Consider the following 57,671-nt stretch of genomic DNA (forward strand, 5'->3'; position numbering starts at 1 on the left):
TCGTAGCCGCAGGTGCGGCGGTCGCACGAGCCGGCGGAGCCGTGGTTGCCGCCGCAGGTGCAGTCGTAGCCTGCTGGGTAGCCGCTACCTCATCCTCATAGCGGGTAGTCGGAGCCTCAGTAGTCGGCTCCGGGGTAGGGGCCGGTGCCTCCGTAGTCGCCTCGGGGGAGGGGGTGTTCTCCTCCGGGGTGGGGGTCGGCGAAGGAGCCGCCGCCTTAATCTCTTCCTCGGATGCATCACCGTAGTAGTCACGAACCGTCACCGCAGTCAGGCCGCGGTCATCAATCAGACCCTTCACCTTATCCAGAATCGGGATGATCGTCTCGTAGTTCAGGTGACCCAGCACAATCTGCTGCGGCAGCATGTAGCGGATGCAGCGCATGTAAATCACGCGGGAGCTAGTCTTCGCCTCGTCACCGGTAGTGCCGTTCCACATGACCGGGCGGGTAAAACCAATCTCACCGGCAGCCTTCAGCACCGCATCGTTGTAGCGGCCGTAGGGCGGGCGGAAGTACGGCTTCGACGAGACACCGAACATGCTCATAATCTCGTCTTCGTTACGCTGCAGCTCTTCCTTCACGCCCTCAGCGTCCAGGGTGGTCAGATCGGCGTGGCTGTAGGTGTGGTTCGCAACCTGAATCTGGCCGCTCTGAACCAGCGGACGCAGCAACGACACATGCTCCTTAAAACCGGTGTAAGAAGCGTTAATGAAGAACGTCAGGCGAGTATTCGTGCGCTTCGAGAACTCAGCGTAGCCGCGAATCGCCTCCGGGCTTGCGCCATCATCAACAGTCCACGCAACATACTTGCCGTCACCAATGAGGGAGTTGCCGATACCGGGCCATTCGCGCGGCTTATCAACCGGGTTGCCAGCAGCGGCAACGGTCGGCGAATTCGTGGGTGCGGGGCGAGTAGCAGCAGCAGAGGTCTCGCCGCCAGCCTGATACGGAGTGAAATTACCGCTGGTGCCGTCGTAGTCATTCGACTTCTTCGAGCAGGCAGCAATCAGCGGAAGCATAGCAGTGCCGAGCACAAAAAGTCGGCGGTTAGGCTGTGAGTGGGTCATACTCTCCAGGATAACGCCCCCACCTGCAAGGAACGAATCTGAACAGCGAATACACCCTAAATAATGTGCACATCACACCCCGCGCTCAGCACCACAGTATTAATAGGTATAAAAACTAGGTATAAGAACACAAAATCAAGAAGCCGCAAGTCGGTAACGCTCCGCTACACTAGTGGGATGGAGAATTTGGGCACTCACGAACTGCGCAACCTTGTGAACGATGCTGCCGACGAGGCTGTCAACATCGGCTACCGTGTTGCAGACCGGCTGCACAGGTGGCGCGAAAAGCGTGCCATCGCTGCCGGTCGCGAGCCTATCCTCGTGCCCACCGAAGGCTACGGCCGCGCCGCCTCCGACGGAACCCCCGGCTGGGTCCGCGTTATCGCCCGCGCCCTTTACAAGACGGTCAACCTCGAACGCCTCCTGCAGGTCGTCGACGGCACCCAAGACACCGCCAACCCCATGCGCGGCTGGCGCTCCTTCACCGCAACCGCAATGTCCGATGCGCCCGTCACCATCGTCATCGACGGCACCAAGCACGAGGCGTACACCGACCGCGGCGGCGTGCTCGACGTCAAACTCAGCATCGACCTGGAACCCGGCATACACGAAGTCATCATGTACGTGCCCGGTTCCCGCGCCGTAGCAACCAGCGTCTATATCGTTCCCGAAAGCCAGAAGCTCGGCGTCATCATGGACGTCGACGACACCGTCATGGTCACCATGCTGCCGCGCCCCATGGTTGCCGCCTGGAACTCCTTCATCCTCGACGAGCACGCACGCATCCCCACCCCCGGTATGGCGGTCATGACCGACCGTATCCGCCGCAGCCACCCGGATGCGCCGTTCATGTACCTGTCCACCGGCGCCTGGAACATCACCCCGACCCTGCGCCGTTTCCTCAGCCGCAACGGCTACCCGCGCGGCACGTTCCTGCTCACCGACTGGGGCCCCACCCCGGACCGCTGGTTCCGTTCCGGCACCAGCCACAAGGTTGAGTCCCTACGCCGACTCGCCGAGGAATTCCCGCAGATGAAGTGGATCCTCGTCGGTGACGACGGGCAGCGCGATCCGTACATCTACAACGGCTTCGCGGTACGCTACCCGGACAACGTGGCGGCAATTGTCATCCGCAACCTGACGGTGGGGGAGACCATGCTCGCCTCCGGTCGCGTGTGGAGTGACTACCGTGCCGAACAGATGATGCGCTCGCCGCTGTGGATTGAAGCCACCGACGGCGTAACGCTGAGTAAGAAACTGCGTGAGCTGGGCCTGATCGATTTCTAGCCGGTTACTGCTCGCCGGTTGCTAAAATCTGTGCCTATAGCCTGTAAACCCACCGCAAATACCGCGAAATACCGGTATATGCGGCGGGTTTTGCTGTTTCAGCGGAATTAACCAACTTAAACCCACGACACACCGGTTACTGGAAAAGAGTTAAAAATCTTTTCTACAGCTTTAATCACATAGCTTAAAGCCGCTCGAAGGGGGTTAACCCTCGCCTTTAAGAAAGTCCGTTCTGCTTTAAAACCGCGCCGTTCCGCGCAAGAACGCGTGAGAGTTAAGATCTCTTTAAAATCAAGCCCGAACCTGCCGGGTTTTATGCCCCCGAAAGCATACATGAGGTTAACTGAACCTCAACTTGGCGGGCGAATGAACCCTTAAAAATCCTGACCAACTTAAACCCCACCTGTGGATAACCTGGCGCACCCCGCGAAAATCCAACGAACTAGCCTCGCGGTAGGGTGTGGATAAGCTGTAGGCACCCCCTCTTAAGTGGGTTCAGCTGTGGGTTTATCGAACGAAACACGACCCTTGCACCACATCATCTTGTGGTGAAGAAAAATCTCGACACTAGATGTAGTATTAATACTCGGTTCCACCACTACGGCACTTTTGACCGCCCTGCCCCAGCGCAGGAAGCCGCCACACCCCACTAGAAGGGGCAGCGGACGGCACCGCGCCCGCCGTAAACAACACGTGGTGAACCACAAACGAAACACGCCAGATTCATTCACGAGATAACCCCGCCCGAGCGGGAGAAAGTAAGAGGCACTCCCATGGTAGTGACCGTGTACACCAAGCCCCAGTGCGTCCAGTGCAACATGACCTACCGCGCCCTCGACGCGAAGGGTATCAGCTACGTCAAGGTTGATATCACCGAAGACGCTCAGGCCCTCGAAATGGTCAAGTCCCTCGGCTACATGCAGGCACCCGTCGTCATTGCAGGTGACGAGCACTGGTCCGGCTTCCAGCCCGACAAGATCAACGCTCTGGCAGCCTAACAACCCAGCCGAACCCGTACAAACGGAAAAATCGGCACGGAACTCACACCGGCACACGAGATAAGGAGCACACGTTGAGTACCGCCCTCACGCCCAACCCCGTCGACGAGCACGCAGAAATCCGCAAGATTCTTATGGATGCACGCAATGCTTCCGAGGGTCGAGCGACCGAGGTCGGACTGGACGATACGGCGCCACTCATCGTGTACTTCTCCTCCATCTCCGGTAACACCCACAAGTTCGTGGAGAAGATCCGTGCCCGCCGCCTCCGCCTGCCGCTGCGCACCGGCGAAGACACCCTCATTCTTGATGAGCCGTTCGTGCTCATCGTCCCCACCTACGGCAAGCCTGAAGGCGCCGGTAACGTTCCCCCGCAGGTGGTTAAATTCCTGAACGTGGAGCAGAATCGTCACCACATGCTCGGTGTGATTGGCTCCGGCAACACCAACTTTGGTCCGCTCTTCGGCATCGCGGCAGACATTGTCGCCAAGAAGTGCGATGTGCCCGTGCTCTTCAAGTTTGAGCTCATGGGCACCGATTCAGATGTAGAAAAAGTCAACGAAGGATTGGAAGCATTTTGGACGCAAAACTGCCCTCAGCACTAGAAACTCTCGGTGCGAGCCACAGCGGCAAGAGCGTACCCGAGAAGTTCAAGGGTATGAGCTACCACGAGCTGAACGCACTGCTGAACCTCTACGATGAGAACGGCCAGATTCAGTTCGATGCCGACCGCCAGGCTGCACGTCAGTACTTCCTGCAGCACGTCAACAACAACACCGTCTTCTTCCACGACCTGGAAGAGAAGATCGAGTACCTGATCGAGAACCAGTACTACGAGCCGGAACTCTTCGACAAGTACAACTTCCAGTTCATTAAGAACCTGTTCAAGCGCGCCTACGGCGTGAAGTTCCGCTTCCCGACCTTCCTGGGTGCCTTCAAGTTCTACACCTCCTACGCGCTCAAGACCTTCGACGGCCAGCGCTACCTGGAGCGTTTTGAAGACCGCGTCTGCATGGTCGCACTGCTGCTGGCGGAAGGCAACGAGAAACTCGCCGAAGACATCGTCGACGAGATCATCTCCGGCCGTTTCCAGCCGGCAACCCCGACCTTCCTCAACGCTGGTAAGAAGCAGCGCGGCGAGCTCGTCTCCTGCTTCCTGCTGCGCATGGAAGACAACATGGAGTCCATCGGCCGCTCCATCAACTCTGCACTGCAGCTCTCCAAGCGCGGCGGCGGCGTGGCATTTGCCCTGACCAACCTGCGCGAGTCCGGTGCGCCCATTAAGAAGATTGAGAACCAGTCCTCGGGCGTTATCCCCGTCATGAAGCTGCTCGAAGACGCCTTCTCCTACGCAAACCAGCTCGGCGCACGTCAGGGTGCCGGTGCCGTGTACCTGCACGCACACCACCCCGACATCTACGCCTTCCTGGACACCAAGCGTGAGAACGCTGACGAGAAGATCCGCATCAAGACCCTCTCCCTGGGCGTTGTCATCCCCGACATCACCTTCGAGCTGGCGAAGAAGAACGAGGACATGTACCTCTTCTCCCCGTACGATGTGGAACGCATCTACGGCGTGCCCTTCTCCGACATCAACGTCTCCGAGAAGTACTACGAGATGGTCGACGATGCACGCATCACCAAGACCAAGATCAACGCACGCGAGTTCTTCCAGACCATCGCAGAGATTCAGTTCGAGTCCGGCTACCCGTACGTGATGTTCGAAGACACCGTAAACCGCGCGAACCCCATCGCCGGTAAGGTCATCATGTCCAACCTGTGCTCCGAGATTCTGCAGGTTTCTGAGCCGTCCACCTACCACGCTGACCTCGGCTACGAGACCGTCGGTAAGGACATCTCCTGCAACCTCGGTTCGCTGAACATTGCACTGACCATGGACGGCGAAGACTTCGGCAAGACCGTGGAAACCGCGATTCGTTCGCTGACCTCCGTCTCCGACCAGTCCGACATCCGCTCCGTACCCTCCATCGAGCGCGGCAACAACATGAGCCACGCCGTGGGTCTGGGCCAGATGAACCTGCACGGCTACCTGGCACGCGAGCACGTCTACTACGGTTCCGAAGAAGCGCTGGACTTCACCAACATGTACTTCTACACCGTCGCCTACCACGCAATCCGCACCTCCATGCAGATTGCTAAGGAACGCGGCCAGCGTTTCGAGGGCTTCGAGAACTCGAAGTACGCATCCGGTGAGTTCTTCGCCAAGTACATCGAGAAGGAATGGGAACCGCAGACTGAGCGTACCCGCGAACTGTTCGCTAAGCACCACATCCCCACCCGTGAAGAGTGGATTCAGCTGGCTGCTGACGTGGCACAGTACGGCATGTACAACCAGAACCTGCAGGCTGTTCCGCCGACCGGCTCCATCTCCTACATCAACGGCTCGACCTCTTCGATTCACCCGATCGCTTCGAAGATTGAGATCCGCAAGGAAGGCAAGCTCGGCCGCGTCTACTACCCGGCACCGTACATGACCAACGAGAACCTGGAGTACTACCAGGACTCCTACGAAATTGGTTACGAGAAGATCATCGACACCTACGCTGTGGCAACCCAGCACGTGGACCAGGGCCTGTCGCTGACCCTCTTCTTCCGCGATACCGCAACCACCCGCGATATCAACCGCGCCCAGATTTACGCATGGCGTAAGGGCATCAAGACCATCTACTACATCCGTCTGCGTCAGATGGCTCTTGAAGGCACCGAGGTTGAAGGCTGCGTATCCTGCATGCTCTAGCCTGAATGCTGTGACGCATTCAGCCTGAGCTGGCACACTATAACTAAAGACTGGAAGGGGCGGTTACGGTGAACACGCAAACCGCCTGCGCGACTGGCTGGGCGCGCGTGGCACTGTAACCGCCCCTTAAGAATCGGAGAATTACTAATGAGCGAAAAGGTGAAGCTCGTCGACCACGTGGTCGAGGCTATCAACTGGAACCGTATTGAGGACGAGAAGGACCTTGAGGTTTGGGATCGTCTGACCGGTAACTTCTGGCTGCCGGAGAAGGTGCCGCTGAGCAACGACGTGCCCTCCTGGAAGACCCTGACCGAGGAAGAGAAGCAGCTGACCATGCGCGTCTTCACCGGTCTGACCCTGCTGGACACCATCCAGGGTACCGTCGGTGCTGTGTCCCTGCTGCCGGACGCTGTGACCGCGCACGAAGAGGCCGTGTACACCAACATTGCGTTCATGGAGTCCGTGCACGCAAAGTCGTACTCCTCGATCTTCTCGACCCTCGCCTCCACCAAGGAGATTGACGAGGCATTCCGCTGGGCTTCTGAGAATGAGCACCTGCAGAAGAAGGCGAAGATCGTTCTGTCCTACTACACCGGTGACGACCCGCTGAAGAAGAAGGTTGCCTCCACCCTACTGGAGTCCTTCCTGTTCTACTCGGGCTTCTACCTGCCTATGTACTGGTCTTCGCACGCGAAGCTGACCAACACCGCTGACCTGATTCGTCTGATTATTCGTGACGAGGCAGTGCACGGCTACTACATTGGCTACAAGTTCCAGCAAGGCCTGGCGAAGGAGTCCGCTGAGCGTCAGGCAGAGCTGAAGGAGTACACCTTCAACCTGCTGTACGAACTGTACGAGAACGAGGTGGCGTACACCCACTCCCTGTATGACGGTGTGGGTTGGAGTGAGGACGTTAAGAAGTTCCTGCACTACAACGCTAACAAGGCTCTGATGAACCTGGGCTACGAGCCGATGTTCCCGGCGTCTGTGACTAATGTGTCTCCGGCGATCCTGTCGGCGCTGTCCCCGAACGCTGATGAGAACCACGACTTCTTCTCCGGTTCCGGCTCTTCCTACGTGATCGGTAAGGCTGTGAACACCGAGGACGAGGACTGGGACTTCTAAGCCCCTTCTCGCCTCGAGATATAAGGCTGAGATAACCGACCCCCGCGTATCCACTGTGGATGCGCGGGGGTTCCGCCGTTTAACCGGGCTATTCAACGTGCCGGGATGCGCGGGGGTTCCGCCGTTTAACCGGGTGCGAAAGCGGGGGAAAAGATGCGGAGAAGGGACGGAGAAGCAGGGGAGCGGGAGCAGTTTTGCGGGTTCCGATTGTCGGAATTTTTGTCTTCACCCCGTAGCATAAAAAATTATTGATATATCGGGGTACGGGGCGTACTGTTGGATTATTATCCCACAACCCCGAAAAAGGAACATCATGCGTTCAGTTGTTATGGAAGCCCCCGGCAAGGTCGTCGTCAACGAAGTTGAGAAGCCGACCCTGCTCGAACCCACCGACGCCATCATCAAGCTCGCAGCATCCTGCATCTGCGGCTCCGACCTGTGGCCCTACCGCGGCGCAGACGCAGAGCCCGTCGATCACCGCGCAATGGGCCACGAATACATCGGCGAGGTCGTAGAAATCGGCTCCGAGGTCACCACCGTAGCCCCCGGCGACTTCGTCGTAGGCTCCTTCTGCATCTCCTGCGGCGAGTGCGAAACCTGCACCGCAGGCTACCCCTCCCGTTGCCTCAAGGCAATCGCAGCAGGCGACACATTCATCGGCATGCGCTCTAACGGCACCCAGGCAGAATACGCCCGCGTACCCTTCGCAGACGGCACCCTCGTCAAGACCCCCGCGACCCCCACCGAAGAGCAGATTCCGCACCTGATGGCGGCATCCGACGTGCTCGGCACCGGCTGGTACGCAGCAGACGCAGCGCAGGCAGGCCCCGGCAAGACCATCGTCGTTATTGGCGACGGCGCAGTCGGCCTGAGCGCAGTCATCGGCGCTAAGCAGCTCGGCGCGGAGAAGATCATCATCATGTCCCGCAACCCCGAACGTCAGGCGCTCGCTAAGGAATTCGGCGCAACCCACGTCGTGGAAGAGCGCGGCGAAGAGGGCATCGCCAAGGTTCTGGAGCTCACCGACGGCGTGGGCGCACACGGCGTTGCTGAGGCTGTTGGTACCCAGCAGTCCTTCGACCAGGCACTCGGTTGCGTACGCCACGGTGGTTACATCGGCTTCGTGGGCGTGCCGCACGACAGCTCCATCGGCACCGATAAGCTCTTCGACAAGCAGGTTCACCTGGAGGGCGGCCCCGCCCCCGTGCGCAAGTACCTGCCGACCCTCATTGACCTGATTTACAAGGGTGAAATTGAGCCCGGTAAGGTGTTCGACCTGGTTCTGCCCATCGACGAGGCAGCTAAGGGTTACGAGGCAATGGACCAGCGTACCGCCACCAAGGTTCTGCTGACTATGCCGTAATAGCCGCTCGTATCGTCGGTTCTTGTGCCTTCTTACACCGGCAACCCGACGTGTATGCGCTACTGATCCCCGCACCGACCCTGTTCACTCCATGTGAGCGTAGGGTACCGGTTGCGGGGATTAGTGCTTTAAAAATTGAGTTTATTTGCCACCTTCCGGCGAGGTGAGGGACAAATGCGTGAGCCAAGGCATAGAATAAAAGAGCATGATTCGTACAACTCGAAGGATGACAATGACGAAGAAGCCTTTCCCTTCCGACCTCGAAATCGCACTTGCCGCCGATCTTTGGCCCATCAACAAGATCGCAGCGGACAACGGCATCAGCGAAGATCGCCTTGAGCCCTACGGCAAGTACGTCGCTAAGGTCCTTCTCGACGAAACCACCAACGCAGAGACCGCCCGCAAGCGCGGCTCCAAGTACATCGTGGTTACTGCAGTCACCCCCACCCCGCTCGGTGAAGGTAAGACCGCAACCTCCGTCTCCCTCGCACAGGGCTTCGCCCAGACCGGCCGCAAGGCAATCCTGGCGCTGCGCCAGCCCGCAATGGGCCCGACCTTCGGCATCAAGGGCGGCGCAGCAGGCGGCGGCTACTCCCAGATCGTTCCCATGGAGAAGCTGAACCTGCACCTGACCGGCGACTTCCACGCCGTCACCGCAGCACACAACCTGCTTGCCGCAATGATCGACAACCACCTGCACCACGGCAACGAGCTGCGCATCGACCCGCGCGCAATTGAGTGGCGCCGAGTCATCGACATGAACGACCGCTCCCTGCGCAACATCGTCGTGGGCCTGGGCGAACGCATGGACGGCGTGGTCCGCGAGACCGGTTTCGACATCACCAGCGCCTCCGAAATCATGGTGATTCTCTCGCTGGCAACCTCTTTCAAGGACCTGCGCGAGCGCCTGGCAAAGATCGTTATCGGCCTGAACTACGACGGCGAGCCCGTCACCGCGGCCGACCTGAAGGCTGACGGCGCAATGTCCGTCATCCTGGCGGACGCAATCAACCCGAACCTGCTGCAGACCCTGGAGCACACCCCCGCCCTGATTCATGCGGGCCCCTTCGGCAACATCGCAACCGGTAACTCTTCGGTTGTGGCTGACTACGTTGGTCTGGAGTACTCCGACTACGTCATTACCGAGGCTGGCTTCGGCGCCGACATGGGTGCCGAGCGTTTCTTCAACGTCAAGTGCCGCGTCTCCGGTCTGAAGCCGGACGCCGCAGTGCTCGTCGTAACCGTGCGCTCCCTGAAGTCCCACTCCGGCCTGTACAAGATTGTTCCGGGCAAGCCCCTGCCCGAGGGCATGCTGCAGGAAAGCCCCTCCGACGTGGAGAAGGGCGCAGAGAACCTGAAGAAGCACATCGAGATTGTGCGCAACTTCGGTGTTCAGCCGGTCGTGGCAATCAACGCCTTCCCGACCGACTTCGAGTCCGAGCACGAAACCATCCGCCGTATCGCAGAGGAAGCTGGCGCTCGCGTCGCTATCCACCGCGGTGTGGCTGAGGGCGGTAAGGGCACCACCGACCTGGCAGACGTGGTTGCTGAGGCATGTGACGACGTTTCGGACCTGAAGTACACCTACGATCTTGAGGACTCCATCGAGACCAAGATCGAGAAGGTTGCGACCAAGGTCTACGGCGCGGACGGCATCTCTATCGCTCCCGCTGCCGCTAAGCAGCTGAAGCGTTTTGCTGAGCTGGGCTACTCGCACCTGCCCGTGGTCATCGCGAAGACCCACCTGTCCATCTCTTCGGATGCAACTCTGAAGGGCGCGCCGACCGGCTGGACCCTGCCCGTGCGCGAGGTTCGCCTGGCTGCAGGTGCTGGCTACGTCTACGCTATCTGCGGCACCATGCGCACCATGCCGGGCCTGAGCAAGAGCCCCGCAGCTGAGCGCATCGGCTTCGACGAGAATGGCGTGATGGTCGGCCTGTCCTAAGGCTTGCCCTAATGCGGCTGTTCCAGCTGATTTATAGCTAGTGGAGGCGGCGCTCCTTCCCCACAGCGGGGGAGAGGCGCCGCCTTTGCTGTGCCCTATGGTGCTCTCTGTAGTGATTATAAGGGGAAGTAGAGTACCTGAAAACGGGGGAGTGAAGGATTCTGAAACCCCTGGTGGAGGGGTCTTTCAACCTTTCATTGAGGCTTCTAGAGCGCCTGTTTTGAGGGTGAAATTGGTACGTGCTGGTTAATAATTGGGCTCTATTTGTGCTTAAAGGTCAGGTTTTATTAAACAATCTATATAGGTTGATTTTTTAGTGACACACTGTCTTGCATTTTGTGAAAATACGGCATTGACTAGGTATTTTGCTTTTTGAAAGGGGTTTTAATGGGTGCACTCAGTGAACCTGAAGACGGGGCTGTTGTTATCGTTTTGTTATAAAAGCTCTACTTTAGGGGGTATCTAATGACCCTAAACAGACCAATTGATTTTTCCCTCAAGTGTATATCCGTACACTTTTTGAACGGCGAGCAGTATATTTTTTCTACTTAATGAAGTTTCAAAAGCTTGAAGATATTTCGACCTTAACCCTCTACTTCCGCGGAATACTGGGCTAAAACCGGGTATTGAGTCTTTAAAATTACTGAGTGTGAAGCTTAGGTTAAAGGTGCACCGAAGTGCCAAAAGAGGGAAATTCTAAAATTATTTTGGGTGAAATAAGTCACATCAAAACTCGAAAAAAATGAAATTGGTACGTATGGATAGCCTAAAAAACAGCTATTTTTATTACAGAACGATTACATTGAGACTCAAGTCACTAAAACCGGCTCTCCGTACCAAATTGGGCGGTAAAACAGCCCCCAAAAAGTTCGCTACTATTGAGTCATCAAGTAATCGTGAGATTTCCAAAGTCCTCGGGTTGCTTGTGTTTGAGTGAGTGATAGATACCCCTGGGTGTCATGAGAAGCGACTGTGTATCGATGCGCAGTCGCTTCTCTGTTTAACTTTTGAATTTCACTGTTTGAATTTCGCTGGAGCCTCAGATAGACGGGACCTCGGCTAAAGCTTGTTCCGAGCGTGCTCCAGAATCTGTTCCCTGTGCATCCCGCACATTCAACGCCGAATGCGCTGATAGGGGAGCGAACCGCATAGGCGCATGCTGTGCGGTCACAACCCCTACACTGGAACTATGACTACTTACCCCGAACCCACCCTCATCTTTGAGAACCCCGAACTGACCGTCCGTGCGTTCAGCGTCTCCGAGATGGACAACAGCGTCTACCTCATCACCATGCGCGCCACCGGCGAGCAGGTACTCATCGACCCCGCAGACGACGCAGAAGAACTCTACGCCTACACCCTCGACGCGCTCCTGCACGACTGCCCGCAGCTCGAACTGGCAGACGGCGAAGAACGCCGCGTGCGCGTTATGGAGAGGGACGAGGACTTCAACTCCCTCAAGCCCCGCGCAATCGGTCTGACCGGCATCCTGGTCACCCACGGCCACTGGGACCACATCCGTGCCATTAAGGAGCTCGACCGCCTCACCGGTGCCGTCACCTCCGCAGGCGCCGCTGACGCAGCCGCTATTAAGGAGCAGGAAGACTACACCGTCGAAGAGGAGCTGACCGGCGGCGAAAGCTTCGACTTCTACCTCTCTGACACCGTCATCCGCGCCCTGCACGTGCCCGGCCACACCCCCGGATCCATCGTCTACACCCTCGAAACCACCTGGGAAGACGGCACTCCCGCAACCCTGCTGTTCACCGGCGACGCTCTCTTCCCCGGCGGCGTGGGCAAGACCGACTCCCCGCAGCAGTTCGGTGAGCTCTTCTCCAACGTGCTCGAAAAGCTCTTCGGCGGCTTCGAAGATGACGCCATCGTGCTGCCCGGCCACGGCCGCTCCACTACCCTCGGCGACGAGCGCCCCCACCTGGAAGAGTGGGGAACCCGCGGCTGGTAGATCGCGCCTGCCAGTCCGCCTCATATAAGTACTGCACCCTCATGCCTTCACCGGCCGCATAATCCCGCTGGTGAAAGGCGTGAGGGTGTAGAATTTAAATTCGAAGATAAAACGAAAGGATTTTCGATGACACCCCGCCCGGCACACGGTAGCACCGCACTCAAAGCGAACGATCTGACCAGCATCCGGGTTCAGGGTGCCCGCGAAAACAACCTCAAGAACGTAGACCTCACCATTCCGCGTGATGCGATGGTCGTCTTCACCGGCCTCTCCGGCTCCGGTAAGTCCTCCCTCGCCTTCGACACCATCTTTGCGGAAGGTCAGCGCCGCTACGTTGAGTCACTGTCCTCCTACGCGCGTATGTTCCTCGGACAGGTCGACAAGCCCGACGTAGACTTCATTGAGGGCCTCTCCCCGGCGGTGTCTATCGACCAGAAGTCCACCTCCAAGAACCCGCGCTCAACCGTCGGTACCATCACCGAAATCTACGACTATATGCGCCTGCTCTGGGCGCGCATTGGCCACCCGCACTGCCCCGAATGTGGCGAAGAAATTACTCAGCAGACCCCGCAGCAAATCGTGGACATTCTGCAGGAGTACCCCGAACGTACCCGCCTGCAGATTCTTGCGCCCGTCGTCAGCGCACGTAAGGGCGAGTTCGTCGACCTCTTCAAGGACCTGCTGACCCAGGGCTATTCGCGTGCCCGCGTGGACGGCGAAACCGTGCAGCTCTCCGACCCGCCCAAGCTCGCCAAGCAGTACAAGCACACCATCGAGGTGGTCGTCGACCGTATCGTCATTAAGGACGGTATTCACCAGCGCCTGACCGACTCCATCGAAACCGCGCTCAAGCTCGCCGACGGCCGCGTGCTCATCGACTTCGTGGACCGAGAGCAGGACGACCCCGAACGTACCCGTTCCTTCAGCGAAAACCTTGCCTGCCCCAACAACCACCCGCTGCAGATCGACACCATCGAGCCGCGCGCCTTCTCCTTCAACTCGCCGTTCGGCGCATGTAGCGCCTGTGACGGCATCGGCTCGCGCCTGGAAGTAGACACCGAACTGCTCGTGCCCAACCCCGACCTGACCCTCGGCGAGGGCGCTATCGCCCCCTGGTCACAGGGCAAAGCAACCACCGAATACTGGCTGCGCCTGCTCGCAGGCCTGGGGGAGGAACTCGGCTTCGACCTGGACACCCCCTTCAAGGACCTGCCCGCCAAGACCCGCGCCGCGATCCTGGACGGCAAGGACTACAAGGTTGAGGTGTCCTACCGCAACCGATTCGGCCGCGAACGCCGCTACACCTCCGGATTCGAGGGCGTGAAGGCGTACATCAAGCGCAAGCACGAAGAAACCGAATCGGACTTCGCCCGCGACCGCTACGAACAGTACATGCGCCAGGTCGCCTGCCCCTCCTGCGGTGGCGCGCGCCTGAACCCGACCATCCTCGGCGTGAAGGTTGGCGGCCAGTCCATCGCAGACATCACCGACCTGTCCCTGGCTGACGCGCTCGCCTTCGTGCGCGGCCTGCAGCTCAGCGCCCGCGAAGCCAAGATTGGCGAGCAGGTCCTCAAAGAAATTGACGCGCGCCTGCAGTTCCTGCTGGATGTGGGCCTGGACTACCTGACCCTCTCACGCTCCGCCGGTACGCTCTCCGGCGGTGAGGCGCAGCGCATCCGCCTCGCAACCCAGATTGGTTCGGGTCTGGTTGGCGTGCTCTACGTGCTCGACGAGCCCTCCATCGGTCTGCACCAGCGCGATAACCGCCGCCTCATCGAAACCCTCACTAAGCTGCGCGATATGGGCAACACGCTTATCGTGGTTGAGCATGACGAAGACACCATGCGCGAAGCTGACTGGATCGTGGACGTAGGACCCGGCGCCGGCGAGCACGGCGGCGAAATCGTGCACTCCGGCAGCTTTGAGGAGCTGCTGAAGAACACCAAGTCCATTACCGGCGACTACATGGCTGGCCGCCGCAGCATTGAGGTGCCCGCATCCCGCCGCCCCGTGGACAAGGAACGCCAGCTGACCGTGCGCGGCGCCCGCGAAAATAACCTCAAGAACGTGACTGTGTCCTTCCCGCTGGGCGTATTCACCGCGGTGACCGGCGTGTCCGGCTCGGGTAAATCCACCCTCGTCAATGACATTCTGTACACCTCCCTGGCGAACAAGCTCAACGGCGCCAAGCAGGTACCCGGACGCCACAAGAGCATCGACGGCCTGGAACACCTGGACAAGGTCATTCACGTGGACCAGTCGCCCATCGGCCGCACCCCGCGCTCGAACCCCGCCACCTACACCGGCGTGTTCGACCACATCCGCAAGCTGTTCGCAGAGACCAGCGAAGCAAAAATGCGCGGCTACACCCCCGGCCGATTCTCCTTCAACGTCAAGGGTGGCCGCTGCGAGGACTGCTCCGGCGACGGCACCCTGAAGATTGAAATGAACTTCCTGCCGGACGTGTACGTACCCTGCGAAACCTGCCACGGCAAGCGCTACAACCGCGAAACCCTCGAAGTGCACTACAAGGGCAAGACCATTGCCGACGTACTCGAAATGCCCGTGGAAGAAGCCGCAGAGTTCTTCGCCGCATTCACCCCGATTGCGCGCCACCTGAACACCCTCGTGGACGTGGGCCTGGGCTACATTCGCCTGGGCCAGCCCGCAACCACCCTCTCCGGCGGTGAAGCGCAGCGCGTGAAGCTCGCAACTGAACTGCAGAAGCGCTCCAACGGCCGCTCCATCTACGTGCTGGACGAGCCGACCACCGGCCTGCACTTTGAAGACATCCGCAAGCTGCTCGCCGTGCTGCAATCGCTGGTTGACAAGGGAAATAGCGTCATCACCATCGAGCACAACCTGGACGTGGTCAAGTGCGCCGACTGGATCATCGACATGGGCCCCGAAGGCGGTAGCGGCGGCGGCACCGTCATCGCAGAGGGCACCCCGGAACAGGTGGCTCAGGTGAAGGGCTCGCACACCGGCGCGTTCCTTGCTGAGATCCTGAACTAGCCGAGATCCTGAACTAGTCAAAAATTTGCCCTAGAGGAAACCTACGTGACTGATACTCAAGGAACCGAATCTGCCCGGGGAGCTAAAGCAATCCGTGGAGCTGTAAACCGTGGTGCTGTGAACCGTGGCGTCGTGAATCGTGGAGCTGTGACCACCGTGGACCGTGCGCGGCACATCCTGCATACCCAGCTGGAGGCTGACTTCTGCCAGGCGCCCGGCTCGATTAGTCGCGCCCTCGAGGAGCTACGCGACTACCCGGAAGCCGAAAGCTTGCCGCTACTCGCCACCGTGCAGCCGCCCTCCGAGAAGATGGGCGCCGCACGCCGCCGCAACGACGACATCTGGGAGTTGCGCGTCGCCAACTACGCGAGCGTCGGCATTCTCTGCGCCAAGCATCCGCGCGTGCTGGACAAGGCTATCGACTACATGCTCGGCGACCAGTCGAACTGGCTCGGCGACTACGCGCAGCTGCGCCAGCTCAACGAACTGCTCACCCCCTACACCCAGCAGGTCAGCGGCACGAGCATCTACTACACGCCCGGCCGCGCCCTGCTGAACTCGGTCGTACCCGAGGGCGTGCAGGCGCAGGAGGTCAAGTGTGCCGTGCCCGGTATGGGCATGATGCGCCGCGTTGACCCCGCCGAACTGAAGGCGGCGCTGCTTGCCGAAATCACCGGCGAGCGCACCATCCGCAGGGAGGCAAACGCCTCCGCGGGGGCGCTTGAGGTTGACCCGCAGGACACGCAGGCACGCGTAACCCACCTGCGCGTGGAGCTGCTGGACGCTGAGCAGATTGAGCGCTTCCGCGGGGATAAGCGCTACTCGAATGCGCTGGGCTTTAGCGTGACCCGCCCGGATGTGCTGGTGCTCGCCGCATACCCGGTGGAAGAGGATGCAGCTGATGTACCCGCGGCGGGGGAGAGCGCCGCGCTCGCAGACCCTATCGCCCTCGTGGGTGTGAGCGACGATTCGCCGATAATGCGCCAAATCGGTATCGATGTGCTGCCCGCCTGGCGCGGCGCCGGCATCGCCAGCGTGCTGGTGCGTGATGCCGCACGTCTGACCCTGGCGGAAGGGTACCTGCCGTTCTACGGTACGAGCCCCTCGCACATCCTCTCGCAGAGGGTCGCGATGAACGCCGGGCTGGTGCCGACCTGGTGGGAGTACGTGTCCACCAGCCTGAATGACCTACCCATGGACTAGATTTGCCTACAGACTAGAGCCGCCCGCACTAGGCATAACAGGCACTAGACAAACAGCATATGGCGCGAAAGCCCCCGAGATCAGAGTCTCGGGGGCCTTTTATATGCTGAGTTTCGCGTGTTAGCCGCGCGGGGTTCAGCGTGCCGGGATTTTCGCGGAGTTCAGCGTCTAGAGTCGCCGCATAAGGAACAGTCTCTAGAGCCTTACCAGTTACAGCTCCGCGCCGTTGCTGGCAATCACCTCGCGGTACCAGTGGAAGGACTTCTTACGGTAGCGCGCCAGGGTGCCGGTGCCGTCGTCGTTGCGGTCCACGTAGATGAACCCGTAGCGCTTGGACATCTGCGCGGTGGAGGCGCTAATCATGTCGATGCAACCCCAGGTGGTGTAGCCGAGCACGTTCACGCCGTCCTCAATCGCCTCGCGTACCGCGTGCAGGTGCTGGCGCAGGTAGTCGATGCGGTAGTCGTCCTCCACGGTGAGCTCACCGTTCACTTCGACCAGTTCGTCGCGGGCGCCCAGGCCGTTCTCCACGATGAATAGCGGCTTCTGCCAGCGGTCCCAATACTGGTTGAGGACCACGCGCAGGCCGGTCGGGTCGATCTGCCAGCCCCATTCGCTGGAGGGCAGGGTCGGGTTCGCCACGCCGCCGAGGATGTTGCCTTCGCCGCGCTCACCTCGTGCCGGGTCGCCGGTCGCGCAGGTGGACATGTAGTAGCTGAACGACACGAAATCCACGGTGTTCTTCAGGTCCTCGCAGTCCTGCTCGGTGATGTTCAGCTCCACGCCCTTCTCACGCAGGGCACGCAGGAAGTAGCCGGGGTATGCGCCGCGCACGTGCACGTCACCGAACGCGAAGTTCGCCTGCTCCGTCTGCATGGCGGCGAGTACGTCGGTGGGGTCGGGGGTGAGCGGGTAGGTGGGCATGGCAAGAATCATGCAACCGACCTGGGCACCCGGTGCCAGTTCGCGTGCCGCAGCGGTGGCGCGTGCGGAGGCGACCAGCTCGTGGTGCATCGCCTGGTACAGGTCGGCGTCGCTGAGCTGATCCGCCGGGGTGTTAATACCGCCGGACATGAACGGCAGGTGCAGCATCGAGTTGATTTCGTTGAAGGTCAGCCAGTACTTCACGCGCTTGCCGTAGCGGGCGAACACGGTGCGGGCGTAGCGTTCGTAGAAGCCGATGAGTTCGCGGCTGGTCCAGCCGTTGTACTGCTCGACCAGGTGCAGCGGGGTTTCGTAGTGGCTGAGGGTGATGAGCGGTTCCATGCCGTGCTTTTCGAGCTCGTCGAGCACGCGGTCGTAGAAGGCGAGGCCCGCCTCGTTCGGGGTTTCTTCGTCGCCGCGGGGGAAGATACGCGACCAGGCGATGGAGAAGCGGAAGACCTTGAAACCCATCTCCGCGAGCAGGGCGATGTCTTCGCGGTAGCGATGGTAGAAGTCGATGCCCTCCAGCTTGAGGTTGTCCTCGGTGGGTTCCGCGGTGCGCGGGTACAGGCCGCCGGCGGGCAGCACATCCTGCAGGCTCGGGCCCTTACCGTCTTCGTTCCAGGCGCCCTCGAATTGGTTGGCGGCGGTGGCGCCTCCGAAGAGGAACCCGTCAGGGAACGCGCCGAGCGGCTGCGGCTCGGTCAGCGCCGGGTTGGTGGGCTGTTCAGCGCTGACGCTGGGTAGCGCGGTGGTTTGGGCGGTGATGTGCTGGTCCTGATGCACGGCATCCTCCAAGGTGCTTTAGGATTTTCTTCTACCCTAGCGGAGGGGGAGGGGGATTACTAGGTTTTGCACTGTAAACCGCGCCAAAAACCGCCGTGCGGAGCATCCAGAGGGCACTGAAAAGCGGTATCCTCACACGAAAATTCACGTGAGAATACCGGGCCTTTATGCAGCGATTGCGGGGCTTTTATACAGCGCCTAACGCTGAGCTAAGCCGCCGCGGGGCCTGAGCCGCTAGCTAGCGAAGCCGAGCGCGAACAGCCACGCGGTACCGACTACGCCCCAGACGACGAGGTTCACGATAGCCGCCATGAAGCCGATCTTGAACCATTCGCCCACGCTGAAGTAGCCGGAACCGTAGTACACGCCCGCCGGGCCGGAGGCGTAGTGGGTGATGCCGCCAATCAGGTTGCCCATGAAGCCGAGGAACAGCGCCGCGAACATCGGCGGAACACCGGCAGCTACCGCCGCACCGAGGAATACTGCGTATAGTGCAACAATCTGGGCGGTGTTCGAAGCGAACATGTAGTGGATGAAGAAGTACGCCAGAACCAGAATCGCGAACGCCATGGGCCATGCCATGCCGCTGACGCTGTGCGCCGCCTGCTGACCGATCCAGTCGACGACCTTGAGCTTCTTCAGGTGGTCTGCCATGCCGACAAGCACGGCGAAGAAGATGAGGGTGGACCATGCGCTGGAGTTCTTCGCCATGTCCTTCCATGTCAGGACCTTAGTCACCAGCAGAATTGCGATGCCGAAGAATGCGGCGCTGGTCGCGTCAATACCGATAGAAGTGCCGGTAATCCACAGGATCAGCAGCAGCACGAAAGTGCCGAGCATAATCCATTCCTTGGAGCTCATGGGGCCCATTTCGTGCAGTTCCTGGCGGGCGTGCTCGGGTGCGTCCGGGGTCTTCTTGATGGTCGGAGGGTAAATCTTCGACATGATCCACGGCATGACAATCAGCGCGGCAAGACCGGGAACGATAGCGGCGAGCGCCCACGTGCCCCAGTCGAGATTGATGCCGCGGTCGTGCGCGAACTTCTGCGCTAGCGGGTTGCCCGCCATTGCGGTCAGGAACATGGCGGAGGTGATGGTGTTGACCTGCGCCTCAGTCATGAGCAGGTAGGAGCCGAGCTTACGGCGTGATTCGGGGGTTTCGTTGGTGGAGCCGTTGACCTCGGAGAGGGAACGGATAATCGGGTAAATCACGCCACCGGCACGCGCAGTGTTGGAGGGGGTGGCGGGGGCGAGAACCAGGTCGGTGATTGCCATACCGTAGGACAGGCCGAGGGAGGACTTGCCGAGCGCACGCACGAACAGAAGTGCGATGCGCTTGCCCAGGCCGGTGATGAGGAAGCCGTCGGCGATGAAGAACGCGGCAACAATAATCCAGATGGAGGAGTTACCGAAGCCGGTCAGTGCCTCGTTCTTTGCCGCCATGGTGCCGGTAATCATTGCGGCGCCAAGGCCGACGAGCGCCACGGACGGGGTCGGCAGCGGCTGCAGGATCAGGCCGAGGATGGTGCCGACGAAGATGGCGAGCATGTGCATGCCGCGCGGGTCAACGCCTTCGGGGGCGGGAACGAACCAGATGGCGAGGGTCGCTGCGAGGATGATAGCAACGTGCAGGATCAGCTTGTTTCGCTGTTTGCGGGCTGCGCTCACCTCCTGGCTGGGGGCAGCGGCTGCTGCTGTGTTGGTGGACTGTGTCATGTCCGTACTCCTTATGTGAAACGTACAGTTTGGTCCGTGGCGGGTGGGCCGTCACGGTGTGCGCGTTTCTTCTGCGTTGTCATGCTGTGTTGTGTACTTATGGCAACGTGTGGGATGCCACGTAGTCTTTTAATCGTAATGGGTTGGATTCACGGAGTGAAGAAAATTGGTATAAAAAATGTGAATATGGCCGGGTGTATCGGCGGCTGGGATTCTGCGGGGCGTCGGCGATGACTTTGCACAGATTCAAGGGGGAATCGGCGTGAGGCATAGCGGGGGAGTGCCGCCTCTTGAACTGCTTCTGGGCCGCCCCTGAGCTGCTCCTGGGTTGCCTACGGGCCGCTCCTGAGACGCCCCGCCGACCAGGCACCGTAAGTGACGGGCGTAACCGTAAAATAGGAACGTGCAGATTATTCGAGAGACCGGCCCCGACTCCGGCGATATCCTCATTCACCACGACCAGACGGTGCAGATGCTCCGCGAGGTGGCAACCGGCAAGCGTGAAGCCACCTTGCGCATGTATCAGCCGAACCCGACGGTCGCGTTCGGCCGCCGTGACGAACTGAACCCCGGCTTCGCGGAGGCCTCCGCGGCGTGCGCCGAGCACGGCTTTGAGGTGCTGGTGCGCAAGGTCGGTGGGCATGCCGCCGCCTACCATCAGGGGTGCCTGGTCGTGGACCATTTTCAGCCCGCCTCCGACGCCCGCAGCGGCAACACCCTACGCTACGAACTGTTCGGTTCCATGTACGCGCAGGCGCTACGCGAAGTCGGCGTGGATGCGCGCATGGGTGAAATCCCGGGGGAGTACTGCCCCGGCGAGTATTCGGTGCACGCGCAGCTTCCCGCCTCCGCAGGTGGCGGCCGCATTAAACTGGTCGGCACCGCCCAGCGTGTGGTGACCGGCGGCTGGTGGTTTAGCACCGGCATCGTGGTCTCTGATTCTGCACCCCTGCGGGCGGTCACCGCGGATGTGTACCGTGCCCTCGGCATGGAGCTGGACCCCGCCACGGTCGGCGCGGCGCAGGACGCGAACCCCGCCCTGCTCATGGAAGACCTGGAAGACGCCATCGTTGAGGTGTACGCCCAAAACGGTTTTCACTAGGTTGTTTTATTTCTGACTTTTATCCGTAACTTATTCGATATATCCCCACCTGAAGCGAAGGAGCATCCATGCGTTGGGCACAGATCAAAGACTCGAAGGGCAGCCGCGCGGTCTGCTTCTTCGAAGAGACCGTGTACGAGCTTCCGGCGAAGCTCAGCCCGCTACTGAATTTCTACAGCCGGTTCCGCCTGAACTTTGGCGACCCGAAGAACGCCGTGGCGATCCTGAAGGAGAACGGCGCGACCGTCATGGGCCACGGCGAGGAGCTGTGGAACTCCCTACCCTTTATTCGCCCGCTGGATAAGCCCGGCAAGATTGTGTGCGCCGGCCTGAACTACCGCGACCACGCCGCGGAAATGAACCTTGAGGTGCCCGAGCATCCGGCGCTGTTCGCGAAGTTCCCGAACGCGCTGATTGGCCCCGGCGAGCAGATCCGCATGCCCGCCGCCGACGGCACCGGCAGCACGAAGGTCGACTGGGAGGTTGAGCTCTGCCTGGTCGTGGGCGCTCGCCTGCGTAACGCCACGGAGGAGCAGGCACTTGAGGCTCTGATGGGGTACACGGTCATGAATGATGTGTCGGTGCGTGACTGGCAGGGTCGTTCTTCGGAGTGGTTCCAGGGTAAGAACTGGGATGCGATGACTCCGTTTGGTCCGGTGATCGTGAGCCCCGATGAGGTTGACCCGGTTGCCGGTCTGGAGCTGGTCTGTGAGGTGGACGGCGTGGTGCGTCAGCGCGGTACGACGGCGGATATGGTGTTCACCCCGGCGCAGCTGCTGTCCTATATTTCGCGGTTTATGACCCTGGAGCCGGGTGACCTGGTGGCGACGGGTACCCCGGCAGGGGTTGGTTTGTCGCTACATCCGCGTCAGTGGTTGAAGCCGGGGCAGACGGTGCGCACCCGTATTGAGGGTATTGGTGAGCTGGTGAATGTCTGCTCGGAGGCGGGTGCGCTGTAGCTATTCGGTAGCTCTGTGAGTAACCGCTATTGAACCCACCTGAACCCACGGAGGCGGGTGCGGCACCTGCTATTGGGTGCACCGCAAGGCACCCACAAATGAATATTTATGCACCCCGCATGTGTTTTTGAGACGCATGCGGGGTGTTTCTATGCTTTCTAAAGCTCCCGGTGGGCGGCTTGGAATTCATGGAATGTACGGTGAAGGGCGTCCTGCGCGGGGGAGTGTGGTGCATGCATGGTTACACACTGTTAAACACACGCAAACTTTAAACTTTGACCTAAATTTTAGGGTTTTGGGTGGGTTTTGAGGGGTCTGCGGGGTGAAAAGCAGAGTGCTCCTGCTGGGTGGTGGTTGCCAGAAATCGCTCTTTGAGGGGTGGTTGGTGCCCGTCTCAGTGCATGGGGTGCTATCTGCTCTCGGTGCAGAATCTCAGATTGTGGTCACGTGTGAGAAATTCAACAGGAAGTTTTGGCGCGTCTTTCAGGGAAATTCAAGGTTTAAGGTTTAGTTCCCTGTACGCATTTTTCGTTTTCTTCACGTCACCCTCGCTTGACTAGGAGTAAACCCTAAACACTGCGGTGCAAATTCTGCGTCTTCAAACACCAATAAATGCATGAAGGTGCAAGGAGATGTGACTCTAAACCTGAACCTTTATCAAAAAATCGGTGCCCAAAATCACAAACTCGTTTTGCGTTCACCCCAAAGACTATGTAGGGTATGGGGATTATCTGAGAGTTTCCTGAGAATTCCTGCCAGAAGATCAGGACCCACCCGGGCACACCCTCAGATGCATATTTCACTCACGTCCGTGTTTGTTCATACAAACGCACTCACTCAAATAAGCCGACACGAACGAAAGAAAAACATGACCGCAACTGCATCCAAAAACCCGGCACAGCGCCCGGCAAACCGCCGCCGTGCCACCATCGCTGCCTCCGCAGCACTGGCAACCGTCATCACCGGCGCGAACCTCCCCGCGACCTTCGGTGCAACCGCCTCCACCCGCAACGTATCCGGTACCACCTGCGTCGACGCAGGCTACCGCACCGTGCCGACCCTCGCGAACATCACCAACGTCGCGCCCGGTCCGACCTGCTACTGGAACCCCGACCAGAAGGCGCAGACCATTAACACTCTCGCGCCGGTCAACTCCTCCCTCACCAAGGCGCAGCTGACCACCACCGAGAACACCTCGCCCCTGAGCGGCAAGCTCGCCCGCGATTCATTCGCCGCCAAGAAGCTCACCGGCACCGAAGCCGTCGCAGCCAACAGTAGCGAAATCAGCCGCACCTTCCTCGAATACTCCGCCGATGCGGGCAACCACCCCGTCACCACCGCCATCAACGCGGGCACCGTGAAGAAGGACCGCGCCCAGACTGTTGGCGGCCACGAGAACATCCCGACCCTCGCCGTGAACTCCGCGAACCCGCACCAGGAGTACGTCGAGGTCGTCTCCCGCGACAACCGCGTCAACGCTAACGCGGAGAACAAGCGCATCCTGACCGGCGGCATCCCGATCCCGAAGTGGCTTGCCGAGGACCACGGCCTCTCCGGTGACCAGTCCGTTGCCCTGTACGATGAGGCGACCGGCATCTGGCGCTCCTACTTCAAGTTCGTCAAGGATGCAGACGCGCAGACCTACACCAGCACCGCCCGCGTGCAGGTCGGTGGCGGCAACGCGTCCACCCCCAAGAGCGCCAAGATTCAGTACGACAACGTTGGCCGCGGCAACGCAGGTCAGACCGTCACCATCAACGCACCCGTGAGCATCGACGCGAAGTCCGGCAACGCCCGCACCTCCTACCCGATTGCTCGCGGCGCGAAGTTCCGCCTGGCAAAGAACGTGCCCGGCGCGTCCATCAACGAGACCACCGGCGAGATTACCTACAAGATTCCCGCAGGCACCCGCGGCACCGTGGACATCCCCGTTGCGGTTGACTACCCGGCGACCTACCACGTGTCCTCCGGCGGTTACATGCTCGCTAAGCCGAACTTCGGCGGCGTGGGCGAAGACAACTACTGGCTGACCCTCAAGAACGGCACCTCCTCCGTGGTGGGTATGGCGAACGAGCTCACCCAGATCGGTGTGGACGAGCTCAAGGCCGGCAAGATCAACCACATGGTGTCCATCACCGCGGCTGACTACGCTGCACTGGTCTCCTCCTTCCCCGCGAAGGGTACCGACGGCAAGATTGACGCGAGCAAGTACCCGAACGCACCCCGCGCGGGTCAGCGTGGCTTCCTGCCCGCAAGCTTTGACGTGGAAGAGCACCTGGCAAACACCGGCCACGCTGACGACCAGCTCACCCGCATGATCCTGACCGCAATGAAGGAATACGGCTTCATCCTCACGGACCACAACCTCTTCACCAACGCATTCAACCTGGAGGCGGCAAGCTCCTACGCGCCCTACGCCCGCCAGGGTAAGAACGTGTACAAGGAAGACCCGCAGCTGGCGGCAATGTTCGCGAACTTCGTGCCCAGCGGCTTCACCGGCAACCAGTTCCCCTGGCAGCAGGTGCAGTGGATGCCCGTGAACTACACCGAGTCCGCTGAGAACACTGCACGCCGCGAGGGCACCCAGGTTCTGCCGCAGAGCAACAACCAGGCTGCCGACTCGAACGCTGACGCGCACAAGATTGCACGCCCCGTGACCGTGCGCCGCTCCGCCGTGCGCACCCCCAAGGCCGTGCGCATCAGCGACGCCGAGACTCAGAACGCGGCAGTGAACCAGGCTTCGGACGCCGTGAAGTTCAAGTACCCCTCGGATTCCTACGGTAAGACCGGCACCGGCTCCGGCGTGTTCTACCAGCCCGCCGAGCACCACGCCACCGTCTACTCCGGCGAGACCGCAGTCGCGCAGAGTGTTCACCAGTCGCACAAGGTTTCCCCGAACTACCGTTACGCGCGCGACTACAACTTCCAGGAAATCCAGCAGACCCCGAACTTCCGCCCCAGCCGCTGGGTCAACAAGGAGAAGGTCAACACTGCTGGCGGCCAGTTCTCCAGTGCGGAGACCGGCATCCGCTTTGCCTCCAACGGCAAGACCGGCACCTACTCGATCGACCTGAACACCCACGACGTTACCGGCACCACCTGGGATCTGCGCCGCGACAACGGCACGAACATCACCGTGAACCGCACCGGCAAGGCACCCGCACGCATGTCTGATGTGAAGGCGAAGAGGGGCTCCGCCGCGCAGCTGTACTCGATCCCGCTGAAGGTTCACGTGGTCGATAAGAACAGCCCCATCGCGCGTGAGGACTCCGTCTCCCTGTACTCGGGCACCACCCAGAACGTGGCTGTCCTGAACAACGACGAAGCATCCTTCGGCGCATACAGCCGCGGCGAAACCGTGAAGAAGCTCGAGCTGCTCAACCAGCGCGGCCAGGCCGTCAGCGCATACAGCGACGAATACGGCACCTACCGTGTGGTGACCCTGCCCGACGGCACCCAGGGCATTGCGGTATCCGCTAAGAATAAGCAGGGCTTCGCACCGTTGGTCCGCTACCGCGCAGTGACCGACAAGGGCGTAAAGTCCGCTGAAGGTTATCTGCAGGTAGCAGTCGCTAACCGCTAGCCGGACGCACCAGCGAGCATCAGCGCACATAGGGGAGAGGGGCACGCTCAAGAAAGCACGCCGCGCAGGCGTAACTTCCTTGACGTGCCCCCTTTCCTGTACATAAGGTGAAAATACTATGACTCAGAGCCACCACGCAGACCAGACCGAAACTAACACCACCCACACTGACCATGCCCACGAGCATGCATCGGACCATACCCACGAGGTGCCCACCAACGCGCCTCTCTTCGAAGGCAACAGCCCCAAAGACTGGGAGGAACAGTTTGGCCCGTCCGTGGCGATTTTCTCTGCGCTAGCGAACCCGCTACGCCTGGCGATTGCGCATCACCTGATGCACCGCCCGCACAGCGTGAGCGAACTGCACACCTGCCTGGGCATTTCGCAGCCGCTCGCCTCGCACCACCTGCGCATCCTGCGTGAGGCGCACGTGATTGACCGTGAGCAGCAGGGCCGCACTACCATTTACCGTCTGAAGGACGACCATATTAGCCACATTGTGGTTGACGTGTATGAGCATACGCGTGAGCATCATGCGGACTAGTTTGCCCTCAAGCTGAGCGTTGGCTGGGAGCCGTTGTAAGATGGTGTGTGTCCGTGCACCAGTACAGTGCGGAATAGTATGCGCACCGGCGGCGCCCCGAGTGGCACGCTTGCGCCTGAGTTAAGGAGACTTATGTCTGCCGCTGATTCTTCAGCAATTGTTATTAGCGTTTCTGGTGAGGAGCGCGAGGTCACCGCGAAGACTGCCGCTGAGCTGTTCGCTGACGACCCGAAGATTGTTGTGGCACGCGTGAACGGCGTGCTTGTTGATCTCTCCCACGAGCTGTCTGCTGGCGACTCCGTTGAGCCGGTTTTCATTCACGAACCGGACGGTCTGAACGTGCTGCGCCACTCTGCCGCGCACGTGATGGCGCAGGCGGTGCAGGAGTACCGCAAGGACGCCAAGCTGGGCATTGGCCCGTACATTACTGACGGCTTCTACTTTGACTTTGATGTTGCCGAGCCCTTCACCCCGGAAGATCTGAAGAAGATCGAGAAGTCGATGATTAAGATCATCAAGTCCGGTCAGCTGTTCCGCCGCCGCGTGGTCACCCACGACGAGGCTGTCGCCGAGATGGCGAACGAGCCGTACAAGCTGGAGCTGCTCTCCCTGACCCAGGGCCCCGGTTCTGGTGCGGATGCTGCCGAGGGCGCATCCGTGGAGGTCGGCGAGGGTGAAATCACCATTTACGACAACGTGCACCCGAAGACCGGCGAGACCGTCTGGAAGGACCTCTGCCGCGGCCCGCACCTGCCGAACACCAAGCTGATTGCTAACGGTTACGCCCTGATGCGTGCCGGTGGCGCGTACTGGCGCGGTTCTGAGAAGAACCCCATGCTGCAGCGTATTTACGGTACCGCTTGGCCGACTAAGGACGAGCTGGTGGCGTACAAGGAGCGCATCGCTGAGGCGGAGCGCCGTGACCACCGCCGCCTGGGCCGTGAGCTGGACCTGTTCTCCTTCCCGAAGACCATTGGTCCCGGCCTGCCGGTAATCCACCCCAAGGGTGGCGTGATTAAGCGCGAGATGGAAGACTACGTGCGCACCCGCCACATTCAGGAAGGCTTCCAGTATGTCAGCACCCCGCACATTTCGAAGGAAGACCTGTTCTACACGTCCGGTCACCTTCCGTACTATGCGGACGGTATGTTCCCGCCCATGGAGCTGGATAACGGTCATTACCGTCTGAAGGCTATGAACTGCCCGATGCACAACGAGATTTACCGTTCTCGTGGCCGTTCGTACCGTGAGCTGCCGCTGCGTTTCTTCGAGTTCGGCACCGTGTACCGTGACGAGAAGTCCGGCGTGCTGCAGGGCCTGACCCGCGTGCGCATGATTACTCAGGATGACTCGCACTCGTATGTGACGAAGGAGCAGGCACCGGACGAGGTGCGTCACCTGCTGAAGTTCATGCTGAGCCTGCTTGAGGACTTCGGCATGACTGACTTCTACCTTGAGCTGTCCACCCGCGACACTGAGGGCGATAAGAAGGATAAGTTCATCGGTACTGATGAGCAGTGGGAGGAGGCTACCGCGGTTCTGGAGCAGGTTGCGAAGGAGACCGGTCTGGAGCTCGTCCCGGATCCGGGTGGTGCTGCGTTCTACGGCCCGAAGATTTCGGTTCAGGCGAAGGACGCGATTGGCCGTACCTGGCAGATGTCGACCGTTCAGTATGACTTTAACCAGCCGAGCCGTTTCGGTCTGGAGTACCAGGCTGCGGACGGTACCGTGCAGGAGCCGGTCATGATTCACTCGGCGAAGTTCGGCTCGATTGAGCGCTTCTTGGGTGTGCTGACTGAGCACTATGCGGGTGCGTTCCCGGCGTGGTTGGCACCGGTTCAGGTGATTGGTGTGCCGGTGGCTGAGGCGTTCAACGACTACATGACCGAGATCGCGGATAAGCTGCGTGCGCACGGCGTGCGTGTTGAGGTGGATTACGGTTCGGATCGCTTCACGAAGAAGATCCGTACTGCGTCTACTGAGAAGGTTCCGTTCATTCTGATTGCTGGCGGTGAGGATGCGGAGCACGGCGCTGTTTCGTTCCGTTTCCGCGGCAACAAGCAGGAGAACGGTGTGCCTGTGGATGAGGCTGTGGCACGTATTGTGGAGCATATCCGCAACCGCGTGAACGAAGACCCGAAGCCCAGCACCGAGGCTGCAGATAGTTCTAACTTTGAGGGTGTCACCTTTACTGAGGTAGCACACTTTAAGAATCATATTTTTGCTGAAGTTGCTGTTTTCAATAATGTAACCTTTGCTAAGGATGCTGACTTTACGGGTGCCACCTTTGCTAAGGGCGCTGACTTTACGGGTGCCACCTTTGCTAAGGGCGCTGACTTTACGGGTTCCAACTTTACTAAGGGTGTTAACTTTACGGGTACCACCTTTACTAAGGGCGCTGACTTTACGGGTGCCATCGTTGACGGTAAAAATTTTGAACTTTCTGGGGGAATTATTTTCGAAGAAGCCCTTCCCGAAGGAGAAATTAAAACTCCTGCAGACAAAGCTAACAGTGTATTGGTTTGAGAATGAAAAATCAAAATTTCATCACGGTTGTTTTACTTACCTCTGAAATCAATTCGGAACAATTTTAAAGTTCACTAAAGGAAACCGCTTCTCTAGTGTAGCTATAAGCTACAGGGGGGGCGGTTTTCTTATTATCCTGCAGAATTTGAATACAGTTTATTGGGTAGCAGGTGCTGACATAATAAAAGAATAAATTCGCATTGTGGGTTGTTATATCCCACCAGTCTGCTGCAATTAGGGCATAATTATGTACTCGTAGTAATTACCGTACAGAGAGTTGGTGGGAACGCTATACTATTTCTAGTATTCTTCCTAGCGGGGAAATTGCTGGCATGAAACATAGTATAACGACTACTAGGGGCAATATATACTTATATTATTGATGGGGTAGGTGCAAATATTGTACTGTGTAAGAATGAAAATTCCCCAGCAGACCATATTATATAGGCTAGTCCGCCGGGGAATTTTTTTTGGTGGGAGCTAATCGGGGATTAAAATATTATACTTAAATCCCATATTTATAATACGCAATAATTTATTTTGAAAACATTCCAGAGATGGTTGATGTGATTGCGATTGCGGATGCAATTTTTCTGGTTTGAATTCGGGTTGGGCGAATTTATGCTAGGCCATTTAAAAAGTATGTATTTTTTCTTGCTGTAGTCATATTTTCTACAGCCAGTGGATTTAAATTTTTCAACCTTGAGATTGGTAGAAGTATTAACCCCAGCATGAAAAATTGTATCTTTTGAATACAGGAGTTTAATTTTATTAATCTGAAAATCGACATATGAATAAAAATGGGTCCCACTCAACTCAAGTAGATCAATATAATTTGCGCTGACGGATACATTTGATTTTGAATTAATCATTACACCATGCGGAACCTCACGGGTATTGGTTGACCCATTGAGGAGGAACTGTGAATCGGGGGCGATTAATTTCCCAATTCTTCCCCTAGACATTATTTTTAGGGAAGAGTGGAAAGTTGATTCAAGGAAATTTATTATATCAATTTCTGAACCGGCAATTAAAACATCGTTCTTTAGAATGCAATCGTTAATTTTTATATTTTTCAAATTTTCGGAAATAGGTTGTCTGTATTGGGATATATCAGGATCATTTATATTCACTACGCCGTTAATTATGTGTTTATCTGGTATTTCGAAAATTACGTTATCGCATTGATCAATATGTATATTTCCTTGGATTATTGTATGTTGGATTGCCCCTGACATACCGGGATCTCTGGAATCATATTTTTGGCCGACAATAATGTTGGCTTGAGGTATGTATCTAAATGACGTATTGGCGGGTAGGTTTCCGTAAACATATATGGGTAGTTCAACCCCCTTGTTTTTGGAGTCGTCGCCCTCTGGGTCATAATCTGGAGGACAAAGGTGTTTTATTTCTAGTTTCGAATCCTTGGCAAAATGTGAATCCTCGAGTGTAATATTAGACACAGCTGCCCGGATACTTCCTCCCCGCGTAAATTTACCGGGGGCTAAGATGACAGAACCTTTAAATGTGCAATGATTGATAAGAACTTCTCTTGAAGAAGCCTGATTATTATATTCTACAGAAAAGTAAATTTCTAAATTATTTATAAATGTGCAACCATTAAGATTTATATTATTTATTTCGGCAACATTTTTAAATATAACTGGATGTGTGAAAATCGCACCTTCAAAGTTAAACATAAAATCGCTCCAATCAGAATAACCATTATCTGATTGATTAAGTCGATTGCATATTTCTTCCATAATCGTTTCACAAACTTCTTTTTTGTAACTGTTACTATCTGATGCTTTCCCATACTCTCTGATGTAAGTGCATAGCACATTTATTATTGACTGGGCTTCTTGTTTGCTACTGGAATTATTTTTTTTACCCATATTAATATAATCATCAACCCAATCATCTGCAATCTTACATAGGCTATAGACTGCCGAAAGTGCAGTTGGTGTCTTTTCGGAAAATATAAGTTCAATTGATTTTATGTTTCTTTCATACCGAGAATCATGTAATTTTTGAATTTTTTCATCAATATTTTTTGATTCATCAATGTCATTCTTTCTACGATTTTCCATATAAGTAAAAAGAACAACTAATCCACCACTTATAGTTAGCATCGATTGAAGTAGTACGGATCCAGCTCCATCTTTTTGGAAGCTTAGATTAAGTGCAATTGGCAGGAAAAAAGATGACGCAACAATGATAAATGCTAAAAGCAGAGCGATAAGATTGTAGCGTTTCTTTTTCTTACCCCGAGTGCAAATTGCGTAAGCGGCAAAACCGAAAAGTCCTACAATGAATAGTATTCCAATTATTGTGAGTGACTCTTGTCTTTTGGGGCTCAGAGTTGAGAAGTCAATATTGGGCCAGGTTATCAAAATAGTTGTTCCTTCCTTGAGAAAGCTTTTGTTATGAGATATGGGGTGAAATATTATGTGATGATTTTATGATATTTAGAGACATTTTATCATGAAATATATTAATTAAGTGGACTTTTAAGAATGAAAGTTTGTTGGATAATGTGTTCAAACGAGGGGACTCAGCTTGTCATCCATTTTGGATAGCCCGCCGGGTTCTCTTTTTATGTTTTTGGCAAGTTAGCCACGAGGACACTCAAGGTTCTGTAAGAGCGCATCTGATGAATAGCCTGAATGGTAGCTACAAGCCATAAAATCATGGTCCAAAGGTAGCTTGCACTGTTTTCCACAGGTCGTCTTTTTTCTTGCTTCCGGAGCTAGTTTTCCACAGATTGCCGAACGGACGCCCACGATCCTCAAAATCACGGTAGAGTTCATATACCCACGTGAAGGAGCGAAAACCATGGCGAAAAAGAAACGCCTCATATCCGGCGAGAAATTGAACTCCCGGTATCACGCTGCGTTGAGATCTGGACACATCCTCCCGGTACCTCGTATGTTGACATTGAAAGCCAATTTCTCAGTTTATGAGATATCCGCAGTTGCGTGAACGAAGACTCGAAGTCCAGTACGGAGGCTGCCGAGTAGTACTAGGCTCGCTGGTCTAGCTCATATATAGAAACCATCCCCTTTGCGGCGACAAGCTGCGGAGGGGGTGGTTTTTGCGCTTTGAGGAGGTGAGGGGGAGGAGGGACGGGCGGGTGCAGAAAGTTGTGTCGCGGGCTAGTTTTTAGCCCCAGAGTGCTAGCGTGGTAGTAAGGCGAACGTCCGTAGTCATTCAGAAAATGGGTAGCTGGATGGCTGCGAAAATGATGTGTCGTTGTTGATTATTGAGGGAGCACGAGCGTATGAAGTCGAATAAGTATGTTCCTGTTGGGATGCTGTTCTTGATCCTGGCAATTATCTTGAATGTAGTGTCAAATGTTAGCGACCTAGTGCTTGGAATTCTCTACGGTATTTCAATAGCAGTATTGATTATTGGACTATTTAATAGTCGAAAATAAATGCTGCAACAGACAAAAACGGACCCGACAGGCTATCCATCAGATAACCCGCCGGGTTCTTCGGGAAGCAAAGTTCGTTCACGAAGAAGTAGTAGGCTTTGCTGTTGAAGTGCATGTGAAAGGGGCGAAGTATGGCAAGTGTTGAAGTGATGAAGGAACGGACGGGCTCGTATTGCGGGTCGTTTCAACCTGTCTGCTCGCCGAAACCCGGAACACAGGGCACTTGTTGCGCTCGCTGCGCAGAAGGCGGGAGGGGAGTGTCATGTTATCCCGGTTGCTCCCGGCGAAGACGAGGCTGACGTACTCGACCGTGCACGCAAGGTTGCGGACGGCAGTCCGGTCATTATCGTGACTGAGACTGATGGGGAGATTCACGCTCGCCTTATTAATGGTGAGAGTAACTAGGGTGAGTAATCCTAAAACTAGTAGAAGACCCGGCGGGTGCTACAGATGTAGTACCCGCCGGGTCTTCTCATACCAGCAAGCAGGGGATTAGTTCTGAGAACCGTCAAGGTTCTGCAGGAACCCACCCAGCGAAATGTTCGGATCAGTTTCCAAAACCCAATCCGCATTACCGCTCGAAGCGCCGCCCAGAACAAAACGGGAAGCAGCAGACTGGCTTGTAAACTCAATCGGTTTCACAATCTTCAAACCATCCAGGTGACCGGCGGCAACCTGCTCAGCGCGGGTAGCTTCCAAAGCCTCCAAATCCTTCAGATAGCGCGCCTCGGCCTTCTTCGGTGCACGCACCGGCAGAAGCTCACCCTCAAATACCTCAACGCCCACACGATTACCAGAGATATTGACAATCCGAGCGCGAGCCGGATGCTTCAACTCCTTGCGCTTAATGCGGAATACTGCATCAGCCAAAGCGGCAGAGAGTTGAGCTTCTTCCGGCTGAGAAATAGTAGAAGAATCATCAGCCGGTGCATTCGCTGTTACCTCTGTACCCGTCGACTTAGCCTTCTTCGGGGTGATGGGCTCAAACATGCGGTGACCACTCGCGCGTAGCATCAGTAGAACTTCAAGGACGAGGGAACGCAGAATTGCTTTCTTCACTTTTGCGATATTTCCGGCGAAGGGGATAATGCCATTCTCCAGACGATATCTGCCAACCTTCTGAGCCTCACGACAGAACGCGCTTTCCAGGTAGTTGAGCTCTGTCGCTTCCCAAGAATTGTCGGTGGAAGTAATCAGGTACGCGGTATCCCAGAAATCCTTAGAGCGGTCATGCTCACGAATACGGCCTATCAGCCCATTTCCATTCAGGCGTTTTGCCGCCTGGCCAATATACAGGCGGGGGTCGTTTGCTGAGGAGTTCGTGAGGAAGTAGATACCGGAGAAATGCAGTTCCTCTTCGTTTTTGTATTTCTCAAGCAGAGTGCGGGGGAGCTTATCAATCGTGATATTTCGGTTGTAGAGCTGGTAAGTAACACGCTCTACAACATCGCCCTCCCAAAGAGTTGTATATAGCTGAACAGTAGTCGGGGTGATAGACACGGTGCTCCTTCGCTGCCGTCGTGAGTGAACAATCGAGATGAGACCCTCACAGGGTTCCTGACTAGCAATAATACAGGGTTATTGATTCCTGCGAGATACTTCAAGTCATCAAAGGAACCCGGCAGGCTATCCATCAGATAGCCCGCCGGGTCCCTTCTTTTATGCCGTTGCTATGCGCTTAGCTCTGTTAGCGGGTGGTGCGTTCCAGCAGCTGCAGCACGTTCTGGTAGCTGTGGCCGGTCGCCTCCGTCATGCCCTGCTCACAGGTGCGGTTCGCCGAAATGTATGCGGCGAACTGCTTCTGCTCGCTCAGCTCCGCAGCCTCAGCCTCCGTAGCGCTCGCCGTCAGCTCGGGGTGCAGCATACCGCGGTCACCCGCATAACCACAGCAACCCCAGTGCTTCGGCACGTACACGTCGTCACTCATCGCGTTCGCAATCTTCTCAAACGCAGGCTGAGTACCCAGGTGAGTCATGGAGCAGGTCGGGTGCAGAGCAACCGACGGCAGGGGAGCGGACACGGTCAGCTTATCCAGCATGTTGTCGGCGGCGAACTGAACCGCATCGTACATGCGCAGACGCGAGAAGTCCGGCTCACCCGGCTTCAGGCCGTTCACGATCTTGTGCTCAAGCGCCTTAATAACCTTCTCACGCATCACCTCAAGGCCCTCAGTACAGGACGAAGCGTCACACACGACCGGCAGGCGGCCACCGTCAGTAGCCTCCCACAGGGACTTCAGCACACGGTCGCTCATGATCGAGTAGCCGTCGGTGAAGCCCTTCGACTTCCACGGGGTAGCACAGCACATCTCACCAATATTGTCCGGGATGCGGTACTTCACGCCGGTACGCTCGCACAGGCGGATGAACGCCTGGGTTGCGTTGACCGGGTCATGCTTGCCGTCGCCGTCCACGCCGCCGAACATGGAGTTCACGCAGGCGGGGAAGAACACAATCTCAGCGGTTGCGTCCTTGTGCGGCTTACGTGCCGGGCCGCCGACCGGCAGGCCCTTCTTGTAGGAAGGCACCATGTCATCACCCATGACCTTACGGGCAATGTTGGTGGTACCGTGCACCACGGGGAACGGCAGCTTCTTAGCCACAGTCAGGGACTTACCGGCGACCTTATCCATGACGCCCCACTGCTGCGCGGCGACCTTCCAGCCGGTAGCAGCCAGATTGTCCTGGTTCTCAGAACGCAGGCGGCGAATCAGGTCGCCAGTGTTAATGTTCACGGGGCAGCGGGTCTGGCACATGCCGTCCACAGCACAGGTCTCAATGCCGTAGTACTCGTACTCCTTACGCAGGCGCTCGGCCAGCTCGTGATCGCCGTTCGCCTCAGCGGCAGCAATCTCACGGCGCAGCACAATACGCTTACGGGGGGTCAAAGTCAGGTTGCGGGAGGGGCAGACCGGCTCACAGTAGCCGCACTCCACACAACGGTCGACTTCTTCCTCAACGGTCTCAGCGACCTTCAGATCGGTCACGTAGTCGGTGCCCGGCTCAACCAGCAGAACGCCGGGGTTCATGAAGCCCTTCGGGTCAATGAGGCGCTTAATCTGGCGCATCACGTCGAAGAGTTCCTCACCGAACTGGCGGCTCACGAACGGCGCCATGATACGGCCGGTACCGTGCTCAGCCTTCAGCGAGCCGTCAGCGGAAAGGATCAGCTGAACCATTTCTTCGGTGAAGTCGCGGTAGCGGTCCAGCTGCTTCGGGTCGCGGAACTGCTCGTTCAGCATGAAGTGGATGTTACCGTCCTTCGCGTGACCGAAGATCACGGAGTCCTGGTAGCCGTGTGCGTCGAACAGCTTGGTCAGGTCGCTACAGGTGTTACCCAGAACCTCAACAGGAACAACCACGTCTTCAAGCAGTGCGTTAGTGCCGGAGCGGCGGTTACCCGCAACGGTGGTGTACAGGCCGCGGCGTGCCGCCCACAGTGCGTTACGCTCAGACAGCTTGCTGGTCATCGACACCGGCGAAGCCACCGGCAGGCTCTTAAACATGGGTGCTGCAGCGGCAGCCAGGTCGCTCAGCTCCTGCTCGGAGTTGCCCTGGAACTCAACCAGCAGGGCGGCGTGGTCCTTCACGTTGATGGCGGCGAGCGCCTCCGCAGCCTGACCGGTACGCTGAGCCACACGAATACTGGTGGCGTCCATGAGCTCGACGGTGGCCAGCTTGTTAGCAACCAGTTCGGGCACGGAGCGTGCAGCATCAATCAGGTTGTCGAACACGAGCAGGCCGGTGGAAATGTTCTTCAGAATCGGCAGGGTGCGGTAGGTTGCCGAAGCAACAAAACCGAGGGTGCCTTCCGAACCAATCAGCAGGTGCTGCAGAATGTCCACGGGGGTTTCAAAGTCGACCAGGGAGTTCAGGCCGTAACCCATGGTGTTCTTCATGGAGTACTGCTGGCGAATCTTCGCCATGGATTCGGGGTTTTCAAGCACGCGCTTGCGCAGGCGCAGCAGGCCCTCGTGGAGTTCAGGTTCGAGGGAGCGTAGCTTCTGGTCGGCGTCCGGTTCTGCGGTGTCAATGATGGTGCCGCTGGGCAGTACGAACACCATGGAGTCGAGGGTGTTGTAGGTGTTGTACTTGGTGCCCGAAGACATGCCGGAGGAGTTGTTCGCGACCACACCGCCGACGGTGCAGGCGGACCAGGATGCCGGGTCGGGGCCAAGCTTGTAGCCGTAGGGTGCCAGGTAGTTGTTGACCATCATGATGGTCGCGCCGGGCTGCACGCGCACCTTCTTGCCGTCTTCAAGGACCTCGATCTTCTTGAAATGGCGGCGGGTGTCGACCATGAGGCCGTCGCCGCTGGACTGGCCGGAGAGGGAGGTACCGCCGGAGCGGAAGGTCAGCGGCAGGCCGAGTTCGCCTGCGGCGCGGAAGATGTTTGCGACGTCTTCGGCGGAGTCGGGGCGGACCAGGCCGGCGGGCACGAGCAGGTAGTGGGATGCGTCGTGTGCAATAGCGAGGCGTTCGAGTTCGGAGACGCTCGATTCGACGGCTTCTGCGCGTGCATCGGAAAGTAGACGATTGAGGGTGTCCGCGTAGGGGGACTTGAGTGCTTCGGACGTGTTTGACACAACGGTCATAATCTTGAGCTTCCTTACTGGTGAAGGGTGTGAATGCTGTCCTTATCCTAGTATGTGCTCTTGAACACCGTCTTTTCCTGTTAGCTATGGCTAAGCTTGGCGACTACTTGTCACCATAAAGGGGGCGGGTTATGCACCGTGCTGATGTGCGTTTTTGCCGCGTATTTGCTGGCTTTCCGGGGGAATACGCCCGGGCCTGCGGAGGCGCACCCACCACACTCTGAACGCCGCGGTTGCTCTTAGGCGCGGCTGCCGAGGGTTGTAACATTCCAGCGGCTAACCCAAAAGGCGGCTAACCCAAAAGAAAGCGTGGGGCAGAAAGCTACATGCTTTCCACCCCACGCTTGTGTAACGTTTAGGCTTCGTCGAAGAAGTCCTCATCAAGCTTCATGATGGTGTACGTGCGTGCCACCTGTACGCCAACACCGTACTTAATCATGAGGCGCGCCAGGTGCTCACCATCAATCAGAACGAGGGAAACTCCGCCACCAAGTTCCTCCGCATAGCCGCGTGCGTCAGACGTATAGGAGCTCGACGTGATGAACACTCCCTGCGTTGCCTTGCCATGCAGTGCGCCCACAAAGCTCTGAAGGGCAGGGCGTCCCACCACATTGTCCTTGGCGTAACGCTTAGCCTGGACATAAATCTTTGAAAGACCCAACGCATCCTGGTCAATGATTCCGTCCACGCCGCCGTCATTGGAAGCCGGAGTAACGGTGCCGCGTCCTGCCGGGCCGCCGTAGCCCATCGCCAACAGAACATCCACCACCAGATGCTCAAAAGCAGTCGGAGACATTGCGCGGACGCGTTCCAAAATATCGTGCGTCAGCGCGGACTCAATCTGAGTGATGCTTTCATCAATGAGTTCCTGCGGGGTGCTATCAGACACCTCAGAGGGTGCAGTCGTGACGGCAACAGTCTTGGTAGCGGTCTTCGGGGTTTCCTGCGGGTCCTGCTCGGAACTATCAGACTGGGAACGCTCACGCGTGCTGCGGGCGGAACGAACGATATGCGCGACGACATCATCGGGGATGCCCCCAGGATGAGCCTCAATCAGCTTCAAGCCTTCGTCAGAAATAACCTGCTGACCGCGGCGAGGGGAATCAACCGCACCGAACATCTTGAGATAGGTCAAGCCCCAACTAATGCGGTCCACATAGACGGGACGCTTGCCGTTCGGCAGGTAGGGTAGTAGCTGCTCGTCAGAAAGCGGGTAGCGCTCTGCTACAGCGCTATAAATCTCTTTATTGGTGCGGGAGTTGCCGTCAGATAGGTAAGCAAGAATGCTGGGAATGAATTCGTAGAACTTGGGAAGTTCAACCTCAGTGGTATCAGGCGACTGAGCGGTCATCGGTGTATCTCCATTGATTGATAACGGCTGGTTAATAACGGCGGGTAGTCCGTTCTTAATATACCTCTAATACAAAAGATAATCGTTACCAGAGGTGCCTGTTTTCCCTTGTGCAGGCTTTATTAGCGCCGCAGCTGCTCTTAGGCACGCCCGCCGAGGGCCGTAACATTCCAGCTAGCAGTACTATCAGAAGTCACCACACCACAAAATAGGGGAGAACCCGCCGAAGCACGCACCCCCAAATCCTCCACAAACACGCGGCCACCCGCAGGCACACTACGCTCCTTACGATCCACACCCGCACAATACACCGTCATCTTCGCACCCGAACGGTTCTCCACCGCAACCGAACCGCCGCCCGATTTCGACACAGTATCGTGCACAAAACCGCGGTGTAAAGACCGCCGCCCAAAGGTCACAGCACAAGGTCACAGTGCAACGAAATAGAAACGCAAACGCAACGGCGTGGAGTATCATTCACACTATGGATAAGGCAGAACAGAACCAGACAGACAACACGGTAAAGAACGGCACAGCACCCAATACCTCGGGGAATACCTCGGGCAATATTCCGGGGAACAGCCCGGTGGGTGCGTCTGCGCGCCCTGAAACTGTTGCATCTGAAACTACCGCATCTGAAGCCGCCGCTGAGAATACCACGAAGGCTGGTTATACCCAGTCGGCACCGGCAGAATCCAGTGCCGCCAAAACTAGTGCTGCAGCAAGTAGCCCCGCAGAGGCTACCGCCCCCGGCATGGAGGCAGTACAGGTTGATGCCGTGCAGATTGATAGCGCCCGCCTGGACAGCACCCACTCCGTCTACTCCACCGACCTGGACCCCGACGACTACGAAGAGGTCGTCGAAGAATACGCCACCACCGACGCGCCGGACGGTACGCACCGCGAGGAGCGTCGCATCACCCGCACCACGCATCACCCGCACGGCAAGGGCGACCAGAAAGCGGGCACCCAGGGTAACCCCGATGGTGACGCCGAGATTATTGATGTAGGCGAACCTGAAACGCACACCACGACTATCCGCACGGTCACCCGCACCGTCACGGACCCGCCGCGTCGCGCCCCGCGCACCCGCCTGTTCCGCACGCTCAGCAAGTACCGCGGCGAGAAGAACCTGGCGGCGTGGGAGGAACGCTCCTCCACGCCCATGTTCGTGGCGTCCGTACTGTACCTGCTCGCGTTCGCCGCGCCCATCATGAGCACACGCATTCAGGAGCCGTACGACGCGTACCTCAACATCATTCAGATGATCCTGTGGGGCCTATTCGCCGCCGACTACTGCATTCGCCTGTACTTGGCGCCGCGGCGACTCTACTTCATCACGCATAACCTGATGAACCTGGCGATTGTGCTGCTGCCCGCGTGGCGTATTGTCAGCTTCCTCTCCATGATTTATATGACCGCCAACCGCCAATATAAGAGGCTCTCAGAGCTGGCGGTGAAGCTCTTCGGATACACCGCGATCTTCATCATCATGTTTGCCCTGTCGATCTATTCGGTGGAGTCCTCCGAGCCGGGCGCGATGATTCGTGACCTGCCCACCGCCTACTGGTGGATGTTCACGACCCTCTCCACGGTCGGCTACGGAGACGTTTACCCGGTCACCGGTATCGGCAGGGTCATCGCCGTGATCGTCATGCTGTACGGCGGGGGCTTGGTCGCGGTTGCTACCGGTGCGCTCGCGAGCTGGATTATCGAAAAGTTTGGTGGCAGGGAGGAGCAGGAGTACCCCGCAACCAAGGCTGACGTGGACGATCTTCGCCAGGAGATTTCTGAGTTGCGTGCCCTGCTGGCTCGTGAGTATGCGCGCCGTGAAGCCCGCGACTACACGTTGCGTGAGGTCGTGGATGAAGACGGTGTGCACCCGGTTCCTTCGGATGCGGAGGCGGCACGCCGCGCCGGTTTCGGTACCGCTGGGTTTAGCGCTACTGGGTTTGCCGCACCGGGTGCTTCTGCAGATGCTCCAAACGCCGCACCTGCTGAGGAGCCCGGTGAGCCTTCGACCTCTCATGAGGTCGCTGTGCGCGAGCAGGAGCCGGTCGCCCTGCTGGAGGAGACCCGCCAGACGTTCACGATTATTCGCGAGAAGTTCTCGTTGCGTTCCCGCAAATAATAGGAGCCTGCGAACAGTAGCTGGGCTGCGGTAGCGCAGATAGCAGCGCATATATGACAGTTCGGTTGAGGCTCGGCACTCAAACCCACACCGCGTACCCGTTGTGGCGGTGGGTTTGGGTGCCGAGCCCACGTGTAGGCAGATTAAGCGCCGCACTTGCCACCGAGCGGGATATTTTGCCTTGTCGAGGCAAAAATAGCCCGTGGAGAGTGCAAATTGGGGCTCGTGTGCGCGAAAAACCCCTCAACTTAAGATCTAATGTGACCAAACTATCTTTTAAAAATGGCCGCCACTGGTGAAACTCCTAGCCAGAGCCTATAAACTATCTACCGTGCCGGTTATCGAACGCCCTGTAGCCTCAATGCGCTACGGGGTGTTGTCGTATCCCCACCTCACTCACGGGGAGGCACCACTCAACTCACAAACTCACTCAAACACATACTCTGTTAGGACACGTTCGTGGTACCTAAGTCCACTCTGGGCGCGCTCGCTCTACTCGGCGCGCTCTCTCTCACCGCGTGTGCACCCGCACCGAATAACGCCTCCGCAAGTGCGGTTGTTGACCCCGCAGCTTTTGAAACCGTCGAGCCTAGTGCCGTTTCCGCCCCCGGCGATGACAGCACCGGAATTAAGGCGGCGGTTAATGCCTCGCATGACCCGTCGATTCACCCGGCTGCGACCCAGCCTACTGAGACCCCCGCGCCGGACAACACGAGCAACCAGGAGCCTGCCGCATCCGACGCGACGGCTGTGCCCTCTTCCGTGCTCGCAACCCGCTCGACTGCGAGCGCTGACGGCACCTGGGTTCAGCAGGACTCCACCAACCTCGAGAACTACATGGATGCCGTCATTCACGACGGCGTTATTGAGGTGACTTACCACCTGAACCACGAAGAGCTGGCAACCCCCTTCTGGGTCGGCACCTTCGAAGCAAAAGACGGCAACTTCAGCTACATTTCCCGCGTGGACCGCGCGAAGCTGGCGCGTGCGCCGTACGCCTCCGACAAGGAGACCAAGGAATTCACCATGGAGAACGGCGTGCTGAGCTTCCCCATGACCTATGAGGGTGCCACCCGCATCATTCACCTGGAAAAGCAGCACAGCTAAGCGCGCTGCCGGGGGAGTTATCTCATATCTGGCACGCATGACGGACGGAGCGTTCCCGTTGCCGCGTGCGGGCTATAGAATGGGACTATGAGCGAGAACACGACCCCCGAGCACGGCACCGCAGCCTCGGTGCAGGATTCCTTCGAGCTGCCCAGCGCACCGGACCAGTTCCAGCGCCTGTGGACCCCTCACCGCACCGCATATGTGAGCGGTGGCCAGAAGGACTACACCGAGAAGACCTGCCCCTTCTGCACCGCGCCCAGCCGCAGTGACGAGGAGTCGCTGATTGTGCACCGCGGCGAGCATGCCTTCGTGATTCTCAACCTCTACCCGTACAACCCCGGTCACCTGCTGGTCTGCCCGTACCGCCACATCCCGTTCTACGATGATGCGACCGAGGCAGAAACCATGGAGATTGCGCAGCTGACCCAGCTCGCTATGAAGGTTCTGCGCGAGGTGTCGCATAATGACGGCTTCAACATTGGCATTAATCAGGGCAAGGTGGGTGGCGCGGGTATTGCTGATCACCTGCATCAGCATATTCTGCCGCGCTGGAGTGGGGATACGAATTTCCTGCCGATTATCGCTCACACCAAGACTATGTCCCGCACGCTGGACGATATGCGTGTGGCCATCGCGGAGGGGTTTGCCCGCCTCAGCTAGATGGCGTGGATCATCCGTCAGATAGTCCGGCTGAGCGGCTTGGTGATTTTGAAATTTTGCACTAATTGCTTCAATTTGCCAGCTAGTGCACAGAAATTCTGCGTCATAAATGCGCAGATTGGGCAGTCGATGCGTATTTGAATGATGTTATGTCCATTGGATATGGCAAAGTTTTAAATGCAGCGACGCTGCGGGGAAGCTTCCGGCTTCCAGAAACACCGCATAGCTCACCGAAAAATAGCGGTCACCGATCGCTTTCGGGCTTGGCAGGGTAAGCGCCCTGCCTCAACCACAGAGGTCAGCGCCTCAGCTGAGAACCCACCCCGTCGTGCGTGAACGCACGGCAACACTGCGAGGGGTGCGGATCAGCGTGAAGGACGCTGGCCTCTTTTTGTGTTCTGCGGATGCGCGTGGCAGATGCGTGTGGGGGCGAGCGCGCGGGGAATGTGCGGAACGTCTAGGGTGAGCCCGCCGGTCGTGCCACGAACCCGCCAGACCCGCTAGATTTGCCAGCACTAGATGTACCAGGCCCGTTAGAGTGGAATGCTATGGACTACCCCAACCTGCTTGAGACTGCTTTCGACGAGTTTAGTGCTGCGCCCGCCGCCGGTAATAATGCCGCTGTCGGGGATTCAGCAGGCGCGCCGCAGCTGCTCATCTGGAGGCAGATCCGCTGGTCCAACCGCCGCCCGCTCATTGAAGTGGAACCGGTCGTGCCCGGCGGGGTCGCGGAAGGAACTCATAACCGGGCGTCTCAAGCGGCGGGGGAGAGCGCCCCTAACCAGGAAAGCAACCCTGCGCAGCGTGGCGTTCCGAGCGGGGTTCGCATCCAGATTCCGCTGACCCCCGGCGCCTACCTGGGGCTGCGCATTCCGCGCGATAGCGAGGGGGAACTCTACCGCTACTGCGCCGGCTACACCACCGGTACGAGCAATGACGCCGCCCCCGAATCCGCGGGAATCCGCCGCGTACCCTGTCCCGAAGGTGCCCGCATCCAGCGTGGCCAGCAGTGCCCGCGCTGCACCGCCCGCGACGAATTTACCGCCCTGCACAGCGCGCACCTGTACCCCGGAACGCTCACCGAATCCATGCGCGCCTACGCCATGCTGGAGCATCGCCTCTACATCGCGACCTTCCCCGACGGCACGCACAAGGTCGGCACGAGCTCCCTGCATTCGACCCCGCGCCGCCTGGACGAGCAGGCGGTCGCCACCGCCACCTACATTGCGCTCGCACCCGACGGCCTTGCCATTCGCCGCGCCGAGGATGCCGTGACCGCTCTCGCGAAGATTCCGCAGGTCAAGCAGATGGCGAGCAAGTACCGTGCCTGGACGAACCCGCTGCCCGGCGTGCTGCTTCGCACTGCCCACCAGGAGGCGGTCGCCCGCGCCCGCGAAGCGCTCGCCGAACTGGCGCGCACCGACCCGGAGGTGCCGCTCACCGCCCTGGATGAGCCGTGGATTCCGTCGCTCGCCATGAACCGCCCGTACGCGGCTCTGCGCGCGCAATCGCCCGAACCGCTGGCGCCGTGTGATTCTGGTCTGGAGAGCGGTGCGGCTGGTTTCTTCTGTACGGGCGCGGCGGGTCAGTTTTTGAGCGCCCACACCGGCGATGCTGACGCGGCGTTCCTGGTGAATACTGCCGCGTGGCGGAACGTGCTGGTGGAGCCGGCGCAGGAGTTCACGCGGGTGAGGGTGCAGGGTTCTCTGTTCTAAACGGGCTCGCTGTACTAGGGGGGCTCGTTGTTCTAACACCCCCGGCGCTCCGCCCTAGCCGGAGCCCCGCACCAAACGCCCACACCAAACCCCTGAACCAAAACCCCCGCACCCCCGTACTAAAACCCCAGTAACCCCGCCCCGTCCGGCATGAGCGAACGGGCCCGGCGGACCATTCAGCCGCTGGCGTGCGTGTACTAAAATGGTAAGCATGTCCAAACCCCTCATTCGTCTTCTCGGCCAGGGCGTACGCGCCGCGACTAAGCTTCGCGGCGGCGGCTCCGCCTTCCCCGGCCTTGTCATGGAAAAATTGCACCCCGACTTCGTCGCTGAAGAGCTCGCGAAGCTGCCCTACGGCGTGGTTGTTGTCTCCGGCACGAACGGTAAGACCACCACCACGAAGATGGCTGTGCAGCTGCTTGAAGCTCAGGGTCTGAAGGTTTTCACTAACCGCACCGGTTCGAACTTTGTGCGCGGTGTTGCTGCGGCGCTGCTGGGCGAGATGACCCTCGGCGGCAAGCTTGACGCTGATATTGCCGTGCTTGAGCTGGATGAGGCGCACGCCGTGCACTTCGTCAAGGCCGTCAAGCCCGACTACGCTCTGCTGCTGAACGTTCTGCGTGACCAGCTGGACCGCTTCGGTGAGATTGACACGACCCGCCGCATGCTGGCGACCGTCGCCTCCGCAACGACCGGTACCGTGGTGCTCAACCGTGAGGACCCGCGCATCCGCTCCCTCGCTGAGAACGTGCAGCCTGGCGTGACCGTCAAGTACTACGGTCTGGATGAGTCCCTGCGCTCGTACTTCCCCTCGGATGATGAGATGCGCGGCGGCACCGTCGCGAAGGCAACCCTGCCCGAGGCAGACGTCACCCTGACCGCGTTCTCCGGCACCTCCGCAACCTTCGACCTGGCGGGTGTGGAGCGAGTTGGCGAGATTAACCTCTACGGTATTTACAACATCTTCAACGCGGCTGGCGCTATGGCGCTGACCCGCGCCGTCATGGGCGAGAAGCTCAACGAAGATAAGCTCATCGCGGAGCTGGCGAAGATTACCCCCGCCTTCGGTCGCGGTGAGACCCTGAACGTGAACGGCCGCCCGCTGCAGCTGTTGCTCGTGAAGAACCCGAGCGGTTTCCGCCTATCCCTGGCGAGCGCGAACGCTGACGACTACGCCACCATGATCACGATTAACGACCAGTACGCTGACGGTCGTGACGTGTCCTGGCTGTGGGATGTTGACTTTGACAGCTTGAAGAAGACCGGCGTGCAGATGGTTTCGGGTGTGCGTGCCTGGGATATGGCGCTGCGTCTGGATCATGACGGCGTGAAGGTTGACGATGTCAACGAGAATCTCGCCGATGCGCTCAAGGGCTTCATCGCCTCCAGCGGTAACGCGCCCATGCGTATTTTCTGCACCTACACCGCAATGCTGGCTCTGCGTGAAGAGCTCGCAAAGATTACTGACGTTGAGAGGGTCTCCTAATGACGGCAACTCACACTTTTGAGGGCACCCCCGCCTCCGGCCCCAATAACGGTAAGACTCTGCGTATTCTGCAGCTGTACCCGCTCGACATGAACATTTACGGCGACTGGGGCAACACCCTGGCGCTGGCTCGTCGCGCGCAGGCACACGGCTTTGACGTGCAGATTCTGGACCACAACCCCGGTCAGCCTTTCCCGGAGGATGTTGACATTATTCTGGGTGGCGGCGGTCAGGACTCGGGTCAGTCCGTGATTCAGGATGACCTGCACGCGAACGGTGACACGCTGCGCTCGCTGGCTGAGGCTGGCGTGCCGATGCTCGTCATTTGTGGCCTGTACCAGCTGTTCGGCAAGGAATTCCGCACCCGTGAGGGTGAGGTGCTGAAGGGTATCGGCATTTTTGATGCGCACACGGTCGGCGGCGATGACCGCCTGATCGGCAACATTGTTGAGGAGTCTGAGGAGTTCGGCACCGTGATTGGTTTTGAAAACCACTCGGGCCTGACTTACCTGGGTTCCGGCTGCACCCCGCTGGCTACCGTCACCAAGGGTGAGGGTAACAACGTGACCGATACGTATGAGGGTGCGCGCGTGCACAACGTGATTGGCACCTACCTGCACGGTTCGCTGCTGCCGAAGAACCCGAAGATTTCGGACTACCTGATTGAGCAGGCGGCTCAGCGTAAGTTTGGCGAGTTCACGCCGAACACGATTGACGACTCGCTGGTGGAGAAGGCGCGCGCTTCGGCTGCGTCTCGCCCCCGCTAGCCTATTCCTGGTGGTGGCGTGCACTTTCTGAGGTGGTGTGCGCCTCCGCTACGGTATAGTTATGTGAGTACAGTACGGTGCGTGGGACGTTTCGCCGTGCCCGCACGGAGGTTTTGACTAAGGGAGATACGAATGTCGGGTCACTCTAAATGGGCGACTACTAAGCACAAGAAGGCTGCTATCGACGCTAAGCGCGCGAAGGCTTTCGCGAAGTTCATTAAGGCTATTGAGGTTGCGGCACGTATGGGTGGCGCCGATATCGCCGGTAACCCCGCTCTTGACCTTGCTGTGTCGAAGGCGAAGAAGAACTCCGTCCCCAACGACAACATCGACCGCGCTATCAAGCGTGGCGCCGGCCTGACCGGTGAGACCATCGACTACACCGAGATTATGTACGAGGCACGCGGCCCGCAGGGTACCGCCCTGTACATCGAGTGTCTGACCGATAACCGTAACCGTGCAGCGTCTGAGGTTCGCCTGGCTGTGACCCGTAACGGCGGCACCATGGCTGACCAGGGTTCGGTTGCGTTCCTGTTCGAGCGTAAGGGCGTTGCTGAGGTCACCAAGACCGACGGTCTGACCGAGGACGACGTTCTGATGGCTGTTCTGGATGCAGGTGCCGAAGAGGTTCTGGACGAGGGCGATATTTTCACCGTTGTTTCCGCAGCGACCGACCTGCCCGAGATCCGTAAGGCACTGGACGAGGCTGGCCTGGAGTACAACAACGACGACCCGGTCTTCCGCCCGACCATGCAGGTCGACCTGGACGCCGAGGGCGCCAAGAAGTTCCTGAAGCTGGCAGACGCTATTGAAGAGCTCGACGACGTTCAGAACGTCTACTCGAACGCTAACGTCTCTGACGAGGTTATGGCAGAGCTGGAAGCTGAGTAATCACTCGGATTCTGATATCTGATGCTTGAAGAAGCCGCTCCTTTAACCGAGCCGCCGTAGGGTGGCTGGTTGGGGGAGTGGCTTCTTAGCGTCTGGGGCTTTTTTGGGGATGTGCTGGGTACTTTTCGCGGGGCGCACGGTGACTGTTCTCGTGGTGATTGTTTACGCGGTGACCGTGTTCGTGGCACGCCCCGGTACCGGGTGCTAGGATTCTGAAGGGCTAGAATCTAGAGATTCTATAGGGAGTTTGTCGAAAGGGGAGATGATGGCTGCCGCTCAACCTGCCGCACGCGATAGCATGCGTGAAAACCGTACTGCCGCTGCCGTGGAGCGTGTGCCGGGTGCAACCCGCATCATGGGTGTTGACCCCGGTCTGACCCGCTGCGGCTTCTCCATGCTCGATATGACCGCCGACCGTAAGGCGCACTTCGTGAACGTGGGTGTTGCCGGCACAATCCCGGCGGAGTCCCTGGACCAGCGTATTCTCTGGATTTTCAACGCCGCCTCCCACTGGCTCGACACCTACAAGCCGGATGCCCTGGCGATTGAGCGTATCTTCGCGCAGGAGCAGGTGAACACGGTGATCGGTACGGCGCACGCTTCGGGTGCGGTGATTTCTGCGGCTGCGATGCGCGGCGTGCCGGTGTTCTTCCATACCCCCTCGGAGGTGAAGGCGGCGGTGACCGGTAGCGGCCGCGCCGATAAGGCGTCGGTGGGTCGCATGGTGACCCGTATTTTGGGGCTGGACTCCATGCCGAAGCCCGCCGATGCTGCCGATGCCCTGGCGATTGCGATCTGTCACGGTTGGCGTGGCGGCGGCATCGGTTCGGGCATTAACATGGCCGCCCAGACGCAGACTCACCAGGGTTCACGCCCGGCGCAGACTCACCGTGGTGGGTCGTTGACTCCGGCGCAGCGTGCCTGGATGGAGGCGGAGGCGCGCGCTCGCCGCTAGAGGTGCCGCCGCTAGAGGTGCCTTCGTGGGTCTGTGCGCTGCCTCCTGCTAGCTTGCGTGTATTCGCTAAGAAGTTCGAATATATGCTTGATTTCAGAAGAAATATTCTAATATACTTGTAGTGTCTCCCCGTTGAATTGGGGGAGTGCGTTCTGTGGGTGCCGGAGTTCCCGGTGCCCTCACACTGCCGCGAGCCTCAACCCGGGGGCGCGGTGTTGAAAGGTGGAGAGAAATGATTGCGTCCCTGACCGGTCGTGTGGCTCAGGTGGGCCTTGATCATGCGGTGATTAACGTGAACGGTTTCGGCATGCTCGTGTACGCGACCGCGCGTACTCTCTCCAAGCTACGCACGGGTGAGGAAGCTACCGTACTGACCACTATGATTGTGCGTGAAGAGTCGATGACTCTCTACGGTTTTTCGGAGCCTGCCGAGCGTGAAGTGTTCGATATGATGCTTTCGGTTTCCGGTATTGGTCCGCGTATTGCTCTGGCGGTGTTGAGTGTTCACACTGCCGCTGAGGTGGAGCGTGCCGTGGCGACCGGTGACGATAAGGCGTTCACGAAGGTTCCCGGTATTGGCCCGAAGGGTGCCCGCCGTATTGTACTGGAGCTTGCCGGCAAGCTGATTCTCAGCGATGGTCAGACTGATGAGCTGCCGCTGAGCCAGGGCATTGTCTGGAAGCCGCAGGTGCTTGACGCTCTCACCTCTCTGGGCTGGAGCGAGAAGGACGCTTCCGCCGCTATTGACGCTTACGTGCAGCACAACCCTGCCGCAGAGACTGAGCCGGTGGGTGTGGCTCTGCGCGGTGTGCTCGCATCCTTGGGTACTCAGAACACGGTGGGCCGCCACTAAGCGGCGCGCCCTGTTCGATGTATCCCACTCAAACTTTTGTGAAAGAAGAATTCTATGAGCCAGAATCCCTATGAGCCGCAGCCCGCGGCGTCCCTGGTTTCCGGCGGGTATTTTCCCGGTCAGGTGCCCGGCACTCAGGCGTCTTCAGCTCCCGCCCAGCGCCTGGTGGCGATGGAAGAAGAGCCTGAAGAGAAGATGATTGAGGCGGCACTGCGCCCTAAGTCCCTGGACGACTTTGTGGGTCAGCGCCGTGTGCGTCAGCAGCTGTCCCTGGTGCTGGAGGCTTCGAAGATGCGTGGCCGTAGCGCCGACCATGTGCTACTGTCGGGCCCTCCCGGTCTGGGCAAGACCACTCTCGCGATGATTATTGCGGCAGAGATGGAGGCGCCGCTGCGCATCACCTCCGGCCCGGCGATTCAGCATTCGGGTGATTTGGCGGCGATTCTGTCTTCGCTGACTCCCGGTGAGGTGTTGTTCCTGGACGAGATTCACCGTATGAGCCGCCCGGCTGAAGAAATGCTCTACATGGCGATGGAAGATTTCCGCGTGGACATTGTGGTCGGAAAGGGCGCGGGTGCGACCTCCATTCCGCTGGAGCTGCCGCAGTTCACCCTCGTGGGTGCGACGACCCGTGCGGGTCTGCTACCCGGTCCTCTGCGTGACCGCTTCGGTTTTACCGGTCACCTGGAGTTCTACTCGGTGGAGGAGCTTGAGCTGGTGCTGCGCCGTAGCGCGGGTCTGATGGATATGCAGATTACCTCCGAGGGTTTCACGGAGATTGCCGGTCGTTCCCGTGGCACGCCGCGTATTGCGAACCGCCTGCTGCGTCGTGTGCGTGACTGGGCGCTGGTGAACGGCGTGGACCGCATTAACGCGACCGATGCCGCAACCGCGTTGGACATGTACGAGGTGGATTCGCGCGGCCTGGACCGTCTGGACCGTGCCGTGCTGGAGGCGCTGATTCACAAGTTCGGCGGCGGCCCGGTGGGTCTGTCCACCCTCGCCATTGCGGTGGGTGAAGAGACGGAGACCGTGGAGACGGTTGCCGAACCCTACCTGGTGCGTGAGGGCCTGATTGGTCGTACTCCGCGCGGTCGTGTGGCTCTGCCCGCGGCGTGGGAGCACCTCGGCTTGGAGGCCCCGGAGATTCAGCTCTAGATCCGCATCAGCTTTAGGCCCGCATCAGCTGATAACACAGTAGTAGCCCGTGGGAGGTAGTAACCTCCCGCGGGCTTCTCTGTGCCCCCGGTAGCTCTTCTGCAGGGGCGGCACTCTTCTACCGGTTCTGCAGGCGCTGTCGGGTTTCATTGGGCTCTGCCGGGCTCTGCTGGTCTTTACCAGTGACATAAAATTACGCCGAGAGAGTCCAAAACTCAGGTTAACCTCACAAAAACGCTGGTTCGGGGCGCTAAAGCTCATGCTCTCGCGTAGGATGGATACGTACTGTATCTACGATTCCACACCTTCTGGTACGCTCAACCCTCGCGGTGAGCGGCACGGGTGCGGATGTGAAAGTGAGACCATGGATTTTAACCTCCTGATTATGATTGCCATGATGGCGCTGCTGGCATGGATGATGTTCTCCGCCCAGAAGCGTCAGCGTAAGCAGATGGAGGAACTGCGCGCAATGCAGCAGTCTCTCGTCCCCGGCACCCAGGTGATGACTGGTTCCGGCATCTACGGCACCGTTGTCAGCACTGACCTTGAGAACAACAAGCTGCAGCTTCAGATTGCGGACGGTGTTGTTATCACCCTGGCACTGAACGCGATTATGGCCGTCGTCGAGGAGGAAGCCCCCGCAGCGCCCCTGACCGAGGACGCGTACGAGGCTACCGCATCCGAAGCTCCCGCTTCCGATACCTCTTCTGATACTGCTAAGTAATTCAGCGCGTATGAGCCCGGCGCCCAGTGAGCGGCGTCGGGTTTTCGCGTTACGGAATCTGTAGAACACTCAATACTATTCACACGAAGAAGGAACATTATGGCTAAGCGTTCACCGCTTGCAGCCGCGCGAGGGGCGCTCCTCTCGATGGTCCTGCTCATGGTTGTTATGGCTGCCGGTATTTTCGGCACCACCTACGCGGGAGGTTCTTGGGCACCGAAGCTCGCCCTGGACCTTTCGGGTGGTACTCAGATGATTCTTTCTCCGAAGGTCAATGGCTCTTCGGATGAGAACGTCTCCCAGGAGCAGTTGAACCAGGCGGTTGAGATTATTCGTCAGCGCGTTGATGGTGCCGGCGTTTCGGAGGCGGAGGTTACCACCTCCTTCGGCTCGGGTAATAACGTGGTTGTTTCGGTTCCCGGAACGATTAGCGCTGAGACTCGTCAGCTGATTCAGGCGTCTGCAAATATGACGTTCCGCCCGGTTCTTGTAGCCGGTGCCGGTACTGCGGTGGCTGAGGATGCCCGCACTGCGGACGATAAGCTGCCCAAGCCGTCCGCGGAGCCGACTGACGGTTCGGACCGTAACTGGATTACTGCGGACCTGTACAAGCAGTATGAGGCGAAGGACTGCACCGCGGCACGTAATGAGGACGCCGATAGTGCGGACCCGACTAAGCCGATGGTGGCGTGTTCCACTGACGGTCAGGAGAAGTACATTCTGGGTCCTGTGGAGCTGAGCGGTAGCGATATTTCTACTGCAAGCCACTCGCAGGAGACGACCGGTCAGGGCGTGACTACGGGCCGTTGGGCTGTGAACATTCAGTTCAACGATGCTGCTCGTGAGAAGTTCCAGAACATTACTTCTCGCCTGAACGCGATTCGTGCACAGAACGCAAACGATCCGCGTGCCCGCTTCGCGATTCTGCTGGACGGCAAGGTGCTGTCCTCCCCGGTGTCGCAGGCAGTGATTTCTGATGGTAAGCCGCAGATTACCGGTAACTTCACCGAGCAGGAGGCGAAGGCTCTCGCCGATCAGCTCAAGTACGGTGCTCTGCCGATTAGCTTCACGATCCAGTCGGAGCAGCAGATTTCTGCGACCCTGGGTTCGGAGCAGCTGCGTGTGGGTCTGCTGACCGGTCTGATTGGTCTGCTGCTGGTGTTCGTGTACTCGCTGTTCCAGTACCGTCTGCTGGGCTTTGTCACGATGATGTCGCTGGTTGTGGCTGGCATCATTTCGTATGAGGCGATTGTGCTGCTGGGTTGGGCGTTGAACTACCGCCTGTCCCTGGCTGGTGTGGCGGGTCTGATTGTGGCGATTGGTGCTACGGCTGACTCGTTCATCGTCTACTTTGAGCGTATCCGTGATGAGATCCGTGCGGGCCGCACGATCCCGTCGGCGGTGAACCACGGTTGGCAGCGTGCATCCCGCACTATCCTGGCGTCGAAGGCTGTGAACCTGCTGGCTGCTGTGGTGCTGTACGTGGTGTCGGTCGGTTCGGTGAAGGGCTTCGCGTTCACCCTTGGTTTGACTGCGATTGCTGACCTTGTGGTCGTGTACCTGTTCACCCACCCGATGCTGACTCTGCTGGCGAATACCCGCTACTTCGGTGAGGGTCACCGCCACTCGGGCTTGTCGCCTGAGTCGCTGGGCGCTACGCCGCTGTACCGTGGTGCCGGTCGCCTCCGCAGCCCGGAGGAGAAGCAGCTGAGCATCGCTGAGCGTCGCCGTGCAGAGCGTGCTGCCGCTGAGGCTGACGAGTCTGCTTCTGATGAGAAGAAGGAGAGCTAAGCATGGCTACCGATGTGAAACCTAATGCTTTTGCCCGCTTCGGTAATGACCTGCATTCGGGCGCCCGCTCGTACCCCTTCGTGGGTAAGCGCCGCCTGTGGCTGCTGCTTGCGGCTGTGCTGATGGCGGTTTCGGTTCTGATTCCGGCTGTTGGTGGCGGCTTCAACCTGGGTATTGATTTCCGTGGCGGTTCGGAGTTCGTGGTCTCGAAGACTGCGCACGTTGATACTGCTACGGGTGAGCGCATTATTCACGAGAAGGCGAAGGACGCTTCGGATGTTCGCGTGACCAATATTGCCCCGGGTACGATTCGTGCCCAGATGAGCAAGCTCAGCGATGATGAGACTCTGCAGGTGAAGGCGGCTCTGCAGGAGGGTTACGGCGTCTCTGAGAATGACGTGACCTCTTCGTTTGTGGGCCCGACCTGGGGTGCGGATGTGACCCGTCAGGCGTTCTGGGGTCTGGTCGCGTTTGTGGTGCTTGCGCTGATTGGTATGGCGTTCTACTTCCGTACCTGGAAGATGTCGTTGGCGTCTATTGCGGGCCTGTTCTTCACCGTGGTGGTGACGGTTGGCCTGTACGCCGCGTTCGGCTTCGAGATCACTCCGAGTGCGATTATTGGTTTCTTGACGATTCTGAGCTACTCGCTGTACGACTCGGTGGTGGTGTTCGATAAGATCCGTGAGAACACCGAGGATGTGCTGGAACGCCGCGACACGACTTTTGCCGAGCAGATTAACCTGGCGGTGAACCAGACTCTGGTCCGTTCGATTAACACCGCTATTGTGGGTGTTCTGCCGGTGGGCGCGATCTTGTTCATTGGTGCGTTCATCCTGGGTGCGGGTACTCTGCAGGACCTGTCCCTGTCGCTGTTTGTGGGTATTCTGGTGGGCATGTTCGGTACGCTGTTCGTGTCTGCGCCGCTGTATGCTTCGCTGCGTTTGGGTGAGGCTCAGATTCGTGAGCACACCGCGAAGGTGGAGAGCGGCAACTTCAAGGATGCTGAGGATGCTGACGAGGCTGAGGACTCGGAGGGTTCGGAGGAGCCCGCCGAGGCTGAGAAGGCTGCGAAGTCCAGCAAGTCTGAGGAATCTGCTGACAAGGCGACCGAGGACGAGAAGGCAACCGAGAAGCCCGCTAAGAAGCCGGCACGTGCAACCATTGAGATTCACCGCGTGAACTTGAACGGTTAGCCAGCGTTCCGCCAGCGCTACTGGCGTTGCTAACGATAGGGGAGTCGATACCGAAAGGTGTCGGCTCCCCTTTAGCGTGCCCGTGCATTCGCCCGGATATTCGCTCAGAAAACGCGCTCGGGCGTGTTAAAACGTCGCATAGTTTGGCGCGTTCCAGACCGCTGGGTAGGATAAGAAGTGAAGATACTGTGCGCTCGCGTTTGAGCCAGCTGAGCGGGCTAGGGGCCGGTTTGGTCGGTATAGCCCTCAACGATGAGGAACTTGAGTGTGCGGCTGATTATCTTGAGCCCGAAGGAGCCCGGAATGAGTGCAGAACCTGCCGTGAACACCAACGCTGAGAACCCTGCAGGGACCGCCGAGAAGCCCGCGGTTCGGCCCGCTGGCCCGATTCCTCTGCCTGAAACTGATTCGTCTGACGCAAAGAAGAAACGCGGCTCGCACCGCGTCATGGCTGCTGGCGGACGTGTGCCGAACCGCCTGGTCTTCGGTAGCCGCAGCAGCAAGATGGAAGCCTCCGACTCGCACGGCGGCACCATCCGTTTCTCCCCGATGATTGCGCCGGTCGTACGTGCCGTGCGCCGCTACCACCCGGATGAAGACATCCAGGTGCTGCAGCGCGCCTACGAGGTGGCGAACCGCTGCCACGAGGGTCAGAAGCGTAAGAGTGGCGACCCGTACATCACCCACCCGGTCGCTGTGACCGCGATTCTTGCGGAGATGGGCGCGACCGGCCCCGTGCTCGCCGCCGGCCTGCTCCACGACACCGTGGAAGACACCGACTACACGATGGAGCAGCTCACCGAGGAGTTCGGCGAGGAAGTCGCCTACCTGGTCGATGGCGTGACCAAGCTGGACAAGATGACCTACGGCGAGAACGCCTCCATTGAGACAATCCGTAAGCTCGTGCTGTCCATGAGCAAGGACATCCGCGTGCTGCTCATCAAGCTTGCCGACCGCCTGCACAACGCCCGCACCTGGCGTTTTGTGCCGCAGGCTTCTGCCGCGAAGAAGGCAGAAGAGACCCTGAAAATTTACGCGCCGCTCGCGCACCGCCTGGGCCTGAACACGATCAAGTGGGAGCTGGAGGACCTGTCCTTCGCCGCCATGAGCCCGGAAATTTACGCCGAAATGGTGCGCATGGTCGGCGAACGCACCCCCGCCCTCGAAAAGTTCCTGAACGAGGCACGCACCAAGATTACGGAGCGTCTGAAAGAGGTGGGCATCGACGCGACCGTGACGGGCCGCCCGAAGCACTACTACTCGATTCATCAGAAGATGAAGACGAAGGGCCGCAGCTTCGACGAGATTAACGACATCCTCGCCGTGCGCATCATGGTTGAGGAAGAAGCGGAATGCTACACGGTGCTCGGCCACGTGCTGTCCCTGTGGCCGTCGATGACTGGTCGTTTTAAGGACTACATTAAGAACCCGAAGAACAATAACTATCAGTCGCTGCACTTGACCGTGTACGGTCCGGGTAACCTGCCGCTTGAGATTCAGATCCGCACCTACAAGATGCACGAAGAAGCTGAGTACGGTGTGGCGGCGCACTGGCGCTATAAGGCGGCGTCGCGCGGCGAGAAGGTCGCAGCCCGTGGCGGCGCGCCCGCGAAGGACCCGAAGGAGCCGGGCACCCAGACTTCGGCGATGATGAACGTTGGCATCCTGCAGTCTATTGCCGAGATTTCGAACTCCAACCCGGAGTCGGAGAAGTTCTACGAGTCGCTCGCTGACACCCTCGACACCGACGAAATCGTGGTCCTCACCCCCAACGGTGAGGCAATCGCCCTGCCCAACGGTTCCACCCCCGTGGACTTCGCCTACGCCATTCACAGTGAGGTCGGTGACCGCACGGTTGGCGCGAAGGTCAACGGCCGCCTCGTGCCGCTGCACACGGTCCTGCCCACCGGCGCGACCGTGGAGATTATGACCACGAAGAACGAAGACGCCGGACCCAGCGAGGACTGGCTGAAGTTCGTTCGCTCCTCACGCGCTCGCACGAAGATCCGCCAGTACTTCGCGAAGGAACGCCGCCTGGAGGCGCTACTCGCCGGCCGCGAAATGCTCACCAAGAGCATGCGCAACAGTGAGCTGCCGTTGCAGAAGATGATGAGCCCGGAGATTATGACTCAGGTGGCTCAGCTGCTGCACAAGAACGATGTGGCGTCGCTGTACCGTGCGATTGGTGAGCACGAGATCGCGCCGAAGCAGGTCATTGACACCCTCGTTGAGGTGCACCGCGGCGACGAGCCGGCACCCGAGGTTGAGGTCAGCGACTTTGACGAGACGCTGCTGAAGTCGACCCGCAAGGCGATTGGCGATAACGGCGTGATTGTGCCGGGTGCTGAGGGTGTGCTGACGAAGATTGCGCGCTGCTGCACCCCGGTCCCGCCGGATGACATTATCGGCATTGTGACCCGCTACAACGGTATTTCGGTGCACCGCCGCGACTGCCCGAACATGCGTAACGCTGACGAGGAGCCGCGCGTGACGACGGTCGAGTGGGCGTCTTCGCCGACCGCTACGTACCGTGTGCAGATTCAGGTGGAGGCGCTGGACCGTAAGGGCCTGCTGAGCGACCTGATTCGTGCGATTTCTGAGTCGGGCGTGAACATTCTGGATGCGCGTGTGCACACTTCGGAGGACCGCACCGTGGTGGACCGCTTCGCCCTGGAGCTGGGTGACCGTTTCATGCTGGAGCACGTGCTGAACGTGGTCCGTAACGTGACGGGCGTGTACAAGGCGTACCGCCTGACCGGCGCGAAGCCCTCGGAGGCGTAGGCTCTTTAGAAATATCCTTCATGTGTTGATTTTTGGGTGCTGGTTTTTGTACTCTTGAGTTAACCGTTCGGCCCGCTACTCTTGATGGAGTAGACGGGCCGGATTTCTATGTGGAAGGTCATATAGCATGGGTGCACAGGTTAAAAACGCTACGACTCTGAACGAACAGATAACGCTACTGCGTAATCGCGGTATGGCGGTTGATGACCGACTCGCTAGACAATGGTTGTCTAATATTTCTTACTACCGACTGTCTGGGTATTCTTATCCATATCGTGTTTTACAGCCTACAGATGACCCGAAGAAACCGTTTCGCGAGGATAGATTTGTTCAAGGTACTTCTTTTGAAGAAGTTGCTCAGCTGTACGAATTCGATCGGAAATTACGTACCTTAATTCATGATGCAATTGAGCGTATAGAAATAGCTTTACGTACGCGTATCGGCGAATGGGTTGTCTCTCACGGACCGCTGGCTTACCAGGACTCTGATTTGTTCCGCCCTGATTTTGACCATGCTGGGTGGCTTGATAGAGCAATGGGACGTGTAGAACGTGCTAAAAAGAGTAACGCTGCAATTCGTCACTACTCAGAGAACTATGATGGTTACCCTTTCTGGGTGCTTGCTGAGACGCTAGATTTCTCAGATATATCTATTTTGTATGGTGGGTTGCCTGTACTTGTCCAGCAGGAGATTTCGACTGCCTTCGGGTTTAAAGTTGATGCTACAGCTTTGCTAGCTCGACACAAGAAAACATACTATCGACAGGACCCGTTAGCGAGATGGTGTGAACAGCTGAGCATTGTGCGCAATGTGTGTGCACATCATGGGCGTTTGTTTAATAGGCGTTTTACTCCTGCTTCGACTAACGTGTTTCGTACTATCCCTGGGCTGTCCTCACTTCCGCGAGGACAGAGTGAAAGATTGTATGGAGCTCTCTTAGTAATAGCGTTTATGCTGAGAAGCGTCTCCCCGGGTACGACGTGGACGGACAAGCTCATTACCCTGATTAAGTCTGACTATATGCCGCTTAGACTACGTCATGTGAGCGAGTTGGGGTTCCCAGAAGATTGGGAGACTCATTTGAGAATGATGATGTCCGGTCAAGAATAACTCCGCCCCAGAAGCCACATGTGTTTCGAAAAGCCACTTCTTTGGTGGCTTCTCGAAACACATGTGGCTTTTCGCGGTTAAGCGGGTTGGGTTCCATAATG

Annotated in this window: 37 protein-coding genes and 2 pseudogenes; 31 read left to right on the plus strand and 8 right to left on the minus strand. The window is 58.4% G+C overall.

The genetic code is table 11. The features are described 5' to 3' along the window. Window positions 1-1,066, minus strand: a 1,066-nt coding sequence (locus HMPREF2710_RS05280; protein ID WP_070599915.1) for a polysaccharide deacetylase family protein, incomplete at its 3' end; no start/stop codon positions are given. A 177-nt stretch (window positions 1,067-1,243) separates the two neighbouring features. On the opposite strand from HMPREF2710_RS05280, the gene HMPREF2710_RS05285 reads away from it, so the two are divergent. The 10 genes from HMPREF2710_RS05285 (at window position 1,244) to HMPREF2710_RS05330 (ending at window position 16,723) form a co-directional block, all read left to right on the plus strand. Further along, the gene (locus tag HMPREF2710_RS05285) at window positions 1,244-2,353 is read left to right on the plus strand and encodes an App1 family protein (protein WP_070599917.1); all 1,110 of its coding nucleotides are present in this window, start codon (window positions 1,244-1,246) and stop codon (window positions 2,351-2,353) included. A gap of 773 nt (window positions 2,354-3,126) precedes the next feature. Then, window positions 3,127-3,351, plus strand: coding sequence for a glutaredoxin-like protein NrdH (gene nrdH / locus HMPREF2710_RS05290; protein WP_070506157.1), 225 nt, complete (start codon window positions 3,127-3,129; stop codon window positions 3,349-3,351). Between the two features lie 74 nt (window positions 3,352-3,425). Continuing rightward, window positions 3,426-3,956, plus strand: coding sequence for a class Ib ribonucleoside-diphosphate reductase assembly flavoprotein NrdI (gene nrdI / locus HMPREF2710_RS05295; protein ID WP_070599919.1), 531 nt, complete (start codon window positions 3,426-3,428; stop codon window positions 3,954-3,956). Beyond that, window positions 3,929-6,109, plus strand: a complete 2,181-nt coding sequence (nrdE, locus tag HMPREF2710_RS05300; protein WP_070599921.1) for a class 1b ribonucleoside-diphosphate reductase subunit alpha — start codon at window positions 3,929-3,931, stop codon at window positions 6,107-6,109. Before nrdI ends, nrdE begins: the two co-directional genes overlap by 28 nt. A 147-nt stretch (window positions 6,110-6,256) precedes the next feature. Further along, window positions 6,257-7,234 (plus strand): class 1b ribonucleoside-diphosphate reductase subunit beta, encoded by a 978-nt coding sequence (gene nrdF / locus HMPREF2710_RS05305; protein WP_049338464.1) that lies wholly within the window; start codon window positions 6,257-6,259, stop codon window positions 7,232-7,234. 313 nt (window positions 7,235-7,547) lie between these two features. Further along, complete coding sequence (locus HMPREF2710_RS05310) at window positions 7,548-8,597, plus strand: zinc-dependent alcohol dehydrogenase family protein (RefSeq protein ID WP_049362753.1); 1,050 nt, start codon at window positions 7,548-7,550, stop codon at window positions 8,595-8,597. A gap of 232 nt (window positions 8,598-8,829) precedes the next feature. After that, window positions 8,830-10,542, plus strand: coding sequence for a formate--tetrahydrofolate ligase (locus HMPREF2710_RS05315; protein WP_005508799.1), 1,713 nt, complete (start codon window positions 8,830-8,832; stop codon window positions 10,540-10,542). Window positions 10,543-11,731: 1,189 nt separating this feature from the next. After that, entirely contained in the window at window positions 11,732-12,505 is a 774-nt protein-coding gene (locus HMPREF2710_RS05320; protein ID WP_070599922.1) for an MBL fold metallo-hydrolase, read from the plus strand. Between the two features lie 126 nt (window positions 12,506-12,631). After that, complete coding sequence (gene uvrA / locus HMPREF2710_RS05325) at window positions 12,632-15,520, plus strand: excinuclease ABC subunit UvrA (protein WP_070599924.1); 2,889 nt, start codon at window positions 12,632-12,634, stop codon at window positions 15,518-15,520. Between the two features lie 45 nt (window positions 15,521-15,565). Further along, window positions 15,566-16,723 (plus strand): GNAT family N-acetyltransferase, encoded by a 1,158-nt coding sequence (locus tag HMPREF2710_RS05330; RefSeq protein WP_070543643.1) that lies wholly within the window; start codon window positions 15,566-15,568, stop codon window positions 16,721-16,723. 210 nt (window positions 16,724-16,933) lie between these two features. Here the strand turns inward: HMPREF2710_RS05330 and HMPREF2710_RS05335 are convergent, their stop codons facing one another. Then, window positions 16,934-18,433 (minus strand): glycoside hydrolase family 1 protein, encoded by a 1,500-nt coding sequence (locus HMPREF2710_RS05335; protein WP_070600488.1) that lies wholly within the window; start codon window positions 18,431-18,433, stop codon window positions 16,934-16,936. Between the two features lie 234 nt (window positions 18,434-18,667). Continuing rightward, window positions 18,668-20,149, minus strand: a complete 1,482-nt coding sequence (locus HMPREF2710_RS05340; protein WP_070599926.1) for an anion permease — start codon at window positions 20,147-20,149, stop codon at window positions 18,668-18,670. A gap of 403 nt (window positions 20,150-20,552) precedes the next feature. On the opposite strand from HMPREF2710_RS05340, the gene HMPREF2710_RS05345 reads away from it, so the two are divergent. The 6 genes and pseudogenes from HMPREF2710_RS05345 to HMPREF2710_RS09550 all read left to right on the plus strand — a co-directional run. Then, on the plus strand, window positions 20,553-21,251 hold the full coding sequence (locus HMPREF2710_RS05345) for a lipoate--protein ligase family protein (protein WP_070506180.1): 699 nt from the start codon (window positions 20,553-20,555) through the stop codon (window positions 21,249-21,251). A 68-nt stretch (window positions 21,252-21,319) separates the two neighbouring features. Beyond that, window positions 21,320-22,210: a fumarylacetoacetate hydrolase family protein gene (locus HMPREF2710_RS05350; RefSeq protein WP_005505816.1), complete on the plus strand. Its 891-nt coding sequence runs from the start codon at window positions 21,320-21,322 to the stop codon at window positions 22,208-22,210. 868 nt (window positions 22,211-23,078) lie between these two features. After that, entirely contained in the window at window positions 23,079-25,793 is a 2,715-nt protein-coding gene (locus tag HMPREF2710_RS05355) for a Rib/alpha-like domain-containing protein (RefSeq protein WP_070599928.1), read from the plus strand. Between the two features lie 118 nt (window positions 25,794-25,911). Beyond that, window positions 25,912-26,337 carry an ArsR/SmtB family transcription factor gene (locus HMPREF2710_RS05360; protein WP_070599930.1) on the plus strand — a complete coding sequence of 142 codons (426 nt, stop codon included), beginning with the start codon at window positions 25,912-25,914 and terminating at the stop codon, window positions 26,335-26,337. A 132-nt stretch (window positions 26,338-26,469) separates the two neighbouring features. After that, window positions 26,470-28,500 (plus strand): annotated as a pseudogene (thrS, locus tag HMPREF2710_RS05365) (threonine--tRNA ligase); the annotation flags it as partial. 21 nt (window positions 28,501-28,521) lie between these two features. Next, window positions 28,522-28,863, plus strand: a pseudogene (locus tag HMPREF2710_RS09550) (pentapeptide repeat-containing protein); the annotation flags it as partial. Window positions 28,864-29,381: 518 nt separating this feature from the next. On the opposite strand, the gene HMPREF2710_RS09375 reads toward HMPREF2710_RS09550, so the two are convergent. The 5 genes from HMPREF2710_RS09375 to HMPREF2710_RS09380 form a co-directional block, all read right to left on the minus strand. Beyond that, a complete protein-coding gene (locus HMPREF2710_RS09375) occupies window positions 29,382-31,256 on the minus strand; it encodes a hypothetical protein (RefSeq protein ID WP_141746612.1) in 1,875 nt (624 codons plus the stop codon). 1,535 nt (window positions 31,257-32,791) lie between these two features. Continuing rightward, a complete protein-coding gene (locus HMPREF2710_RS05370; protein ID WP_070599932.1) occupies window positions 32,792-33,799 on the minus strand; it encodes a GIY-YIG nuclease family protein in 1,008 nt (335 codons plus the stop codon). A gap of 187 nt (window positions 33,800-33,986) precedes the next feature. Continuing rightward, window positions 33,987-36,893, minus strand: coding sequence for an FAD-binding and (Fe-S)-binding domain-containing protein (locus tag HMPREF2710_RS05375; RefSeq protein WP_070599934.1), 2,907 nt, complete (start codon window positions 36,891-36,893; stop codon window positions 33,987-33,989). Window positions 36,894-37,248: 355 nt separating this feature from the next. Next, on the minus strand, window positions 37,249-38,244 hold the full coding sequence (locus tag HMPREF2710_RS05380; RefSeq protein WP_005505835.1) for a restriction endonuclease: 996 nt from the start codon (window positions 38,242-38,244) through the stop codon (window positions 37,249-37,251). A gap of 140 nt (window positions 38,245-38,384) precedes the next feature. Further along, complete coding sequence (locus HMPREF2710_RS09380; RefSeq protein WP_141744435.1) at window positions 38,385-38,615, minus strand: hypothetical protein; 231 nt, start codon at window positions 38,613-38,615, stop codon at window positions 38,385-38,387. Window positions 38,616-38,728: 113 nt separating this feature from the next. On the opposite strand from HMPREF2710_RS09380, the gene HMPREF2710_RS05385 reads away from it, so the two are divergent. The 15 genes from HMPREF2710_RS05385 (at window position 38,729) to HMPREF2710_RS05455 (ending at window position 57,570) form a co-directional block, all read left to right on the plus strand. Then, window positions 38,729-40,375 (plus strand): potassium channel family protein, encoded by a 1,647-nt coding sequence (locus HMPREF2710_RS05385; RefSeq protein ID WP_070599935.1) that lies wholly within the window; start codon window positions 38,729-38,731, stop codon window positions 40,373-40,375. Window positions 40,376-40,834: 459 nt separating this feature from the next. After that, window positions 40,835-41,482 carry a hypothetical protein gene (locus HMPREF2710_RS05390; RefSeq protein WP_070599937.1) on the plus strand — a complete coding sequence of 216 codons (648 nt, stop codon included), beginning with the start codon at window positions 40,835-40,837 and terminating at the stop codon, window positions 41,480-41,482. Window positions 41,483-41,569: 87 nt separating this feature from the next. Continuing rightward, window positions 41,570-42,145 carry an HIT family protein gene (locus HMPREF2710_RS05395; protein WP_049350129.1) on the plus strand — a complete coding sequence of 192 codons (576 nt, stop codon included), beginning with the start codon at window positions 41,570-41,572 and terminating at the stop codon, window positions 42,143-42,145. A 548-nt stretch (window positions 42,146-42,693) separates the two neighbouring features. Beyond that, window positions 42,694-43,860: a hypothetical protein gene (locus HMPREF2710_RS05400; RefSeq protein WP_070599939.1), complete on the plus strand. Its 1,167-nt coding sequence runs from the start codon at window positions 42,694-42,696 to the stop codon at window positions 43,858-43,860. A 202-nt stretch (window positions 43,861-44,062) separates the two neighbouring features. Next, window positions 44,063-45,346, plus strand: coding sequence for a Mur ligase family protein (locus tag HMPREF2710_RS05405; protein WP_049353261.1), 1,284 nt, complete (start codon window positions 44,063-44,065; stop codon window positions 45,344-45,346). Next, window positions 45,346-46,113, plus strand: coding sequence for a type 1 glutamine amidotransferase (locus HMPREF2710_RS05410; protein WP_070599941.1), 768 nt, complete (start codon window positions 45,346-45,348; stop codon window positions 46,111-46,113). The genes HMPREF2710_RS05405 and HMPREF2710_RS05410 overlap by 1 nt, the downstream gene beginning before the upstream one ends. A 132-nt stretch (window positions 46,114-46,245) precedes the next feature. Continuing rightward, window positions 46,246-47,004, plus strand: coding sequence for a YebC/PmpR family DNA-binding transcriptional regulator (locus HMPREF2710_RS05415; RefSeq protein ID WP_049342025.1), 759 nt, complete (start codon window positions 46,246-46,248; stop codon window positions 47,002-47,004). A gap of 298 nt (window positions 47,005-47,302) precedes the next feature. Further along, window positions 47,303-47,959 carry a crossover junction endodeoxyribonuclease RuvC gene (gene ruvC, locus HMPREF2710_RS05420; protein ID WP_070600490.1) on the plus strand — a complete coding sequence of 219 codons (657 nt, stop codon included), beginning with the start codon at window positions 47,303-47,305 and terminating at the stop codon, window positions 47,957-47,959. 232 nt (window positions 47,960-48,191) lie between these two features. Further along, entirely contained in the window at window positions 48,192-48,812 is a 621-nt protein-coding gene (gene ruvA, locus HMPREF2710_RS05425) for a Holliday junction branch migration protein RuvA (RefSeq protein ID WP_005505871.1), read from the plus strand. Between the two features lie 171 nt (window positions 48,813-48,983). Continuing rightward, window positions 48,984-49,970: a Holliday junction branch migration DNA helicase RuvB gene (gene ruvB / locus HMPREF2710_RS05430; RefSeq protein WP_172855776.1), complete on the plus strand. Its 987-nt coding sequence runs from the start codon at window positions 48,984-48,986 to the stop codon at window positions 49,968-49,970. A gap of 364 nt (window positions 49,971-50,334) precedes the next feature. Beyond that, complete coding sequence (gene yajC, locus HMPREF2710_RS05435; RefSeq protein ID WP_044150403.1) at window positions 50,335-50,694, plus strand: preprotein translocase subunit YajC; 360 nt, start codon at window positions 50,335-50,337, stop codon at window positions 50,692-50,694. A gap of 99 nt (window positions 50,695-50,793) precedes the next feature. Continuing rightward, window positions 50,794-52,485 (plus strand): protein translocase subunit SecD, encoded by a 1,692-nt coding sequence (gene secD, locus HMPREF2710_RS05440; RefSeq protein WP_070599942.1) that lies wholly within the window; start codon window positions 50,794-50,796, stop codon window positions 52,483-52,485. A 2-nt stretch (window positions 52,486-52,487) separates the two neighbouring features. Then, window positions 52,488-53,678 (plus strand): protein translocase subunit SecF, encoded by a 1,191-nt coding sequence (secF, locus tag HMPREF2710_RS05445; protein ID WP_049359427.1) that lies wholly within the window; start codon window positions 52,488-52,490, stop codon window positions 53,676-53,678. Window positions 53,679-53,981: 303 nt separating this feature from the next. Continuing rightward, window positions 53,982-56,459, plus strand: coding sequence for a RelA/SpoT family protein (locus tag HMPREF2710_RS05450; protein WP_070599944.1), 2,478 nt, complete (start codon window positions 53,982-53,984; stop codon window positions 56,457-56,459). Window positions 56,460-56,586: 127 nt separating this feature from the next. Then, window positions 56,587-57,570: an Abi family protein gene (locus tag HMPREF2710_RS05455; RefSeq protein ID WP_070599947.1), complete on the plus strand. Its 984-nt coding sequence runs from the start codon at window positions 56,587-56,589 to the stop codon at window positions 57,568-57,570. Window positions 57,571-57,671: the final 101 nt, after the last annotated feature.

The sequence above is a fragment of the Rothia sp. HMSC069D01 genome (assembly GCF_001810135.1).
Taxonomy (GTDB): Bacteria; Actinomycetota; Actinomycetes; order Actinomycetales; family Micrococcaceae; genus Rothia.

Bases quoted from the DNA above. Each gene is read 5' to 3' on its own strand.
- HMPREF2710_RS05285 (WP_070599917.1), top strand. From the start codon at position 1,244: ATGGAGAATTTGGGCACTCACGAACTGCGCAACCTTGTGAACGATGCT.
- nrdH (WP_070506157.1), top strand. From the start codon at position 3,127: ATGGTAGTGACCGTGTACACCAAGCCCCAGTGCGTCCAGTGCAACATG.
- nrdF (WP_049338464.1), top strand. From the start codon at position 6,257: ATGAGCGAAAAGGTGAAGCTCGTCGACCACGTGGTCGAGGCTATCAAC.
- HMPREF2710_RS05310 (WP_049362753.1), top strand. From the start codon at position 7,548: ATGCGTTCAGTTGTTATGGAAGCCCCCGGCAAGGTCGTCGTCAACGAA.
- HMPREF2710_RS05315 (WP_005508799.1), top strand. From the start codon at position 8,830: ATGACGAAGAAGCCTTTCCCTTCCGACCTCGAAATCGCACTTGCCGCC.
- HMPREF2710_RS05320 (WP_070599922.1), top strand. From the start codon at position 11,732: ATGACTACTTACCCCGAACCCACCCTCATCTTTGAGAACCCCGAACTG.
- uvrA (WP_070599924.1), top strand. From the start codon at position 12,632: ATGACACCCCGCCCGGCACACGGTAGCACCGCACTCAAAGCGAACGAT.
- HMPREF2710_RS05340 (WP_070599926.1), bottom strand. From the start codon at position 20,149: ATGACACAGTCCACCAACACAGCAGCAGCCGCTGCCCCCAGCCAGGAG.
- HMPREF2710_RS05350 (WP_005505816.1), top strand. From the start codon at position 21,320: ATGCGTTGGGCACAGATCAAAGACTCGAAGGGCAGCCGCGCGGTCTGC.
- HMPREF2710_RS05355 (WP_070599928.1), top strand. From the start codon at position 23,079: ATGACCGCAACTGCATCCAAAAACCCGGCACAGCGCCCGGCAAACCGC.
- HMPREF2710_RS05360 (WP_070599930.1), top strand. From the start codon at position 25,912: ATGACTCAGAGCCACCACGCAGACCAGACCGAAACTAACACCACCCAC.
- HMPREF2710_RS05375 (WP_070599934.1), bottom strand. From the start codon at position 36,893: ATGACCGTTGTGTCAAACACGTCCGAAGCACTCAAGTCCCCCTACGCG.
- HMPREF2710_RS05380 (WP_005505835.1), bottom strand. From the start codon at position 38,244: ATGACCGCTCAGTCGCCTGATACCACTGAGGTTGAACTTCCCAAGTTC.
- HMPREF2710_RS05385 (WP_070599935.1), top strand. From the start codon at position 38,729: ATGGATAAGGCAGAACAGAACCAGACAGACAACACGGTAAAGAACGGC.
- HMPREF2710_RS05395 (WP_049350129.1), top strand. From the start codon at position 41,570: ATGAGCGAGAACACGACCCCCGAGCACGGCACCGCAGCCTCGGTGCAG.
- HMPREF2710_RS05400 (WP_070599939.1), top strand. From the start codon at position 42,694: ATGGACTACCCCAACCTGCTTGAGACTGCTTTCGACGAGTTTAGTGCT.
- HMPREF2710_RS05405 (WP_049353261.1), top strand. From the start codon at position 44,063: ATGGTAAGCATGTCCAAACCCCTCATTCGTCTTCTCGGCCAGGGCGTA.
- HMPREF2710_RS05410 (WP_070599941.1), top strand. From the start codon at position 45,346: ATGACGGCAACTCACACTTTTGAGGGCACCCCCGCCTCCGGCCCCAAT.
- HMPREF2710_RS05415 (WP_049342025.1), top strand. From the start codon at position 46,246: ATGTCGGGTCACTCTAAATGGGCGACTACTAAGCACAAGAAGGCTGCT.
- ruvC (WP_070600490.1), top strand. From the start codon at position 47,303: ATGCGTGAAAACCGTACTGCCGCTGCCGTGGAGCGTGTGCCGGGTGCA.
- ruvA (WP_005505871.1), top strand. From the start codon at position 48,192: ATGATTGCGTCCCTGACCGGTCGTGTGGCTCAGGTGGGCCTTGATCAT.
- ruvB (WP_172855776.1), top strand. From the start codon at position 48,984: ATGGAAGAAGAGCCTGAAGAGAAGATGATTGAGGCGGCACTGCGCCCT.
- yajC (WP_044150403.1), top strand. From the start codon at position 50,335: ATGGATTTTAACCTCCTGATTATGATTGCCATGATGGCGCTGCTGGCA.
- secD (WP_070599942.1), top strand. From the start codon at position 50,794: ATGGCTAAGCGTTCACCGCTTGCAGCCGCGCGAGGGGCGCTCCTCTCG.
- secF (WP_049359427.1), top strand. From the start codon at position 52,488: ATGGCTACCGATGTGAAACCTAATGCTTTTGCCCGCTTCGGTAATGAC.
- HMPREF2710_RS05450 (WP_070599944.1), top strand. From the start codon at position 53,982: ATGAGTGCAGAACCTGCCGTGAACACCAACGCTGAGAACCCTGCAGGG.
- HMPREF2710_RS05455 (WP_070599947.1), top strand. From the start codon at position 56,587: ATGGGTGCACAGGTTAAAAACGCTACGACTCTGAACGAACAGATAACG.